Raw genomic sequence first — 56,137 nt, 5'->3', positions numbered from 1 at the left:
AGGATCATCATCGTCATCGACGAGTTCTGGAAAGCGCTCCAGGACGAAGGTTTTCGCGATCTCGCGCAGAACAAGCTCAAGACGATCCGCAAGCAGAACGGCCTCATGCTGTTTGCGACGCAAAGCCCGCGCGATGCGATCGTCTCGCCGATCGCGCACACGATCATCGAGCAATGCCCGACGCAGATCTTCTTGCCGAACGCGCGCGGCGACCGCGGCGACTACATCGATGGCTTCAAGCTTACGGAGCGCGAATACGAGCTGATCGCAGGCGAGCTTTCCGTCGAGAGCCGACGGTTCGTCCTAAAGCAGGGCCACAGCAGCGTTATCGCCGAGCTGGACCTCAGCGGCTTCGACGACGAGCTCGCCATTCTCTCCGGCCGCACCAGCAATGTCGAACTTGCCGATGCGATCCGCACCAAGGTCGGCGATGACGCCAAGGACTGGCTTCCAATCTTCCAGCAACGAAGGGGTGCGAACTGATGGTTTCTTATCGACTTCACGGCGCAGCTCTTGCGACGGTGCTCGTCTTCTCCGCCGGCACTGCGGCAGGGCAAGGGATCCCTGTGATAGACCAGACGGCGATTGCCAAACACATCCAGACGATCGCTGAGCTGAAGTCGCAGCTCGATGCACTCAATCAGCAGATCGAGCAAGCGCAGCAGCTCCACGGCTCGCTCAACAAGCTGACCGACATGGCGGACGTCGCAAGCGTCCTGAATGATCCAGCAATTCGCAAGGCGTTGCCGGCGGACTTCGATACCATTGAGGGGCTGTTGGAGGGCAATGGCACCGGCGTTTTCGCCGGCTCCGCCGCAAAATTCCTTGCAGGCAATTCGACCTATCGGACCAGTGCCGACGATTTTTATGCCATGGAGCTTGCCCGCATACAGAACAAGAATGCCGGGCAGATGAGCCTCGGGCAGCAGATTTACGACGCAGCCACCAAGCGCATCGGTGGTATCGACCAGTTGCGCGAGAAGATTGCGACGGCGAACGACGCCAAGGACATCGCCGATCTGCAGGCGCGGCTCCAGGCAGAGACGGCTTTCCTTCAGACGGACGTGCTGCGTATCGAGGCCTTGCGCATGGTGCAGCAGGCGCAAGCCCAGGTCGACAAGCAACGCAAGGCCGAAGACTGGCGTCAGCGTATGGACATGATGAGGGAGGCACTGCGATGAAGGAAAGTTTCCTACTCTTCATGATTGTTGTCCTGGCTGCCTGCTCGCGGCAAACGGAGCGGACCTACACGGTCGATGAACTGACCGCCGATGAGGCGCTGCTTGCCCGCATTATTGCCAAATGCCGCAACAATCCAGGCGAACTTCGCGATACGCCAAACTGTTGGAACGCCGAAGCCACCGGCGGCAAGTTGCGGCTCCAGCGCATGCGGCAATCGTTGGGAGGGTAAGCCCGTGTATGAGGTGTTTAGATTTGTTGATGAACAGTTCAAGGCGCCGCTGGAAAACTTCATTTCCGAAGGAACCTCGAACGTGTCCGAATGGATTTCGGGCCCTCTGACCGCTGCTATCACCCTCTATATCGTCCTTTATGGCTATCTCGTTCTTCGCGGATCGGTCCAGGAGCCGATCCTTGATTTTGCTTACCGGGCGATCAAACTCGCGATCATCGTCATACTGGTGAAGAACGCCAGCGAATATCAGATCTATGTCACAAAAGTCTTCTTCGACGTCCTGCCGCGTGAGATTTCCCAGGCGCTGAACACCGGCACGGCCCCGAGCGCTTCGACTTTCGACAGCCTGCTCGACAAGGGGCACGCGTCGGCGACCGACATTTGGTCTCGGGCATCGTGGCCGATCGATATCGTCACCGGTGTTGGAGGAATATTAGTCATTTTTGCAAGCTTTATCGTCGCGGCGATTGGCTACATTGTTTCCCTCTACGCCCGACTGGCGCTCGCCATCGTGCTTGCGATCGGCCCGGTCTTCGTGGCGCTGGCCATGTTTCACTCCACACGGCGCTTCACAGAGGCATGGATCGGGCAACTTGTAAATTTTGTGATTCTTCAGGTTCTCGTCGTCGCCGTCGGCTCGCTGCTGATCACTTGTATCGACGCCACCTTCACGGCCATCGAGGGATATACCGATGTGCTGATGCGTCCGACTGCGCTGTGCGCCATCTGTCTCGCAGCTCTCTATGTCTTTTATCAGCTTCCCACTATCGCTTCGGCGCTCGCAGCGGGTGGCGCTTCGCTGACTTATGGGGCTGGCGCAACCCGAGATGCCCACGGGAGTTCGCTTGTCTGGGCCGCCTCACGCGGTTTCCGGGCCGCCGGGCGCGGGATTCGCGCGGTAGGGCGGACATTCACATCGAAAGGGGGGCGTTGATGATGCCCTTCGCACGAACAAAAGAAGTCATCCAGGAATGATCAGACCAATCCTGCTGCTATGCATGGCGACCATATTAAGCGGCTGCGCGTCAATGACCTATTCACTCCCGAAATGCGACGGCTATTCGCGCCGCCCCCTCAACCGGGCCATTTGGCACTGGGACGACAATAGCGACCTCAAACAGAAGCATTCCGACACGAGTCCGGTAATCTTGCCGCGCGTGGCCTCCTATGTCGGGGCAAGGAGAGAGCCTCCGGCCTTCACCCATCTCGACGTCGATGCATCCTATCGTTCGTGCAAGGGGTAGCGCGATGGTTTCGGGCGACGAACTGAAGACATACTTCGAAAAGGCGCGGCACTTCGATCAGGATCGCATGACCCAGGTCGAACGCTCGGCGCGTGTCGCCTGGTCGATCGCTATCGTGGCGGGTCTCCTTGCCGGCGCCTCGATCTTCGCCGTCGCCGGCCTGACGCCGTTGAAAACAGTCGAGCCGTTTATCGTGCGTGTCGACAATTCAACTGGCATCGTCGACGTCGTCTCGGCGCTGACCTCGACGGCGGGAACCTACGACGAGGCAGTGACCAAATACTTCGCGGCAAAATATGTGCGCGCCCGCGAAGGCTACGTTTGGAGTGAGGTGGAAGAGAATTTCCGCACCGTCGCACTGCTGTCCACTCAGGCAGAGCAGGCCCGGTTCGGAATCTACTATCGCGGCAGCAATCCAGAATCGCCGCAGAACACCTACCGGCGCAGTGCCACGGTGCGCATCAGCATCGCCTCGATCTCGCTGATTAACCCGAACGTCGTTTCCGTCCGCTACATGCGCACGATCACCCGCGGCGAGGAAGTCCGGACGACCCATTGGGTTGCAACGCTCACCTTCGCCTATGTTAACGCGCCGATGTCGTCGACCGACCGGCTGGTGAACCCTCTCGGTTTTGCCGTTAGCGAATATCGCGCCGATCCGGAGGCGATCAACTGATGCGGATCGTTGCCATCTTCGCTTTCATTCTTGCCGGCCCGGCTACCACGGCGCACGCACTCGAGATTCCGCGTGGGGCATCTCAGGACAGTCGCATCCGATTTGTCGACTACCAGCCATACAACATCACCCGGATCATTGGCTCCCTGCGGTCGTCCGTGCAGGTTGAATTCGCGGCCGACGAGGAGATTGCCCATGTCGCTCTCGGCAACAGCGTCGCCTGGGAGGTCGCGCCAGCAGGGAACATCCTGTTTCTGAAGCCCCGGGAGAACCAGCCAGTCACCAATATCTCGGTCGTGACCACCCGCCGGTCCGGATCGACCCGCAGCTATCAGATGGAGCTTACTGTGCGTGATGGAACGGTGGAAGTCGGCCAGAACACCTACTTCTATGTCAAATACCGGTATCCGGCGGACGAAATCGAGCGGCGGCGGCGGGTCGCCGCTGCCCGCTCCCTTACCGCACAGGCGAAGGAAGCCGACAATGTGCTGGCGCTTCATGAAGCCTATGGGCCACGGAACTGGCGCTATTCGGCGCAGGGCTCCCAGGCGCTCGAGCCGCAAAGTGTCTACGACAACGGCAAGGCGACGACCTTCGCCTTTGTTGGCAATCAGGAAATGCCGGCAATCTACATCGAGAACTCCGATGGCTCAGAGAGCCTGGTGCCGAAATCTGTCGATGGCAATCTGGTGCTGGTCCATGCGATCAGCCGAAAGTTTATCCTGCGCCGGGGACGGGATGTGCTCTGCGTCTTCAACGAGGCTTATGACCGGGTCGGCATCAACCCTGACACCAACACGACTTCACCGTCGGTCGAGCGCGTCGTTCGGACCGACGGTAGCGGGGTGCAATAGGAGACGGCCATGATCCAAGAAGACGAAAGCCGCATACCCGGCGAGCGCGCCGAGACCCTCACGGGCAGGCAGATCGACAACAATCCCGTCCTGAAGCGGGGTGCTGTCGCTGCGGCGGTCGTTGCCTTTGTCGCCTTCGCGCTCTGGTCCATGAGCGGCGAGAAAACGCCGGCGGACACCACCCGACCGGAGCGGGTGGTCATTCGGCAGACGACGAACTTCGAACCGGCCAAGGAAAAGGTCGAGCCCGTTCGGGCAGAGCCGGAAGTAAAGCTGCCGACACCAGTCGTCACCGAGGAGGTGCCGGAAGAGGATACGTTGCTCGATTCCGCCCGCCGCTCACCTGTCATGGCCTATGGTGGCGGGCAAAGGAACACGGTATCTCGCCGCGACGACCAAGATCCCGCTACCTCGACCGAAAGCACTTTCCTGCCGATTGATGGCGGCATGACGGGTCAGAACAGTGCCAGCAATGACGAACAACGATTCAGCGGTTTGCTTCGACCTACCCGACTTGAGGGCTCGCGTGCCGGCACGCTCGGCAATCGGAATTACATTGTCGCGATGGGCACCTCGATACCCTGCGTGTTGGAAACGGCACTAGCGTCTGATCAACCCGGCTTCACAAGCTGCGTGATCAACCGGGATGTCCTCTCGGACAATGGTCGGGTCGTGCTGATGGAGAAAGGCACACAGGTTGTCGGCGAATACCGTGGCGGTTTGCAGCGCGGTCAGAAGCGGCTCTTTGTCCTATGGAACCGCGCGAAAACTCCCAAGGGCGTGATTGTCACGCTGGCATCACCCGCGACCGATGCGCTCGGCCGCGCAGGCGTGGATGGCTATGTTGACACCCATTGGTGGGAACGCTTCGGAAGTGCGCTTCTTCTCTCGATCGTCAGCGATGCCGCGAACTATGCCAACAGTCGCCTGCAGGACAGGGGCGTCGGCGCCCAGGACACGACGAGCGCAGGTCAGCAGGCAGCCGCGATCGCTGTCGAGCAGTCGGTCAATATTCCGCCAACGCTTAACAAGCACCAGGGTGAACTCGTCTCGATCTTCGTTGCGCGCGATCTTGATTTTTCCGGCGTCTACAGGCTGCGCGTAACCGAGCCGAGAAATCGCGTTCTCGATCGGGCGGTGCTGGGTGACTTCAGCCCACAATCGACATTGGTGACAAAGTAGGGGAGTGACATGACCGAGGGTCCCGATGCGGCAGTCGTCCGCGAATTGCTCGCTCCGTTTGCGCCGTTCTTGAAGGACCCATCCCTCTACGATGTGATCGTAAACCGGCCCGGGCAGCTACTGACAGAAGGCGCCGGTGGGTGGCGGACCCATGATCTGCCGGAGCTCACCTTCGAAAAGTTGATGCGCCTTGCCCGGGCCGTGGCCAGTTTCTCCAATCAATCCATTGATGAAACGCGACCAATCCTGTCGGCGACATTACCAGGCGGCGAACGGATTCAGATCGTCATTCCACCTGCAACCACCCAAAACACGGTCAGCATCACCATCCGAAAACCGTCCTCCGTCACATTTACGCTCGATGACCTGGAGGAGAGGGAGTTTTTCTCCGAGTCCCGCGCGGTCAACGAAGGCATCTCAACGCAGGATCAGGAACTGGTAACATTATACCGAGCGGGCCGTTATAAAGATTTTCTGCGTCAAGCCGTCATTTCACGGAAAAACGTCATCATCTCGGGGGCAACCGGATCGGCCAAGACGACGCTCTCGAAAGCGCTGATCAAGCACATTCCGGAGCAGGAGCGGATAATTTCGATCGAGGACACGCCGGAACTGGTCATTTCGCAGCCCAACCATGTGCGCTTGTTCTATTCGAAAGGTGGACAGGGACTTTCAGGGGCTACCCCCAAAGAATTACTGGAGTCGTGCCTCCGCATGCGGCCGGACCGCATTCTGCTGCAGGAGTTGCGTGATGGCACGGCTTTTTATTACGTCCGCAATGTCAATTCCGGTCACCCAGGCTCGATAACCACCGTTCACGCCGATTCAGCCGCACTGGCCTTCCAGCAGTTGACGCTGCTCGTGAAAGAATCTGAAGGGGGACGCAATCTGGATCGTGAAGACATTGATGGATTGTTGAGGGTCGCGATCGACGTGATTGTTCAATGCAAGAGAATGAACGGAAAGTTCCGGGCAACAGAAATCTACCTAAAGGATTGAAGTTGTGGGTCCTGCTTAAGAGTTCTCTGCAGGTTCAAATTCTACCCCGATCAGTGGCCGTCACTTCGCGGGAGCCCTGCGCGACACGGTCTGGGTGTCTCCCGATTGGCAAGGTGACGGTTGCGTTTGCGTTCGACGCTGCGAACCCAGGGACATGAGCCTTTCACTGCCACCGCCTCTACCCACGGCGACATGCATGATGACTGTCATCGAGTACGCCGCCTGAAGGAAAGGATGAGATTGTGCGACCAATCACAAAACAAATGCGGCAATCGCGGCTGTCGCCTTGGATCATGCGAGCCCCGCGCGGAACCTCTTTCAAAACGGGTGCCGCCGGACGCCTCGAAATTCCGTCAGAGATTTTCATGCCCACATGTCACAATCACCTCTCCTCGAGCGTCATACGCACATGGGCACCGAGCCCGCCAACGGCGGCCGCAAGCCGCGGAGTTCGAGGAGACGATCATGGCCAAAAGCGCACTTTACATCAGGCACAAGGCAAAACCTGGCAGACGCGACGACGTCAAGCGGGTTTGGGAAAAATACGCACGCGACTATGTCGGCCGCAGCGCCGGCCAACTCACTTACTACTACTGCTATGACGACAATGATCCCGATGCGATCGTTGTGTTTCAGCTCGCCGCCGATCAAACGAGCGGTCAGGACTTCGTAAAGCAGCCCTGGTTCGCCGACTACGAGCGTGAAACTGCCGCTCTGCTCGCCGCGCCGTCCGAGTTCCGCGCGGCAACGCCGCAGTGGGTGAAAGGCCCCGCCGCATAGCTGATCGCAAGGATCCGGCGGGTGGATCGCCACCCGCCGGATCCTCGACACACTGAACCGCAGCGCCGCTGCAAGAGGTCTGACATGAGCACGCAAGAACCGACCATCGTTGCGTCCCAGAAAGCCGGCTGGGGCGAGCTTCTCGACGGCAGAAACGCCGTCTACACCATCGTTCTGGCGGGCGGCGTAACGCTGCACGCCGTCAATATCTTCATCGTGACCACGATACTGCCGTCTGTTGTTGGAGACATCGGCGGGCTCGAATATTACGCTTGGGCCACGACTCTGTTCGTGATTGCTTCGATTCTCGGCGCAGCGCTGTCGTCGCGCTTGCTTGACCGCGTGGGAGCGGGGCGTGCCTATGCAGCCGCCACCGCCTTGTTCGTGGCGGGAGCCCTGATCTGTGCGACGGCGCCGGCCTTTCCCCTGCTTCTTGCTGGACGCTTCGTTCAAGGTCTTGGCGGTGGGCTTCTCTTGGCCCTGGCTTACGCTGTTGTCCGCCTCGTCTATCCCGAGACGTTGTGGTCGCGCGCCATCGGCCTGATCTCGGCAATGTGGGGCGTATCGACATTGATTGGTCCCGCCGCTGGCGGCGTGTTTGCGGAACTGAACATCTGGCGGGCGGCTTTCTGGTCGCTGGTTCCTTTCTCGGTGGTTTTCGGAACGGTCGCGATCGCGGTGCTTCCGAGGGAAAGCCGCGACGTGGCCGAGCCTTCGCCACTGCCTCTGCCGCAGCTCGCCCTGCTGACTGCTTCCGTGGTCACGGTGTCCGCGGGAAGCATCAGCGCCAATCCCCTGTGGAACGGAGCAGGACTGGTGATTGCCACACTGCTGGCGGTACTCCTGATCCGGGTGGAACGAGGCGCGCGTACCCGCCTGTTGCCGAAAGGGACGCTCGATACGGACGGACGACTGGTTGCGCTTTTCGCGACGATCGCGCTCCTGGTAACGGGAATGCAGACCGAGATTTTCATCCCCTATTTCCTTCAGGTCCTGCACGGTCAGTCGCCTTTGATCGCCGGCTATCTTGCCGCGCTGATGGCAATGGGCTGGACACTCGGCTCGATGCTGAGCGCGGGGCGGTCCGATGAGGCGGGGATTCGTGCAATCCGTACCGGCCCCATATTTGTCCTGGCCGGTCTTGTGGTTCTGTTGCTTTCTGTTCCGGCGCCGGGCAGTGTCGGATGGCAATTGACACCGATATGCGTAGGACTGCTCCTGGCCGGGCTGGGCATCGGTATCGCCTGGCCGCACCTTGTGACGAACGTCTTCAAGGAGACGCCGATGTCGGAGCAGGGGTTGGCAGCCAGCTCGATTACCACCGTCCAGCTCTATGCAACCGCATTCGGTGCTGCGATTGCAGGCCTGGTGGCCAACCTGGGCGGGATCAGCGACCCGGGTGGTGCGGATGGCGCTGCAAGCGCCGCGCTCTTGCTATTCGGCGCGTCCCTGGTGGCGCCCGCTCTCGGCCTTATCTCCGTCAGGAGGTTTGCGGAACGCAGAAACCAGGATACGGACGGGCAGGAGCTCGAGCCTCGTCAGGCGAGCCGTATATCAACCATTTGAATTTCTAGTTTTTCGATGCAGTGCGGTAGCTGGGAAGAAAGCCGTTTTAGATCCACGTTAAGCCCCAAGGCGCGGGAACACTCGCGGCCCGGGATCGTTCACCGGGTCATGGATGCAAGGCAGCCATGCGTATTGTGATCATAGGCACTGGAATTGCCGGCCTGCAGCCGCTCGAGGTTTTCGCCTGATCGGCTGGGACGTGGAGATTTACGAACAGGCTGAGAAGCTCGAACCGATCGGCGCCGGGCCTACTGGAGGAATTGAAAAGGCAGGCCGGAGATCAGCGCCCTTACATATCGCTTCTTCTGATAATGTCCGTTGAGCGATACACGGGGCAATGCGGTGGGCTGTTCGATGCTGGCCGGCCCCAGCACACCGGGCTGCGTCGTGACAGCTGCGGAGAACCCGGCCTCTGCCGCTGCCGACACTTCGCGATCGCTTACGGCGCTCCGCACGCCATAGGGATATGAAAAGGACTGCGGTCGACGGCCGACATAGCGTTCGACAGCAGCGGCCGAACCCTTGATCTCGTGGCGCAGGCGTTCCGGGGTGACGCGGCGGAGGTTTACATGCGTAACCGTATGTGCGCCAAAATGGACGAGGGGGTCCGTTGCCAGCTCGCGCAACTCGGCCTCATTCATAACCAGCGTGTCGACGATAGCCGTCGGATCGATGTCATGGCTCCTTGCCGCGTTGTCGATCCGAGCGATGGCCTCGTCCTCGTCAATCAACTGAACGAACGAGGCCAGTCGCTCGAAAGCGGCGAATTTCTGCCCAGTCGTGGCCGATTTGACGGCTACGGGGCCGCTCCCGAAATCGAACTGGAATGCTGAAGCCTTATGTGCCAGCGCGGCAGCCGTCTCCCACCACATCGTCCGCTTTCGCTCGACAAATCCCGGATTGACGAAAATCGTATAGGGAACGCCGAACCTGCCGAAGACGGGAGCGGCAAACTCGGCGTTGTTGCGATAGCCATCGTCGAGTGTGAAAGCCACGAATTTCCGTTTGTCGGCGGGGTCGGCGAGCAGCGATGGCAGATCGTGGAGATGGGCAGGAACCAGATCGCACTCCAGGGACGCCTGGATGGCCTCCTCGAGGAATTCGGGCGTGATCGAGAGATGAGCGTTGGGCGCGAAATTGCTCTCCTTCGGCTCAGGACGAACGTGATGGAGGGTGAAGATCACGCCACGACCCCCAGATGCGGGAAGCAATGACTGTAATCCCGGCAGGGCGGCCCCCTCCAGGCCGGCGCGGATGCTCGCATATTTCAGATGCCGCTTGGCCGTTTGTCGCAATACCATTTTTCGAGCTTGGTCTTTTATCGTCGGGAACTGTTATTCCCCTGTTGCGCTGGAATCCAGATCTGACGGAAAGCTCCACCAGAGATAACAATCATTGGTAAATAAACTGACGGGAGTGATTTCGGCTGCTCTGGCGACCGTGGAGCCGAAAAGCACGGTTGAAACCAGCGGATCAATCGTCACCCTTGCGTATGACGAACAACAGGCTCGCCATGCTCCTTAACATTGCGCGAGAAATGCTCACTTTGGCAGATGACGTTCTCATTCCGCCAAACAGAAAGGGCTGACGCCTCGGCGTAGCCCCTTCGCCTGGTAGCGATATATTTGGTTCGGGTTATGCCTCGACGCGCAGGCGGTCACCGTCAGATGTGCTGGCTATCTCAGCGTCGCGTTCCCGCCTGTTGTGGCGGATCGATGACCAGAGCGAAATGCCGATCAAGGCCGCGCCGCCAAGGCCGGTGATGACTTCCGGAATATGGATCAGCGTCTGGAAATACATGACCACCGAAAGAACCAGGATGGCGTAGAATGCACCGTGTTCCAGGTAGCGGTACTCGTTGAGCGTACCCTTTTCCACCAGCATGATTGTCATCGAGCGCACATACATGGCGCCGATGCCGAGACCGATTGCAATGATGAAAAGATTCTGCGTCAGCGCGAAGGCGCCGATGACGCCGTCGAAGGAGAAGCTGGCATCAAGCACTTCCAGATAGAGGAAAGCACCGAAGCCGCCTTTGGCGGCCGCGCTCATCGTTTCCTGCGAGGCGTCGAGCAGCCCGCCGATGATCTCAACCACGAGGAAGGTCAACAGCCCGTAAATGCCCGCGTAAACGAAGGTGTGGGCTTCGGCCGGTTCGAGCAGCGTCGAGAAACTGAAAATGAGTGAGAGGACGAAAGCGACCTCGATACCCTTGATGGTCGCAAATCGCGCCATCTTGCTTTCGAGCCACTGGATCCAGTGCACATCCTTTTCATGATCGAAGAAATAGGTGAGACCGACCATCATCAGGAAGGTGCCGCCGAAAGCGGCGATCGGCAGATGCGCCTCGTGCATGATGCGGGCATATTCCTCGGGCTTGACCGCGGCCAGAATGACCGCGTCGATCGGTCCGATCCCGGCGGCGATGACCACGATTAACAAGGGAAAGACGATACGCATGCCGAAAACGGCAATGATGATGCCCCATGTCAGGAAGCGCTTCTGCCAGACAGGGGTCATGTCCTTGAGCTTGTTGGCATTGACGATGGCATTATCGAAGGACAGCGAGATTTCGAGCACCGCAAGCACGGTGCAGATGAAAAACACGGTCGCCATGCCGCCGAGCGTGCCGCTTGACTGCCATCCGAGCCAAGCGCCGAGCGCCAGGCCGACGGCAGTGACAATGAAGGGCCATTTGAAATAGTTGAGCATCATCGTCCGATCTCCTTCGAGTTCGAGCGAATGACGCTGGCATTGGTTGGGAAAGAGGGGTTGGCAAGAAAAATGAGCACGGCCGAAAGGGCGCATGCATCAGGCATGGGATCAATTTTCATGTTAGCTAATCCGCCGGCTTGATTTGCTGGCGGTACCGACATCACGAGAGCGCCGTAAACTCTCGCCAGAGGGGCCCGGCACCAATGTTCATCCCGCGTTTCGATGTCTGGAAGGCGGGTGCATCCTTTAATTAGCAATGTCGCGCGCGACGTCAAGAGACGCGCTGCAATTGTCAGAGCGCCGGTATTGAAATTCTAGGCGGCTCGGCTGACTTATCTGAAGCCCGCAGCCTCGGTGGCGGTCGGCATCATATGTTGCTGTCCTGAGTGTGAGGGCTTTGTGGTGACTTTCCGCGATTTCATCATCTGTCCGCCGATTTCTTGGTAGCCTTACGATCGACGGCCTGTCGGCTGTCCCGGCCCTGGCTGATCTGGAAAATTTCTCCGTCGGGCGTGTCGGCTTTCGGGCGGCTCGTTCGTCTTGCAGGAGAACCGCACCTTTGGGTGCTGGCGCTATTGAACTTGCCGGGAGGTGTTCTCATGATGCATGCACAGAACCAGACACAAAGTCCCTATCGCTGGATGATCGTCGCGGCCGGCGGCCTTCTTGGCTGCGTCGCGATCGGCGCCATGTTCTCGCTGCCGGTTTTTCTCCTGCCGATCTCGCGCGAAACCGGGTGGTCCGTTACTGGCGTATCCACCACCATGACGATCGGCTTCCTCGCCCTGGCGCTGGCAAGCATGATCTGGGGTACGCTGTCAGACCGTTGGGGCCCCCGCCCTGTTGTGTTGATCGGGTCGATCGTCCTGGCGGTAGCGCTTGCCTTGGCGAGCCGGGCGACATCCCTGATCGAGTTCCAGCTCGTTTTCGGCCTCGTGGTCGGCGCGGCGACCGCGGCGATCTTCGCGCCGATGATGGCCTGCGTCACCGGCTGGTTCGAGACGCATCGCAGCCTTGCCGTATCGCTCGTATCGGCGGGAATGGGAATGGCGCCAATGACGATGTCGCCACTCGCCGCATGGCTGGTCTCGATCTATGATTGGAGAACGTCGCTTCTGATCATCGCCGCCCTGGCCGCGGCCATCATGATCCCGGTTTCGCTCCTGGTGCGCCGCCCGCCGGCTCTTGAAGCCTCGAATGCCATGGCGTCTCCCGGCGGAGAACAGCAATCCGGCATATCCGTGAGGCAGGCGCTGAAATCGCCTCAGTTCATCATCCTGTTTTTGACGAACTTCTTCTGCTGCGCTACCCATTCGGGCCCGATCTTCCATACGGTGAGCTATGCGCTCACCTGTGGCATCCCCATGATTGCAGCCGTCTCGATCTACAGCGTGGAGGGGCTGGCGGGCATGGGCGGCCGCATCGCCTTTGGCCTCATGGGAGACCGGTTCGGCGCCAAGCGCACACTGGTCTGGGGATTGTTCCTGCAGGCCTTCGGCGTGCTGGCCTATGCTTTCGTGAGCCAGCTCGGCGCGTTCTATGCCGTGGCGGCAATGGTTGGCTTCATCTATGCCGGCGTCATGCCGCTTTATGCCGTCCTCGCGCGCGAGAATTTCCCGTTGCGGATGATGGGCACCGTCATTGGCGGCACGGCGATGGCAGGTAGTCTGGGCATGGCGACGGGGCCACTGGCCGGAGGCTTCATCTACGACACCTTCGCCACCTACAGCTGGCTCTATATCGGCTCTTGGGGCATTGGCATCGGTGCTTTCCTGATTGCCATGACCTTCAAGCCCTTTCCAAAGAGTGAGCCTGCGGCCGTTGCTGCCTAGAATCCTAACGATCGAAGGGTTCGCCGAGCGAGGCGACACCATTCAGCTTCAGCAGGCGGCGGTCCGCCGAAATGATGCCGAGCACGACGATTGTGACAAGATAAGGCAAACTCGAAAGCAGTTGCGATGGAACGTCCAGTCCTGTTGCCTGGGCCGCAAGGCCCATCAGGGACACGGCGCCGAAGAGGCATGCGCCGAGAAAGATCCGACCGGTGAGCCAGGTGCCGAAAACGACGAGGGCAATCGCGATCCAGCCTCGCCCGGCGATCATGCCGTCGGCCCAGAGCGGCGTATAGACCACCGCTGCATAGGCGCCGGCAAAGCCCGCCATCATTCCGCCGAATGCGACGGCGGCGAAGCGCACGGCGACGACCGGATAGCCGATGGCATGGGCGGCCTTCGGATTTTCGCCGATCGCCCGCACGACGAGGCCGGTCTTCGTATAGGCTAACGTCGCCCAGATGGCGAGCGTCGCGGCTAGGGAAAGCCATACGACCACATCCTGGACGAACAGGCCGCCGACGACAGGAATGTCCGATAGCCAGGGAAGGGCGAGCTTCGGCAGCCCCTTGACCGTCAGGCTCTCATAGGACTTGCCGAACAATGCGGAAAGCCCCTGACCGAGGATGCCGATTGCAAGGCCCGCCGCCACCTGATTTGCGCGGAAGCCGAGTACGACCAGGGCGAAGACGAGGGAAAGCGCGGCGCCGCCGAGACCGGCGGCAACGAAACCCATAACATGTCCGCCGCCGTGATAGACGACGATGAAGGCGAGTACCGCGCCGAGCGCCATCAGGCCCTCGACACCGAGATTGAGCACGCCGGCCCGTTCGACCACCAGCTCGCCGAGTGCGGCGAGGAGAAAGGGTGTCGCCGCCGCGAGCATGCCGGCCAGAATGAATTCGATGGCGTTCATGACGGGCTCCGGTAGGCGGGACGGCGCCATTCGAGGCGATAGCGCACGAAGGCGACGGCGACGAGATAGGCGAGAAGAAGGCTGCCCTGAAAGACGCGGACGGCGGCGATCGGCAGGTTCGCCGACACCATGGCATTGTCGCCGCCGATGTAGAGCACGGCCATGAAGAGCGCCGAGAAGACGATGCCGATCGGATGCAGGCCGCCGAGATAGGCGACGATGATGGCCGCATAGCCATAGCCGGTCGAGATCGAGCGCTGCAATTGGCCGAGCGGGCCGGCGACCTCCGCCGCGCCGGCAAGTCCGGCCGCGAAGCCGCCGATCAGGAGCGAAAGCCAGATCGCGCGCCCTTCGCTGAAGCCGGCATAACCGGCGGCGCGCGGCGCAAGGCCGCCGACCTGGAGCTTGTAGCCGGTGAAGCTGCGCTGCATGAAGACCCAGGCCGCGAGCGAGAGCATGAGTGCCAGCAGCACTGAGACATTGACACGGGTACCCGGTATCAGGATCGGCACCATGGCGTCGTACTGGAACATGACGGATTGCGGGAAATTGAATCCTGCCGGATCCTTCCAGGGACCGAGCAGCAGATAGTTGAGCAATTGCGCGGCGACGAGGCTCAGCATCAGGGAGACAAGGATTTCATTCGCATTGAGCCTGACGCGCCAAAAAGCGGTGATCGAGGCCCAGAATGCTCCGCCGATCGCGCCGAGAAGCAGCATCAGAGGCCAGATCCACTGCCCTGTCGCCTGCGGGAACCAGATCGGAATCGCCGAAGCGAAGATGGCGCCCAGGATGAATTGGCCCTCCGCTCCGATATTGAACACCTTGGCGCGGAAGCCGATTGCCAGCCCCTGTGCGATGAGGAGAAGAGGACCCGCCTTGAGCAGCACTTCGGAGAACGAGGCCCAGGAAAGGAACGGCTCGAGCAGCATTGCGTATATGACGGCAGCAGGATCACGACCCATCAACACATAAAGGCCGAGATTGAGAATGGCGGCCGTGGCCAGGGCGAGGGGAGGCGCGAGCAGGGTTGCGGTAAGCGAAGCGTGCTCCCGGCGGACGAATACGGGAAGGATGGTCCCGGAGAAGGCGCTCATGCCAAGACCTTCCCGGATGGCGAACGAGCCCCGATCATATATCGGCCAATCTCCTCCGGGCGCGTGTCGCGGGTGACGAGCGGCGGGCTCAGCTTGCCATTGTGCAGCACCTGGATGGAATCGCAGAGCTCGAAAAGCTCTTCGAGCTCCTCGGAAATGACGAGAATGGCCATGCCTTCATTGCGCAGGGTGACAAGCCTTCTGCGGATGGCCGATGCCGCGCCGATGTCGACGCCCCAGGTCGGCTGCGCCACGAACAACAGTTTTGGAGACAGCATGATCTCGCGGCCGACGATGAACTTCTGCAGATTTCCGCCGGAAAGCGCGCCGGCCTCTGTTTCCGGGCCGGGCGTGCGGACATCATATCGGCGGATGCACTCATCGGCGAACGCCGCCGCGTTTTTCCTGTCGATGAGACCATGCTTCAACAATTTGAGCGGATGCGCGGTCAGCAGACCATTGAGCACGAGCGACATTTCGGGGACCGCGCCGCGTCCGAGCCGGTCCTCGGGAACGAAGGCAAATCCCAGCCGGCGGCGCGTGGCCGCATCAAGCGCGCCGACGTCCTTGCCCATCATGTAGATCCGGTCGCGCTGTTCGCGCGGCAGCTCTGTTTCACCAGATATGAGCGCGGCGAGCTCAGTCTGCCCATTGCCGGATATTCCGGCTATGCCGAGGATTTCGCCGGAACGCACCGTGAGGCTGATCCCGGAGAGCGGCACGGCGAACGGGTCGTCCGGCCGATAGTCGAGGCCGATGATTTCCAGCCGCTTATCTCCGCCGGATCGGGCAAGCGCCGGCATGGGTTCCGGCATGTCGCGGCCGATCATCATGCGGGCGAGATCATGGACATCGTGTTCGCGCGGGTCCAAATGGCCCGTGACGCGCCCGCCGCGCAGGATCGTCGCGTGGTCGCAAATCGCCCGGATCTCCTCCAGCTTGTGTGAGATGAACAGGACGGATACGCCGCCGTCACGCAGGCGACGCAGCGTGTCGAAGAGCTTCTCCACCGATTGGGGTGGCAGAACGGATGTCGGTTCGTCGAGGATCAGGAGCTTCGGATTGGTCATCAGACAGCGGATGATTTCCACCCGCTGCCGCTCGCCGACGGAAAGCGCGTGCACATGGGCGAACGGATCGACCTCAAGGCCGAAGTCGCGTCCGAGCGTCCGGATGCGTTCCGCGAGATCGGCCTTCCTGCCCGGTACGACCAGTCGAATGTTCTCCACGACGGTCAGGGTCTCGAAGAGCGAGAAATGCTGGAAGACCATGCCGATCCCGGCGCGCCTCGCCTCCGCCGGCGAGGCAAGGCTTAGAGGCGCTCCCTTCCACATGATGGTCCCGCTGTCAGGCTGCTCCACACCATAGATCAGCTTGACCAGCGTCGATTTGCCCGCCCCGTTCTCTCCGAGGATGGCATGGATCGACCGCGGGGGCACGTCCAGATCGATAGCCTGATTGGCCCGGATCTGGCCGTAGCTCTTGGAGATGCCGCGCAGCGACAGGAGCGGTGCGGTCATGACTTATTTCGGCAGAGGGGTGGTGACGCCCTTGACGTGCCAGTCCATCGCGACGATCTCACTGTCGGTGAGCGTTGCGCCAGCGGCTACGCCTTCGCTGCCGTCGGCCTTGGTGATCGGCCCGGTGAAGGGCGAGAAGCTGCCGTCGGCGATCTTTGCTTCGATCTCCTTGATCTTCGTCATGACATCGGCCGGAATATCCGGATTCCAGTCCACGACCTTGACGACCTTGTCAGCGACACCGAGAAAGGCGTTGGCACCCTTGAACGTGCCGGCGATATGAGCGTCCACCGAAGCCTTGAAGAACGGCGACCAGTCCGTCGCCACACAGCCGAGATAGGTCTTCTCAGCATATTTCTTCATCGACGAGTTGAGATTGAATCCGTAAACGCCGGCGTCCTCGCAGGCCGAGATGACGGATGGCGTATCCTGCGCGTTGGAGAAGATCACATCGCATTTCTGCGCCATCAGGGCCTTCGCGGCTTCCTGCTCCTTGGCCGGATCGAACCAGGAGTTCACCCAGACGACCGATACTTCGATATCGGGCTTCACCGCCTGGGCGCCGAGGGTGAAGGCGTTGACAGATGTGATGAGTTCCGGGATGGCGAAGGCGGATACCGAACCCAGCTTACCGGTCTTGGAGAGCGCGGCGGCTGCCATGCCGAGCAAGTAGGTGCCCTGGAAATATTTGGCCGCAAACGGCGAGAAATTCGGCGCCACCTGGAAGCCGGAAGCGTGCAGGACGGTAACGTCGGGATTGCGCCGGGCGATCTGCAAGGCGCCGTTCTGATAACCAAATGAGCCGGCGATCAGGAACTTGTTCCCGTCAGCGACTGTCTTGGTCATGATGCGGTCGGCATCCGGACCTTCCTGGATATTTTCGATGACGGTGACTTTCACCTTGTCGCCATAGGCGGCCTTGACCGGTTCGAGTCCTGCGGCGAGCGCGTGGCCCCAGCCGACGTCGCCGATCGGCGAGGGGACCACGAGAGTGATCCCCAGCGGTTCGTCGGCCGCAAAGGCCACCCGGCCGCCCAGCGCTCCGGCGAGACCGGAAACGGCCGCTCCCTTCATGAGTGTTCTGCGGGTAAGGTTCGTCAGCATGTCAGTTCCCCTTTTTATCTAGAATTCCACAGTCGTCAGCGCGGCTTCCGCCTCCGCAAACAGCCGTGCCTCGTCGAGCCCGACGAATTCACCCTCGGCCCAGACGATGCGACCGTTGATCATGGTCATGTCGGTCGGCGTGCCGATGCCCACCTTGGCAATCAGGCTCAGCGGATCATGTCGCGTGCCGACATAGTCCATGCGCCGGGTATCGATGGTGAAGAGATCGGCGGCCATGCCGGGCGCGAGCCGGCCGATGTCGTCACGGCCGAGGAGACTCGCGCCGCCGGTCGTGGCGTAGCCCAGGAAATCCATCGGGGCGGGGACCGGGTGTGTGCGCGTCGATGCGGTCAGGCACTGCAGCATGTAGGCCGAGTGCACGCAGTGCATCAGGTTTGAATTGTCGTTCGAGGCGGCGCCGTCGCAGCCGAGGCCCACGCGAAGCCCAAAGGCCGACATGGCCGGAATATCGGTGATCTCGGCGCCGACCAGATAGACCGGCTCAGGACAGTGCGAAACGCCGGTGCCGCTTGCCGCCATCTTCTTCAGCTCGTCGTGGGTCAATTCCCAGCAATGGGCGTAGAAGGCATCGGGACCGGCAAAGCCGAGTTCCTCAAGATAATCCACCGTGCGCACACCGTGACGGGCTTCGATCACCGGGCTTTCACCCTCGCCCACATGGGTATGCATCCGCACGCCGCGATCGCGCGCCAGTGCCACGGATTCCGCGAAAGTCTCCCTGTAGCAGTTGACCGGCTGGCATGGCGCGACCGCCACCTGCCGCATGCTGAAACGACCGGCGTCATGATAGGTGTCGATCAGACGGGCGCAGTCGGTAATGAATTCGTTCGTCGTCTCCAGCATGGCGTCCGGGATTGTCGAGCCCTCGGATTTCGGCAATGTGTTGCCGCCACGGCCCGCATGAAAGCGCATGCCAAGAAGATCGGCGGCTTCGAACTGCCGGTCGATCAGCCGTTTGCCGGCGTGTCGCGGGAAACAGTATTGATGGTCGAAGGCCGTCGTGCAGCCATGCTTGATCAACTCGGCCATTGCCGTAACCGAGGCATGGTAGAAACAGTCTTCGGTCAGCCGGGAAAAGATCGGATAGATGCGGTCGAGCCATTCGATTACCGAAAGCTTCGTCCAGTCGAGATCCGCGCGGTTGCGCACGAAGCACTGGAAGAAGTGGTGATGCGTGTTGACGAGGCCCGGATAGACGAACCAGCCGGTGGCATCCAGCGTGTTCGTACCGGCCGGAAGCTCTGCCCTGTGGAGACCTTCGCCGATTGCTTCTATCGCCGGACCATTCGTCAACAGATCGACATTGCGGTGGACGGTCGGACCTTTGCCCTCATCGACGATAACCGCCGCGCAATCCTTCAGAAGATAGCCGGCCATGTCACGCTGCGCCCGGTTCGATTTGGGGTTCGGGATTCAATTCGTGCAGCCGGTGGATGCCGGGCATCTCGATGAAGTCATCGAGGCCACGGATGGCGCGGGACCAGAGCCTTATCGCGGGGTAGGGGTCGAGCAGGATCCCGCCGTCCGGCGCGAGAGCCACGTATGGAAAGCAGGCGATGTCGGCAATCGTCGGCCGGTCGGATGCAAGGAAGCGCATGCCGCGCAAGCCCTGTTCCACGAGGCCCGCCTCCAACTCGCGAAGCGCTGCGATGCCCTGTGCCTGAAGCGCGGCGATATCCCCGGGACGCAGCAGCATCTCATGAAGGCGCGCGCCGCCAAGGCTGGCTGTCAGCCTGTGCGAAAAGGAGAGCCATTGCTGTATGCGCGCTGTTTCCTCCGGCGCGCCGCTGCCCAGCCATTCAGGCGCTGCCTTCGCGGCCAGATAGGCAAGCATGGCCGTGGATTCGGTCAGGATCAGATCTCCGTCTTCCAGTATGGGGATAGAGCCCGCCGGGTTGAGCGCCATGAGTTCGGGGCCGAGATGCTCGGCACCGGGATGAAAATCCACCGGCCTGATTTCCAGTTTCACGCCGATCAGCGCTGCCATCAGGCGCACTTTGTAGCAACTGGGCGAAAGGACGTAGTCATAAAGCTTCATTGCGCCACCAACTGTGCGCCATATGTGTAGTTGTGGCGTTTCAGCCAGCGCCTGTAGGCGACCGACGTCAGGTCGGCTCGTGTGGGAATTTCCATTCCGGGATCGAGCGGCAGGAGCCGGGGGATCTGGTTTTCCAGGATCGACCGATCCTGCAGGAAGATGGTCTGCTGAAAGTGGATGAGGTCGGCCATCGGGGTGGCATCGTCGAAGAGCGCCATCCAGGGCCAGACGTCGCACAGATCCTCGGCAAGCGGCTGGACGAAGAGGGTGATGACGTCCCATTCGCCCGGACGGGGCGGGCAGGTTTTGTAAAGTACGGAACAGGTGGGTGCCGGAACGCGGTACATATATTCCGTCGTGATGCCGCCGTTTGCCGACTTCGCGGCCTGCGGCTGGTAGAATTTCACCTGGGTCGCCCAGACCTCGTCCTCGTCCTTGCGGATTTCAACCTTGTATTCCTCGACCTCCGTGTGCGGCTCCGCGCCAAGGATGTCCGTATGCACGAAGGGGAAATGCGCGATGTCGAGGAAGTTCTCCACCGCCCGCAGCGGCGAACAACGCACGCGAACCACGCCGACATCGACGAAGCGGCGGCCGGGCTGATCGGCCTCGGGAATTGCAAAAAGTTCCTTCCGGGGATTGCCGAGACTTGACCAGACGTGGCCGTAGCGAACGCGCACGGGCAGAGCGCGCCCACTACCGGATGTTACCGTCGCGGCACCCTCGGCATCGAGCGCCACCGTGATGGGTTCACCCATCAGGACCGTGTTGCGTCCGTTTCGGTCGAGCTGGCTGAAGAGGCCAACCGGATACCATTCGTCGCGCATCGCCCCTCCCGTCATGACGCCTGCACTTTTGCCTGAAGGTCTTCGGCCATCCGCCGCAGGCTTTCGGCAGTACGCGAGGCGGCGATCCGCCGGGACGGACTGCTTTTGTCATCGAGGAGAACATGGATCAGCGTCTGATCGTCTTGCGGTGCGAGGAGCAGCCGGATCTCCTGCGGATGTTGCGAGGGGCTGACGAGACCTTCCGGATCGGCTTTCGCGCCTGCCGCGGCTTCGACCGCTGCGACGTTGGCATTCACCGTCAACGAGCGCAGGGGAACGAGCCCTTCAAAACGGGGCGGCCGAGCCGCGGGTTGTCCGAGGGCGATCCAAATGATCCCGTCCGATTCCTCGACATCGTGCGTTGCCACGCGGATCGTTTCAGGTGGCGTAAGGCTCGGATGGGCCGGGATGCGCAGGCAGTTTCCGGTCTTCCCGTAGCTCCAGCCATGATAGATGCAGGAAAGGGCTTCGCCGCGAACAAAGCCATGCGACAGGCGCATGCCGCGATGAGGGCATCTATCCGCCGAAGCCACGGCGTGGCCGGCTTGACTGCGCCAGAGGGCAATCGGCCCGGCTGGTATCCGTGCCGGCATTACGGTTCCCGCTGGTAAATCCGCGGAAAGGGCGATTGGCGTCCAAGAACCCGCCGTGTCGGACGACATGTATCGACTTTCCAGAAATATCAATGTGTTGCTGGATGCAAATCCGAGGTCGAGACGACGGCTTGCTGCTCAGGGTCCCGACGTTTGCATGATTTTTCTGCATTGGCAACATTGATTAAATTAAGTGCACAGAATGTGCGGACAGCCAAATTGAGCCATCTCTACCCTGAGGGGGCATGGGTCCAAAGCCGCTGCACGTTTGGCGATATGTGTCAGTTGGTTTCGCCCTTGAGCGGTGTGCGATATATGGTCTCGACCCAGACATCGATGGGGCCGAGCGAGCAACCCATCTCCATCATGTCGATCAGATCCGGAGGGCCTGCAAGCTCGAGTTCTATCCGGTCGGAACTGGTATGGGAAACAGCCTGCCAAAGCCCGAGCTTGGCGGCATGGCGCTGGATCCAGGGAATGAACGAAGTGGCATCCAGTTCTCCATGGATGATCATTCGCTCCCGGAAATGGCTGTGGTGTTGCTCCGTCATGAAAGGCTCGCACTGGTTTCCCGAACTCTAGCATAGCGCCTGAATGCGATGCGCCAATTATTTCGTTGCTATCATCAGCCGATACCTTGGTGTTCACGAGCCTGAACGGTGGGACGTGCCCGAGGCAGGCTCCGGGACATCCGGGGCGCTGATGCTGCGGGGATCGAGGTGCTCCCAATAGGAACCTTCCTTGCGGGCGATGTGGCGCACGAGGATCTGTGTCGCGCGCGCCAGGTCGCGCTTGCCAATGGCATCGGCGATCTCCACATGTTCGCGCATGGATTTCCGCATATGGTGCGGATCCTTGCCGAGACGGTTGCGCAGCGCCGCCATCTTGGCGCCGATGAGCGCATAGGCGCTGGCGATATAAGGATTGCCGGAAGCCGCGATAATCGTGTCGTGGAAGGCCGTGTCGAGTGACAAATAATCGCGAACGCGTCCTTCATCCTGCGCCAGCCTCATTTTCTCGACAATGGCTTTGAGATCGTGCGCGAGCGTCGAAGCCGGATTGTCGAGGGCCAGTTGCACCGCGGCCGGCTCCAGGGCGAAGCGCAGCTCGCATAATTGATTGAGCTCACCTGGCTGAAGTTCGAAGACATAGGTGCCCGACTGCGGCTGCACGGTCACCAGTCCCTCGCGGCGCAGAAGCGCGATCGCCTCCCGCACAGGCGTCGTCGATACGCCGAGGTCGGCGGCCAGCGCATTTTCGGACAGCCGCTCACCCGGCAGTACCTGTCCCTCGACGATCATCTCGCGGATTGCCCTCACGACTTCGTCGACGAGGAATCCGGGACGGATGACTTTTTTCATTCTGCCTCTCTCTTTTTCATTCACGCTAGGGATGGGCTGCCGGCGATCTATCTGACCATCCTTAAATACCCTCTTTACAGCTGCCGGGAAACTGCTACCTTAGTTCGCAACTAGCACCTAAGGTAGCAGTTTGGCGTCATAAAAGGAAGGCGCCGCGAACAGGGGAGGAGGTTCAGACATGAAAATTCATGGGATGGCGTTTGCCGCCGCATTGGCTGGGTTGGCTCTCGGTGCTCCCGCAATGGCTGAAGAGGGGAAGCCTGAGGTGGTGACGCGCTGGAACAGTCTGGCTTACAAACTTGAGGACAAGGATGCCGCCGGTCGCTGGCGCGAAAGCGCGCTTAACGGCAAGGCGCTGGTGCAGGGCCTGAAGTTCGATTCCGCAGGCAACATATATGTCACCACGGCGCGCTGGGGCGGACCGGATATTCCGGCGACGGTCTCCAGGCTGGTCAAATCGGGCGAGGGCTTTGAACTCCAGCCATTTCCTTCGCCGGCGCTCAACGACGTCAAGAATCCCGACGGGCTGAAGGCCGTACTCGGCTTCGAGATCGACGGAAACGACGTGATGTGGATCCTCGACCAGGGCCATATCGCCGGCGCGCCGTCTGGCCCGAACGATGAAAAGCTCGTCCTTTGGGACATCAAGTCGGGCAAGGAAATCCAGCGTCTCTCCTTCCCGTCCGACGTTTCCGACAAGAAGTGCTCGTTTCTCAACGACGTCGTCGTCGATAACACCTCGGGTTTCGCCTACATCACCGACAGCGGTATTTTCAGCGACCCCTTGTGCGGTGGCCTGATCGTCTATGACAAAAACACCAATACGGCCCGCAGGGTTCTCAACGGCACCAAATTCACCAATGACGAGCCGAATTTCAGCTTCGCGATTAATGGGCGTCAGGTTCTAAAGAACGGACGCATGCGCACCGGCGCTGACGGCATTGCGCTCTCCGGCGATAAGCAGACGCTCTATTGGACCAATCTGACGGGCAATACGCTCTATTCGCTGCCGACCGCCCTTTTGAAGGATCCGAAAATCTCTGAGACGGAGCTGCAGGCGGCCATTCGCGAGGAAGTCGTCCTGCCCTCCAACACAGACGGGCTGACGGCGGACAAGGATGGCAATGTCTATCTCACCGCGCTGCAGCTCAACGGTGTCCTCAGATGGGAGCCTGAAACGAGACGCCTGACGCAGATCGCCTATCACCCTGAAATGGTCTGGCCCGACACGCTCGCCTGGGCGCCCGACGGCACGCTGCATGTGATCTCGAACCATCTTCATCTCTGGGTAGATCAGGACATGGATTTCGACAATCCGCAGGTTCCGAACTTCACGATCTGGCGCCTGCCGGTCAAGGCCGAGCCTTACCTCAAGTGATTGTGCTGCGGAGGCGCCAACCGGCGCCTTCCTGGGAGGATCCATATGCTTTCAAAGTTCGATCGCGCCTCTGTCTGGGCAAATCAGGTCGTCGTCGGCGGGCTAATGCTTGTCATGACGGTGCTGGTGTTCGCCAATGTCGGGCTGCGCTATCTCGCGGGGTTTTCGCTTCCCTGGGTCGAGGAACTGACCCGCTACATGATGATCTGGGTCGCTTATCTCGGCGCGGGCCTTGCGCTGCGGGCCGGGTCTCATGTCGCCGTCGAGATCATGCAGGACATGATGCCCGTCGCCATGACGCGCCGCCTGCGCATCGTCATCGCCGTCGTCGTCCTTATGTTCCTGGTGACGGTAGCCTGGTACGGCTTCCAGTATGCGCAGTTCACCATGCGCCAGGTATCGCCGGTTCTCAACATTCCGCTCGGCATCGTCTATCTCGGCGTCCCACTCGGCTGCCTTCTATGCGCGGTCCATCTCGTTCTCGGCTTCAGGCGGTATGTCGATCGTGATTTCCACTCTTCCGAGATAGCCCCGGAATCGCCCAACGAGGCGCTGACGCTTTCCGCCGTGGAAAGGCAACAGGCATGACCACGGTTCTTCTCGCTGTTTTCATTATCGCGCTCGTCGTCGGCGTCCCGGTTTCGATCGCCATGGGCGGGGCGGGCATCGCGGCCCTCATCTGGGGCGGAACCTTCTCGCCCATGCTGGTGCCACAGCGTCTCTTCAGCGGCATCGACAGTTTTCCGCTGATGGCCGTGCCGTTCTTCATCCTCGCGGCGGAATTGATGACGGGCGGCCGTATCACCGACCTGCTGGTGCGCTTCGCCTGTCAATTGATCGGCAATGTGCGTGGCGGCCTTGGCTATGCCAACGTCATCATGGCGATCTTCATGGCCGGGATCAGTGGCTCGGCACTTGCGGATGCCGCTGGTCCGGGCTCGGTCATCATCCGGATGATGCGCCAGGCCGGCTATCCCACGGCCTATGCGGCGGCACTGACGGCTTCCAGCGCTATCATCGCACCGATCATCCCGCCATCGATCATCATGATCATCTATGCGCTGACCGACAACAGTGTCAGCGTCATCGGGCTGTTCCTGGCCGGTATCGTGCCCGGCCTGCTGCTGGGCGGGTCGCTCATCTTCGTCAACTGGTGGATCAGCCGGCAGAAGAATTTCACCTTCGCGTTGCCGCGTCCCGCCTGGGGCCAGTTCCTGCGGGATTCCTGGAAAGTGTTTCCGGCCTTGCTGATGCCGGTGATCATCCTGGGCGGTATTCACGGGGGCGTCTTCACGCCGACGGAAGCTTCCGCCGTGGCCGCGGTCTATGCCTTTATTGTCGGGCGGTTCGTCATCGGCACATTGTCGATCAGCCAGGTGCCGCGCATTCTCGTCAGCACGGCATTGATGACTTCGGCTGTCCTGCTCGTCGTGTCGATGGCCAGCATCTTCGCCTATATGCTGACGGTACTGCAGATCCCGCAGACGGTCAGCCAGGAGATCGCCGCGCTGGGGCTATCGCCGCTGATGCTGCTCATCGTCGTGTCGCTGTTCCTGCTCGTCTGCGGCCTGTTCCTGGATACGCTTCCGGCGGTCATCATTCTCGTGCCGATCCTGGCGCCTCTGGCACAGAATGCGGGCATTGATCCGTTGCATTTCGCGATGGTCGTCATTCTCAATCTCACCATCGGCATGATCACACCGCCGGTCGGCGCCGTGCTCTTCGTCATCACCGTCGTTGCCAAGGTTCCGATCTTCACGCTGGCGCGCGCCATCATCCCGATGCTCGCCGCCGAAATCGTCGTTTTCGCACTCATCGTGCTTTTTCCGACGCTCACACTCTGGCTGCCGAATGCCTTCGGTTACGTCAGGTAAAAAGGGTTCGCTCTCAAACAGGAGGATAGAGAGATGTTTAGGAAACTCATGCTGCTGACGACCGCATTGGTCACGCTCGGAACGAGCATGGCCGCTGCCGAAACCAAGGTGCTGAAATACACGCATTATCAGCCGGGTCGTCCCGACCAGCCAAAGCATGCCGCGGCCCTGGCCTTCGAGAAATGCGTCGAGGATACCACCGATGGTTCGATCGATGTCCAGATCTTTCCTGCCGGCCAGCTCGGCAACGCCACCACGGCGCTTGAGGGATTGCGCTTGGGAACCCTCGAAATGGCCGTCGTCCACGACGGTGGCATATCGAGCGTCTATCGCCCGTTCGACGTGTTCGCGCTGCCATATATCTTCCCCGACCACGAGACAGCCTACAAGGTTCTCGACGGTGCGTTCGGCAAGGAATTCGCCGATGCGATGCGGGAGGAAACCGGCATCCGCCTTCTCGCCTATGCCGATAACGGTATCCGGCACTTCACCAATTCCAAGCATCCGATCAAGACGCCCGGAGACATGAAGGGGCTCAAGATGCGCGTGCAGCCGGCCCCCGTCTTTATCTCCCTCGTGGAAAGCCTGGGGGCGAGCGCGTCGGCGATCGATTGGGCCGAGCTTCCGGCAGCCCTTGCGCAAGGCACGGTCGACGGGCAGGAAAACGGCGTCACCAATATCATGGCGGCCAGTCTCTACCAGAGCCAGAAATATGCGACGCTCGACGGCCACGTCTATAGCCTGCACGCCTATCTCATCGGCGATACCTTCTATGAGGGCCTTACCGATGTCGAGAAAAAGGCGATCGACAGTTGCGTGGTTCAGGCGCGCGACATCCATCGCGACATGACCAGGGCGCAGGATCTCTCGGCTCAGAAGGTGCTGACCGAGGCCGGCATGGAGGTCTATGTGCCGACGGCCGAGGAAATCGCCGCCTTTCGCGATATTGCTCAGCCGGCCGTCCAGAAGCAACTCGAAGGGTCGATCGGCGCCGAATGGGTGTCGAAGCTTCTGAAAGCTGCCGCCGGCGCCCAGGCCAATTCCCAATAAACAGGTACGGCGCGCATCATGACGTCAGACCAGCAAACACGATCCCGCCTCGTCATCGTGCTCGATGAGGGCTATGGCGGGACGGAAGTAGAAGAGGCCGTTCTCGCGCCCTTCGGTGCACGTGTGATCGAAAGGCCGTGCAATGGCAATCCGGAAGCGGTCCGGCGCGCTGTTCTCGGTGCCGATGCCGTCCTGGTGCGTGAAAGCCCCGTCGATGCCGAGGCCATTGCGGCGATGCCCGGATGCAGGGCAATCGTGCGCTATGGTGTCGGCGTTGACAATGTCGACCGCAAGGCCGCGGCCGAGCGGCATATCTTCGTCGCCAATGTTCCAGATTACGGGGTCGAGGAAGTGAGCGACCACGCGCTTGCACTGCTCTTCGCCGTCGCCCGCCGGATCGTTTCGCGGGACCGGACGGTACGCAATGGCGGCTGGAATATCGCGCGAGCCGAGCCGATGTACCGGCTGCGGGGCGGAACCTTGGGGCTGGTCGGATACGGCCGGATCGGCCATGCCTTCCATCGTAAGGCGAGGGCGCTTGGATATGAGAATACGCTAATATACGACCCCTTCCTGAAATCCACGCCGGAGGGTGCGGATCTCTGCAGCATCGAACGGTTGTGCGGGGAAAGCGATGCGATATCGCTGCACGCACCGCTTACCGACGATACCCGGCATATCATCAACAAAGCACGCCTCGATCTGATGAAGCCCACGGCAATCCTCGTCAACACGTCGCGCGGCGGGCTTGTCGATACGCAGGCGCTCTACGAGGCACTGGCGGAAAGCCGGATATTCGGCGCGGGGCTCGATGTATTCGAGACGGAGCCGCCGGCGAGAGACAACCCGCTGTTGGGGCTTTCGAACGTGGTCCTGAGCGACCATACGGGCTGGTATTCCGAGCAATCCGTCCAGGATCTCCGCCGCAAGGCGAGCGAGGAAATCGCCCGCGTCTTCGCGGGTGACAGGCCGAGAAACTGGGTCAACCGATGGGAAGACGTCCCTTCCGAAACGCTTAACAACACCTGATCAGGAGAAGTCGAAATGACGTTGGATGAATTGATCACAGGCTTCCGGAGCGTGGCGACGGCCTCGGTGGCCGATGCCGTCGACAAGATCACCGGAAAGGGTGGTTTCATGGACGAGGCCATCAAACCACGCATCAACGATCGCAAGATCGTCGGGCCGGCCGTTACCATTTTGGAGGCGCCATCGGACGAATTCGTGCCGCCGCAACACGCGCTGGATGCGATCGACGAAAGCCCGGCGGGCAGCGTCATCTGCATCTCGGTCGGCGGCGAGGAGAATGTCGCCGTTTGGGGCGGACTGATGACAGCCGGCGCGGTCGCCAACAAGCATGAGGGGGCGATCCTCGACGGCGGCGTACGCGATATCGCCGAGATCCGCAGGGATTACGATTTCCCGGTTTTCTCGCGCTCCGTTTCTCCTGGCACCACGCTTGGCCGGTTCCGCACCTATTGCGCCAATGAGCCGGTCCGGATCGGCGGCGTCATCGTCCATCCCGGCGACATCGTCGTCGGCGATATCGATGGCGTCGTCGTCGTGCCGCGCCTGCACGCGGAAGCCGTCCTTGCCATGGCCCAGGAGATCGACCAGCGCGAGCTCGAACAGGCCCGGCTGATCATCCAGGCCGGATCGCTGCGTCAGGGCCTGGCGAAATACGGACGCATCTGAGGACGATAATGACACTTGATATCATAGCGCTTGGCGAGCCGCTGATCGAATTCAATCAGACCCGCGGGCAGGAAAACGGCGCCCATTACCGGCTGGGCCATGGCGGCGATACGTCGAATGCCGCCATTGCTGCGGCGAGACAAGGCGCGAGTGTCGGCTATGTCACAGCGCTCGGGGCGGATGCCTTCGGCGATGAATTTTTGAAGCTCTGGCACGAAGAAAAGGTGGATGCAAGCCGCGTCATCCGGGACGGGGGAGCGCATACGGGCGTCTATTTCGTGAGCCACGGACCCGAGGGCCATGTCTTCAGCTATCTGCGCGCTGGTTCCGCGGCGAGCCGGCTTTCGCCAGCGGCGCTGCCGATGGACTATATTGGTTCGGCAAAATATCTCCACTTATCGGGCATCAGCCAAGCGATCAGCGCCACGGCCTGCGACGCCGTCTTCGCGGCGATCGAGGAGGCGCGCGCCAATGGGGTCAGGATTTCCTATGACACCAATCTGCGTCTCAAGCTCTGGCCGCTTGCCCGGGCCCGTGCCATCAGCCACGCTACCATCCCGCTTTGCGACGTCATCTTCCCGAGCCTCGAAGACGCGACCGTGCTGACGGAGCTCGACGAGCCGCAAGCCATTGTGGACTTTTATCTTCGTCTCGGAGTGCCATTGGTCGTGCTGAAGCTTGGACCCGAAGGCGCTCTTGTCGCGACAGGCGACGGGCGATGGCGGGTCAAAGGCATCGCGGTCGAAACGGTGGATGCCACCGGCGCAGGCGACACGTTTGACGGAGCGTTCCTTTCCATGCTCGTATTGGGCGAGGGCCCATTGGAGGCTGCCGGATATGCCAATGCGGCGGCGGCGCTTTCCACCTGCGGTTATGGCGCGGTTGCACCCATACCGAGGCGGGCGGAGGTCTTGCAGTTTCTTGGGGAAGAGGTTCATCAATGAAGAAAGCGCTGGTGACGGGTGGGGGCCGCGGCATTGGATTGGCCGCGGCCCAGGCCCTGTGCGATGCCGGCTATGAGGTCACGGCTACCGGTGTCGACGCCGCCGAGATCGAAGCCATGCCGAAGCGGACAGGCCTCAGCGGCTCAGTTCTCGACGTGCGCGACGAGGATGCGGTCAAGGCGCTCCTTGCCTCGTTCGACCGTCTGGATGCGCTGGTCAACTGCGCCGGGCTGATCAGACGCGCCGGCGCCGAGTTCGATCCCGCGACCTTTGCGCAAGTCGTCGATGTGAACCTCACCGGTACGATGCGGGTCTGCATGGCGGCGAGGCCTCTGCTTGCCGACAGCAAGGGTGCGGTCGTCAACACCGCCTCGATGCTTTCCTTCTTCGGTGGGCCTGCGGTTCCCGCCTATACCGCAAGCAAGGGCGGCGTGGCGCAGCTGACCAAGGCGCTCGCCGTCGCATGGGCGGGTGAGGGCATCCGCGTCAACGCGATCGCGCCGGGCTGGATCGCTACCGAGCTGACGCGGCCGCTCTATGAGGATGCCGAGCGTGCCGACCCTATCATCCAGCGCACGCCGATGCGTCGCTGGGGAACGCCGGAGGACGTGGCAGGCCCTGTTGTTTTTCTGTGTTCCGAAACAGCACGGTTCGTCACCGGCGTCATCCTGCCCGTCGATGGCGGATATGCCGCCGCCTGATCAAACGAGGAGAAGATCATGTCCTATGTTTCCGTCCACCCCCTTTCGCCGCCCGAGATCGTCACCACAGCCCTGCCGGAGGATGAGCGCGTCTGGGTACCGCAGGCGCCGAATGTCTGGTTCCGCCCGCTGATGCTCAACACGGTCCAGGGCGGCTGGTGCAACCTGTTGCGGGTGCGCCGTTCGGGCATCCTCAGCCGGCATCGCCATCCCGGTCCGGTGCACGGCTATGTCATCAAGGGCAAATGGCGTTACCTCGAACATGACTGGATCGCGACCGAAGGTTCCTATGTGTTCGAGCCGCCGGGCGAAACGCATACGCTCACCGTGCCCGACGATGTCGAGGAGATGATCACTTTCTTCAATATTTCCGGCTGCATGTACTATGTCGACGAAAACGGCGATCACACCGGCTTCGAGGACGTTTTCACCAAGATCGACATGTGTATCGAGCACTACCGGAAGGTTGGGCTCGGAGAGGACTTCATCAAGCAGTTCGTGCGGTAGCTGAAACCCATCATGGTGTTTGAGCGGCGGGCTCCTCCCATATGGAGGAGCCCGTCATGCTATTTGTGCGCAGCCATCAGTACTGATGTTCTAGACATCAATCTGCATTGATGATATCGCTCTTTTAAAGCTTCAAAGGAGGCGTCTTGTGATCACCGCCGCGCAGATGCGTGCTGCCCGCGCGCTCCTGGGGATCGACCAGCGACAGCTTGCGGAACTCGCCGGCGTGTCGGTGCCGACCATTCAGCGCATGGAGGCAAGCCAGGGCAATGTGCGCGGGGTGATCGACTCCCTGACGAAGATCGTCGAGGCGCTCGACCGCGCAGGCATCGAGCTCATCGGCGAAAATGCTGTCAGCAGTGGTGGCGGGAGAGGCGTTCGCCTCAAGCAGCCGCCGGACGAACAGCGCTGATTTTGAAGCCGCAGAGCGGCGCCGACCCCAACCCGGCCGACGATCCCGCCCGTATCGTTATTATGCGAAAGGATTGTCATGGCCACCCGGTCTGTCAGGGCAAGTTTCTCCGAGCTCTATACGCCCAAGCTCGTTACCCTTTTGAGAGAAGGTTATCGCCTGTCGGATCTGAAGGCGGACGCCTTATCGGGGCTGACGGTGGCGATCGTCGCCCTGCCGCTCTCCATGGCGATCGCCATTGCCTCGGGCGTCGCTCCGGAACATGGACTCTATACCTCGATCATCGGCGGTTTCATCGTCTCGGCGCTAGGCGGCAGCCGCTTCCAGATCGGCGGCCCGGCCGGCGCCTTCATCGTGCTTGTCTCGGCGACCGTGGCGCAGCACGGCGTCGACGGGCTTCTGCTCGCCACGCTTCTCTCGGGGTTGATCCTCTTGGCGATCGGACTCCTGCGGCTCGGGACCTTCATCAAATATATTCCCTATCCCGTGACCGTCGGCTTCACCGCCGGTATCGCGGTCATCATCTTCGCCAGCCAGATCAGGGATCTTTTCGGCCTCACGCTGGAGCATGAGCCGGGGCCGCTCCTGCCCAAGCTCGAGGCGATCGGCCATGCGCTGCCGACGGCGAACATATCGGCTATCCTTGTCGCGATCATCACGATCGGCATCATCGTCGCGATCCGTCGTTACCGGCCGCACTGGCCGTCCTTCATCATCGCGGTGGCGGTTGCCGCTGTCGCGACCGCCCTGGTCGGTCTGCCGGTCGAGACCATCGGCACCCGTTTCGGCGGCATTCCGCAGTCGCTTCCGATGCCGCATCTGCCACCGCTGTCGCTTGCCAAGGTAATCGAGGTGTTCCCCAGTGCCCTGTCCTTCGCGCTGCTCGGCTGTATCGAAAGCCTGCTTTCCGCCGTCGTCGCGGACTCCATGACCGGCCGCCGGCACCGTTCCAATTGCGAGCTGGTGGCGCAGGGGCTTGCCAATGTGGCGTCGCCGCTCTTCGGCGGGTTCTGCGTGACCGGTAACATCGCCCGAACCGCCATCAATGTCCGCTCCGGTGCGCGTGGCCCCGTTTCCGGCATGCTGCATTCGGTTTTCCTGCTTTTGTTCATGCTCGTCGCAGCACCGCTCGCCTCCTACATTCCGCTGGCGGCTCTTGCCGGCGTGCTCGCCGTGGTAGCCTGGAACATGGCCGAGAAGCATGAGTTCGCAACGCTGGTCCGCACCTCGCCCGGTGATGCCGTCGTGCTGCTCGTCACCTTCCTGCTGGTCACCTTCCGTGATTTGACCGAGGGTATCCTCGTCGGCTTTGCGATCAGCGCGCTGCTCTTCCTGCATCGCATGGCGCAGGCGGTTGAGGTGGAAAATGCCCGTCCCCTTGCCGAGGACGACAAGGCTGACAGCGCCAATGGCGAGCGCAAGCCCTATGAGGCGGATCTGGCGACCGATCCGGATATCGCCGTTTTCCGGATTTCCGGCGCCTTCTTCTTTGGCGCGGCGGCCGCCGTCGGCGCGGCGCTCGACCGTCTGGGCGAGCACCCCAAGGCCTATGTCATCGATTTCTCGGCGGTGCCGATCCTCGATTCGACGGGAGCGGCCACCATCCAGGGTTTCGTGCGTAAGGCTCATCGGCACGGCGCGGCGGTCTATGTCGCCGGGGCGACGCGGCCAGTCCGCCGCATGCTTCTGGTCCATGGCGTGAGGCCGCCCGTCGTGCGTTTTCGCGGAACGCTGGCCGATGCTCTTGCCGCGGCCCGAAGTAAGGTGAAACCTTCCGAACCGACGGCGGAGCCGTTGCCGGCATAGGCAATCTCTTATTCAACCAGAACAGGGATCAGCGACAGGACGAGCAGTGCAGCCATCGTCCAGTTGAAGAGGCGCATGGCGCGGTCGCTCTTGATGAAGCGTCCGGCGCCGACGCCCACCAATGTCCAGGCGACGGTGCTCGCCAAAGTGGCGACGCCGAAGATGATCGCAAAGGTGATGGCAATGGCAAAGGGGCCGATACTTTCCGCCGTGCCGCCATAGGTGGCCACGGTCCCGGCGACCATGGCCCATAGTTTTGGATTGACCAGCTGGAACAGTGCGCCCTGCATCAGGGTAAGAGGCGTGGTTTCGAGCTGCGCGGCACCTTCCGCTTTCGGCCGAGCGCCGCCGATCCGCCAGGCAAGCCAGAGAAGATAGAGGAGCCCCGCCCACTTCATGACGGTGCGGATACCGGGCGCGGATACCAGAGAGGAGCCGACGCCCGCAACGACCAGCATGATGATCGCTACCCCGATCGCTATCCCCGATAAGAATGGCAGCGTCCGCCGAAAGCCGTGGTTTGCTCCCGACGCGGTGACCATGGTATTGTTCGGCCCAGGTGTGCCGGCCATCGCCAGCGCAAAGCCCGTTACCGCCGCTATCCACTCCCATTCCATCGGCCATCTCTCCATTTCGCTCTTATGGAGAGACTAGCGGGATGATGAGGCAACCGGGTTGCCAAGATACCAAGGATATATCAAAATTTAGCACAGAATTTTCCAATCGGGCGCTAATAGGCTGATATATTCCAATGGTCCTGGATGAAATCGACAAACGTATCCTGCGCGAACTGCAGCAGAACGGGCGGCTGCAGAATATCGAGCTCGCGAGAAGAGTAGGGCTTTCGCCGTCTCCCTGTCTGCGCCGGGTCAAGCTCCTGGAGGATGCGGGTATCATCAGCCGCTACGTTGCCGTGGTCGATCAGGCGAAGGTCGGATTGCGGCTGTCGATGTTCGCGCGCGTCTGGCTCACGGCGCAGGACGCCGAGACGATCGACCATTTCATCGCCGCCATGCGGCGGCTTCCCGAAATCGTCGAGTGCTACATCATGCTTGGCGAAAGCGACGCCCTGCTGCGTGTGGTGGTGGCTGATCTCGATGATTACAGGCGCTTCCAGGCCACGCATCTCACCCGCAAGAACGGTATCCAGAACGTCAAGACGGATGTGCCGAGCGAGATCGTCAAGCAGACCTTCGCCCTCCCGCTTTGACGCCGATTATGGACGAACGTTGCTAAGGCTCCGCAAGGGATAGCGTAGCGTCACGTCGAACGGGTTGAGTCCGGCGGCGAGGTTGTCCGCTTCGGTCTTCAGGATACGCACCACGCCGGGTAGGCGTTCGGGCCCGAGCCGTTCGGCCAGCGTGCCGACGCTGAGCGCGGCGACGGGGCGACCCTGCGTGTCGATGACCGGCACGCCCGCCCCCGCCATTCCCGGAATGAGGCCGGTGTTCAAGTTGACCCAGCCCTGTTCGCGCGCCCTGGCTATGGCCGCGCGCAGGCCCGCCTCGTCGAGGAAGCCGCGATCGATGAGGCGCGGAATATTGAACCGGATGACTTCCTCCTGCTCGGCTTCGGGCAGATGGGCGAGGATCGCCAGGCTGCCCTGGCCGAGACCGAGCGGTACCTTGCCGCCGATGTCGCCAGTGAAGGACCGGATCGGAAAGGGGCCCTCCACGCGATCGAGGCATACCGCGTCATAACCATTGCGCACCAGGAAGAAGATCGTGTCGCTCAAAGTGGTGGCAAGCCGCAGGAGCACCGGCCGGGCGAGATCGCGTATGCCGCCTGCCTGTCCGGCGCGCGCGGCGAGCACGAAAAAATCGAGCGAAGGGCGATAGCGCTTTCCGCCTTCGACCTGCTCGACAAAACCTTCCGCCATCAGATCCTGCAGCGCGCGATGCGCCGTCGATTGGCTGCAACCGGCTGCACTGGCGATATCCTTCAGCCGCATGCCCGCCGGATCGCCTCTGGCGACAATGCGCAAAAGAGCGAGCGCGCGGCGCAGGCTGGATAATCCCTTCTCCTGGTCAGGCATCATTCCGAATCCGATAAATGGAAAACAGTTGGACCATAATGATATAAAAATTCCATATATCGGAATAATATCAAGAAAAATTTTGCCAAGTGGAATTAGGAATTGACTAAGAGCGGCTGCTGCAGCCTCCTTTGAACAGTTTCAAACTGTGCTGTTGGTGGATGCATGGCTTTCCTGACGCTCGAGCAGGTGAACAAGCTCTACGGCGAACTCGCGGCCGTTCGCGACGTCGACCTCGGTGTCGCCAGGGGCGAATTCGTTTCGCTGCTCGGCCCTTCCGGGTGCGGTAAGACGACGACGCTGCAGATGATCGCCGGGCTGGTCGAGCCAACCAGCGGCCGCATCATGCTCGACGGGCGCGACATCACGCATGAGAAGCCGAACCGCCGCGGGCTGGGCGTCGTCTTCCAGAGCTACGCTCTCTTTCCGCATATGACGGTGGCGCAGAATGTCGCCTTCGGTCTGGAGATGCGTAAAGTCCCGCGCGCCGAGCGGGACAAACGCGTCGGAGAGATCCTTGAACTCGTGCATCTTGGCGGCATGGCGGAGCGCTATCCGCGCCAGCTCTCCGGGGGACAGCGCCAGCGCGTCGCCATTGCCCGCGCGCTCGTCATCAAGCCACCAGTGCTCCTGCTCGACGAGCCGCTTTCCAATCTCGACGCCAAGCTGCGGGAGGAAATGCAGTTCGAATTGCGCCGCATCCAGCGCAGTGTTGGCACGACGACCATCATGGTCACGCATGACCAGGCCGAGGCGCTGTCGATCAGCGACCGCGTGGTGGTGATGGAGGCGGGGCGGATGACGCAGGTCGACGCGCCCTATCGCCTTTATGAAAAGCCCGCGACGGCCTTCATCTCATCCTTCGTCGGCCGGATGAACCGGTTCGAAGGGATCTGGTGGCCCGCCGGGGCGTCCGGCGCGGTAGAAGTCGCCGGCGCGATGCTGGCCAGCGAAACGGCTGATATTCAGCCCGGTACCGCGGTGACGGCGTCGATCCGTCCGGAAAAGCTCTTTCTCAAGAAGGGCGATGCGCGTCTCAACGGACATGTGGCGAGCCGGTTTTTTCTCGGCGGGCATTGGCTCTTCAACGTCGAGACCCCTGCCGGCCTCATCACCGTCTCGATGCCGAACAATGGCGAGGAACCGGCGCAGGAAGGCGAGCTTGTCGGGATCGACTGGGCGCCGGCAAGCCTGCGTGTCGAAGCCACGGTGGAGTTGTCGGCTTGAACCGGTCATCCACGACACCTTGGCTGCTCGTCTCGCCGGGCGCGGTGCTCTTCGCTGGGCTCGTCATCGTGCCGCTCGTTCTGACAGTGATCCTTTCCTTCCTCACCTATAATTATGACACCGGCATCGGCGACGGCTATACGCTCGCCCATTACGGGCAGATCCTCTCGGACGGCTATTATCTCGATATATTCTGGCGCACCTTGCGCCTTGCCCTCCTGACGACGCTGCTTTGCGCTCTCATCGGCATGCCGGAAGCCTATATCCTGTCGCGGATGCGCAAGCCCTGGCGGTCGATCTTCCTTCTGGTGATCATTGGCCCGCTGCTCGTCTCGGTGGTGGTTCGCGCCTTCGGCTGGAGCATGCTGCTCGGCTCCACCGGCCTCGTCAACGCGGCGCTTGGGATTGTCGGTCTCGGACCGGTAAAGCTCCTCTATACAGAGACGGCCATCGTCATCGCGCTCGTCCATATCATGCTGCCTTTCATGGTCATCCCGGTATGGACCGCGCTGCAGAAGCTCGATCCGATGGTGGAGGCGGCGGCTTGGAGCCTCGGTGCCTCGCGCTTCACGGCGCTCAGGCGCGTGGTGATGCCGCAGGTCAGCATCGGCCTTCTCTCGGGCAGCCTCATCGTCTTCGGGCTTTCGGCAAGCGCCTTCGCCATTCCCGGCCTCCTCGGCGGACGGCGGCTCAAGATGGCGGCGACGCTCGTCTATGACGAATATATGCAGGAGCTGAACTGGCCGATGGGTGCGGCGATCGCCATCATCGTGCTCCTCGCCAATCTTGTCATCATGCTGGCCTATAATCGCGCCGTCGAGGCGCGCGCGCGCCGGGCATTGGGGTGAGCGCCATGCAGAAGAACGGCCCCCTCGCGCTCCTCTTCCATGCGCTCGTCATCGCCTTCGTGCTGGCGCCACTCGTCGTCGTCTGCCTCGTCGCCTTCACGCCCGAGAATACGCTGACCATACCAACGGTGCGGTTCTCGCTGCGCTGGTTCCGCGCCATTCTGGATTATCCGGATTTCATTACAGCCTTCGGCAATTCGCTGTGGCTCGCGACGCTTGCCGCAACGCTGTCCGCCGCCATTGCCGTGCCGGCGGGGCTCGCCATCGACCGCTATCGCTTTGCCGGTCGCGATGCGCTCAATGCGCTCTTCCTCTCGCCGTTGATCATTCCGCACCTCGTGCTCGGCGTCGCCTTCCTGCGTTTCTTCGCGCTTGTCGGTGTGACCGGCAGTTTTGCCTGGCTGGTCATGAGCCATGTCATCATCGTCACGCCCTATGTGCTGCGGCTCGTCATTGCCGCGCTCTCCGGCCTCGACCGCGGCGCCGAGCAGGCGGCGATGACGCTTGGTGCCTCGCGGCTCACCGTCTTCCGCCGCATCACCCTGCCTATGATCCTGCCCGGCGTCACCGGCGGCTGGCTCCTCGCCTTCATCAATAGTTTCGATGAACTGACCATGTCGATCTTCGTCACCTCGCCCGCGACCGTCACGCTGCCGGTACGCATGTATATGTACGCCACCGATTCCATCGACCCGATGATGGCCGCTGTCTCGGCGCTGATGATCGCGTTGACCGCCATCGCCATGCTGGTGCTCGACCGCGTGTTCGGGCTCGACAAGATCCTCGTCGGCGAAAAGTGAGACATACCATGCAGCTTTTCCATCGGATCGCCCGTCAGGATCACGCGCCGGTTCCCTTCACGCTCGATGGCAGGTCCTGTGTGGGGAGGGAGGGCGATACACTGCTCACCGCTATCTTGAATGCCGCCAGCGCCGTTCGTGTCAGCGAATTTTCCGGGAACCCGCGCGCCGGCTTCTGCCAGATGGGCGCCTGCCAGGATTGCTGGGTGACGCTTGGCACCGGTGAACGCGTTCGCGCCTGCACCACGCCGCTTGTCGCCGGCATGGAAATCCTTACCGGAAAAGGAGCTGCTTCATGACGGTGCGGCCGCAACCTCTCATCGTCGGGGCCGGTCCGGCGGGCGTGCGCGCCGCCGGGGCTCTCGTAGCCGCCGGCTTGCGCCCGCTCGTCGTCGATGAAGCGCCTGCCTGTGGCGGGCAGATCTATCGTCAGCGGCTCGTCGATGACGGGCGCAGCACACGCTCGCTCTACGGCTCGGAAGCGCCGAAGGCCGAGCGGTTGCACCGCGATTTCGCGGCGTTCGAAGGCCGCATCGATTATTGGCCTCAAGCGCTCGTCTGGAGCCTCGGTGATGGTGAAGCACATGTCGCGCTCGCCGGCAGGAACAGGAAGGTCGCCTATGACGGCCTCATCCTGGCCACCGGCGCGAGCGACCGTGTGCTGCCTGTGCCGGGCTGGACGCTGCCGGGGGTCTTCACCCTGGGCGGCGCGCAGATCGCGCTGAAAAGTCAGGGCTGCGCCATCGGCAGCCGCGTTGTCTTCGCCGGCGCCGGGCCGCTCCTCTATCTCGTTGCCTGGCAATATATGAAGGCGGGCGTCAATGTCGCCGCCGTACTCGATGCCACCCCGCTGATGGCAAAACGCCATCTGTTGCGCGGTCTGGCGCTCGAACCGGCCATTATCCTGCGCGGGATGCGTTTTGCCGCGGAATTGCGGTTGCGTGGGGTCGCCATTCACTACGCCGTCGAGGATTTCGCCATCGTGGGGGAAACCCGCGTCACGGGCGTGCGCTGGCGGCAGGGCGGACATGAACGAAGCCTGGTCTGCGACAGCGTCGGTTATGGGCTGGCGCTGCGTTCGGAAACCCAGCTCGCCGATCTTGCCGGCTGCAGGTTTACCTTCAACGAACGCGACCGGGCCATGCTGCCCGAGCGCGACATCAGCGGGCGCAGCAGCGTCGTGGGCGTCTATCTCGCCGGTGACGGCGCGGGGATTGCCGGCGCCGATGCGGCGGAGCTTGCCGGCGAGCGGGCGGCGCTGGCCCTTCTTGAGGACCGCGGATTGCCGTACCCGCCGGTACGGGCTTTGGACCTGGAGCGCAAGCTCACCCGCATCAGCCGTTTCCGCGATGTGCTGGAAGCGGCGTTCCCCTATCCGGCGCATTGGGCAAAACGCGTTGCCGACGATACGCTCATCTGCCGCTGCGAGGAAGTAACCGCGGGTACGCTCCGCCAGTCCGTGCGGGATTTTGCCGTCGACGAGATCAATCGGCTGAAAGCAGTGAGCCGCATCGGCATGGGCCGCTGTCAGGGCCGCTTCTGCGGCGCGTCGGCTGCCGAAATTCTTGCCGCCGAGACGGGCAGGGGCATCGATGCCGTGGGACGGCTGCGCGCGCAGCCCCCGGTCAAGCCACTGCCTATGACGCTTGCCGATGAGAAGCAGGAGGCAGCCCAATGAGGGGGCGTCTTAATGTCGATGTCGCGATCATCGGCGGTGGCCTCGTCGGCTCATCCGCGGCGTTGGCCCTCCGCGCGATGGGAATGAGCGTGGCGCTCATCGACAGCCGCTATTGCGGCGCGCAGGCAAGCGGCGTCAATTATGGCGGCGTGCGCCGGCAGGGCCGTCCGCCCGAGCAACTGCCGCTCGCACAGCGCGCCCACGCCATCTGGCCGCGTCTGAAAGAGCGGATCGGGATCGACGGCGAATATCTGTGCTCCGGCCATTTGAAGCTTGCGGCGAACGAGACCGACATGGCTTCGCTTGAAGCCTATGCGGCAAAGGTATCGGACTACGGCCTTGACCTCGAGCTTATCGGTCACAACGACTTACGCCGGCGCTTTCCCTTTTTGGGAAAGAACATTGTCGGTGCCTCTTTCTGCCCCGGCGATGGACATGCCAATCCGCGCCTCGTGGCGAGCGGCTTTGCCGCGGCGGCCCGGCGCGCCGGCGCGCATGTGCTGGAGAACACCCCGGTCAGGGAGATCACGCGTGATGGCGGGGGGTTTGTGCTGGAGGCCGGGGATGTAATCGACGTTTATACCCCCGTGGTCGTCAACAGTGCGGGGGCATGGGGAGATGAATTCGCCGCGCTTTTCGGCGAGCCGGTTCCGCTCACTCGCATCTATCCGTCCATGGTGGTGACGGAGCCGCTGGCGCCCGTGCTCACCGTCAATATCGGCATGGAAGGCGGCGGGGTCTATGCGCGACAGGTCGAGCGCGGCAATTGCATCGTCGGCGGCGAACGCGTTCAGCCGCTCGCCGATCCGGATTTCTCTCGCCCGCGCGGCGAAACCGCGCTCACCATGATGAACCGCGCCGCGGCGCTGTTTCCAGGGCTCCGACACGCCCATGTCATCCGCTCATGGAGCGGGACGGAGGGCATGATAGCCGACAGAAATCCCGTGATCGGGCCAAGCAGCACGACGCCGGGCCTGATCCATGCCTTCGGCTTCTCCGGGGCGGGATTCCAGATCGCGCCGGGCGTCGGCGAAGTATTGGCCGAGCTCGTGCGCGACGGCCGCTCCACCACGCCGATCGGGGCCTTCTCCATCAGCCGCTTCGCCGCGGATGCGCGGCAATCCATCGACCGCACCATTCACGGCTCGGGTGCGGAGCGGGAGCCAGAGCCGCAACAAAGGGGAGTCTGAGAATATGATCAATCATCGAACCGCGTTGGCCACCGGCATCGCCGCGCTGGCGCTTACCGCCTCCGGTGCCGCCCTGGCGGAAACCAAGACACTTTATGTCGGCATGAACGGCGGCAATTTCGAACGCACCTATCTGCAGGCGGTCTTTCCGGATTTCGAGAAGGTAAACGACGTCAAGATCGTCGTCGTGCCCGGCACATCCGCCGATATTCTCGCCAAGGCGACCGCGGCCAAGGACAAGCCGCAGATGCACCTGATGTTCCTCGACGATGGCGTGATGGTGCGCGCTATCGGCGCGGGCCTGTGCGAAAAGCTGAAGCCCAGTCCGGAACTGGACGAGATCGCACCCAGCACGCGGCTGAAAGACGACATGGCGGCGGGCATCGATCTCGGCATGACCGGACTTGCCTATAACAAGAAGATGTTCGACGAGAACGGCTGGGCAGCGCCCACATCGTGGATGGATCTGGCCGATCCAAAGTTTGAGGGCAAGGTCGTCTTCCAGTCAGCCGCAGCATCCTCGTTCGGCCTCCATGCTTTCCTGATGTTCAACCGCATCCAGGGCGGTAATGAGGAGAATGTCGAACCCGGTTTCGAGAAATTCCCCGATACGATCGGCAAGAACGTTCTCGAATATATTCCAAACTCGGCCAAGATTTCCGAAATGGTTCAGACGGGCGACGCAGCCATCTTTCCGCTGACACCGACCGCCGTCTCGACGCTTCAGGACAAGGGCATTTCCGTGGATTATGCTCAGCCTAAGGAAGGTTCGGTGATGCTGATGGTGGCGGAATGCGTCATCGCCAATAATTCCGAGCCGGACTTGGCGCAAAAGCTCGCTGCCTATCTCCTTTCGGCCGAGGCTCAGTCCAAGGCGCTCGCCGCCGGCAACATCGTGCCTTCGAACCCGAAGGCCAAGGCGACGACGCCGGAAACGGAAAAGAAGCTCGAGACCTTCCACGGCTACATGAAAACGGCCATGACACTGGATTGGGATGCAATCAACGCCAAGCGGTCGGAATGGAATAGCCGCTGGAACAAGACGATCGAACGATAGGCTGAAGCCTTCGGCCTGGTGAGGATCACCGGGCCGCGGGTGTCCCGGCAACTGACTGTTCGTCTATTTGCCGCGAAGAAATCGGCCAGCGGCAATCGATGCATCTACGACAAAGGCCATCAGAAACGGCGGCCTTCGTCACGCCAGGCACGGATCTCTTCCTGCGTGGTCCGCTTACGGCTGGCGCGTGACGCCATGATTTCGGCAATGGTGGCCTCGGTCTCATCCTCGCGCCGGATGCGTGACAGCCGCGCGATAGGATTGTTGCCGCGGGCTATGATAACGTCTTCGCCTGCTTCCACTTTTGCAAGCAGCTCGGAAAGGCGGGTTTTGGCTTCGCCGACTTTAACGATAATGCTCATCGGGTTCTCCTGCGCGTCGCATCGTGTCTGGCACACATTCAATCGCGACTTTCGCTTAGAATATCGTTCAACAAAGACGTTGGTCTAGCCTTGGCCAAGTTTTTGAGGAGCTTCGTGGCTCTACCCGTTCAATGCTGGGGCCGCAGCACTTGTTTCGCCAGATCGATGAAGGCGCGCAGCTTGGGCTGGGTCTGGGCGCGTTGCGGGAAATAGAGGAAAAGGCCCGGGGTCTTCGGCAGGAACGGCTCGAGCACGCGGACGAGCGTACCCGCTGCAAGCTCGGCCTCCACGGTGATGTCAGCAACATAGGCGAGGCCAAGGCCGGCGCGCGCCCATGAGACGAGAAGCGCGCTGTCATTGACGATGAGGCTGCCTCTGGGATCGACGGAAAGCGCCTTGCCGTCACGCTCGAATTCCCAACGGTAGATCGTGCCCGAGCGGGGAAAGCGGTAGCGGATCGCTTCATGGCCGGTCAGGTCTTCGGGCTCTTGCGGCTCGCCATGCGCGGCGAGATAGGCGGGGCTTGCTATGACCGACCAGGTGATGTCGCGGGTCAGCCTTACCGCGACCATGCCGGGTTCGATATATTCCCCGATACGAATTCCCGCATCGAAACCGCGCGCTGTCAGGTCGACGGTAGCGTCCTCGATGGCAATCTCCACGGCGACTTTGGGGTACGTCTGTCTGAGCACGCCTATGGCAGGCTCGATGACGAGCGGGACTGCCATGCGCGGCACCGTCAGGCGCAGCAATCCCGAGGGCTCGCTGCCCAATGCGCTTGCCGCTTCGAGCGCTGCCGTCATCTCCGATGCGGCGGGGGCGGCACGGGCGAAGAGGGCGGCTCCTGCTTCCGTCAGGCCCACGCGTCTTGTCGTGCGGATGAACAGGGGTGTTCCCACCCGCGCCTCCAATGCCTTTACCGCCTGGCTGACCGCCGCCGGCGAGACGCCCAACCGAGCGGCGGCGGCGGTAAAGCTGCCTGCTTGCGCCGCGGCGAGGAAGGCTGAGAAGCCGGAGAAGGGATCAAGTGGCTGACTCATGGAATGATTATTAACATCAGCTTTAAAATCCTGAAAGACAGCATGGCTTTATCGACGGAATAGCTTCGCCTAGCCTCTCTACAGATCACGCGAACAGGAGACCGGCCAATGAGCGAGACGACTTCTTCCGACCTCATCCTTTCACGCCGCCACATCGTCACGGGCGTGCTTGCCACCGGTGCGGCGGCTGGCGCGGGACTGACCGCTTCTCCCGCCACCGCGCAAGCGCCAGGCCCGCTGGAAGGCAAGGTGGCAATCATCACCGGCGGCACGTCGGGTATCGGCGCCGTCACCGCAGCAGCGCTCGCCACTGCCGGTGCCAAAGTCGCATTCAACGGTCGACGCGAGGCGCTGGGACGTGAGGTGGAGGACCGCATTCGCGCGGCAGGCGGCGATGTCGTCTATATCAGGTCGGATGTGCGTGATGCGACCCAGATGGAACGCTTCGTGGCGGAAACCGTGGAGCGCCATGGCCGGCTCGACATCGCCTTCAACAATGCCGGCATAGACCTGCCGCCGGCGCCGATCGCCCAAACCGATATTGCCGGCTTCGACGACCAGATCGCGACGAACCTGCGCGGTGTCTTCGTGTCGATGAAATACGAGCTGCCGCATCTGGTGCGCTCGAAAGGTTCGATCATCAACATGGCTTCGATCGGCGGCCGCCACGCCTTTCCCAACATTCTTGCCTATGGCGCCTCCAAGGCGGCCGTCATCCACATGACACGCGCCGCCGCGCAAGAATATGGCCGCGATGTGCGCATCAACGCCATCGCTCCGGGGCCGATCGAGTCACCGATGCTCGAGCGCGTCAGGCGAGACTGGAAAGTGACGACCGAACAGCTCGTCGCGCCCTATCCCATGCGACGGGTCGGAACGCCCGAGGAGGTCGCATCCCTGGTTCTGTTCCTTGCCAGTAACGCCAACTCCTATGTCAGCGGCCACGTGATCGGCATCGATGGTGGCGATCTCCCCTGACAGGCGCTCACTCCTCCGGCCGGATGAAGGCCAGACCGGTTTCGGGATCGTGCTTCTTCCTGAGATATGCGGGAGATTCCGTCAGCACGATCTCAAGTGTGGGACGGACATGCCCCTCGGCCACATGGCCGGCAACCGCGCTGCCGTCGCGCCTGCCGAGCACGGCATGGACGTGGACCGCCGGGCCACCGTCCGGCGCAAGCGCGACATCACCGTTGAGCGAGGCTACCTCCACCTGTTCCTTCACCGGATTGCGCAGATATTGCTTCGATTCCCAGTCAAAATAGGTCATCACCGCATCGCTGAAGGCGCCTATCGCGGAAAATTGAGCGGCTGAAAGCTGCTCGCGCCTGGCGAAATCCTTCATGCAGGCCATCAATTCGTCGCCTGTTTCCAGAACGACGGCAAAGGTCCGCTGTCCGTCGTTTTGGGCAAGAAGCTTGGTCTGCATGCCGTTCCTTTCCAGTGGCCTCACAGAGGTATCTCGCCATCCAACGCCGTCTCCTTGCCAAGGTTCCACTCAACCCCGGCATCAGTCGACAAAGCATCTCCGGGCTGGATTCCCATCCACGACATCCAGACATGTCCGCGAACCGCAACATGCCCTCGGTTTGAGCAAGCTCTGGAAGCTCAATGCGTACGGCATTGGACGGTTGTGTGTCGGATTATGGACGATCCGAGGTCGCCGGCTTTGGCTCTCCGACCATTAGAGTGTCTGGCTCGACCCACGAGAGAAGCGATTCCGCCGTGCTCCCGAGTGTTGCATGGCCAAGGCTGTTGTGGCCGCGCGTGCCGAGTACGATCAGTTCCGCGTCGGTGTCGGCCAGGGCTTTCGCCACTACAGCGGCGGTTTCGCCATAGTCCAGCTTGACGTTGATCCGCTCACGCAGATCTTTCGGCAGCGATGGATGGTTCAGGAAATCATCCAGATTGCGTTGCACGTCTTCCTGTATCTCCCGGCGTCCTCGTTCCGAATTGAGCCAGGTCTCATAGGGCACGTGATAGGCATGAACGAGATGGACGGAGGCCTCCGGAAACAGCTCCGCAGCAACCAGGAGAGCCCTGCGCGAGCAGTCGGAAAAATCGGTCGCTACCAATAGCCTGCGATAGGGGCCCCGCAAACGCTGCTTCACGACCAGAACCGGAACGCTTGCATTCCGGATGACATAGTCGACCGCGGTTCCGAGAAAATAGTCGGTGATATCATTGTAACGCGCTACGCCGGTGACAATGATGCCGCTGGACGTTTCATTTGCGGTTCTTGCAATGGTTTCGGGGGCTCTGCCCACGGGCAGCAGGATATCGACATCCGCTTCGGGATCCGGGAGAATCGCGCGCACTGCTTCTTCGGCAAGCTTGATGTTGTCTTTTGTCTTGGCGCCCGGCTCCAGCACATGGACCACTTTCAAGCGGGTGCGCCAATAACGCGCCAATGTCGCAGCGCGATCAACAGCGCGGTCGCAGCGGGCGCTGAGATCGGTCGCTACCAGAACCGGCTTGCCGTTGAATGCCATCCTTTTCCTCCATCTCGGCGCCGGACAGATATTCAGGCGCTCTTACAAATTAGCCACATACCGGCACGTTACCTTGAAAACCAGTGTGCCATTATGTGCTTGAGATGGGGATGCCGCCCTTGATCTGGCGCAAGCTATCTCCTTCTTCCACATGATGAAAACGTCAGGCGCTTTTTGCTATTCGTTTATGACGCCGCAGGCGATGCGATCGCCTGAGTCGCCCGAGGGCTGGCTCTGGTAGTCGTCGGGACCGGCATGCAGGACGATCGCCGAACCGTCATCGTCCTTGAGGCGCTGGTCTCCTTCCGTGCCCAGGGTGAAGCCGCGGGTGAAGAATTCCGCCTGCAACACGCCATCCTCCTGGACATGGACATTCGGCAGATCGCCAGGATGGGGCGCGTTTTCCACATGGAGACCGTGTTGCAGGCCGCCGGCGAGGTGCCCGCCAGCGGATTCGAAACCGCCGGCTGCGTCACATTTGCCGGTTTCATGGACATGTATTCCGTGCACGCCCGCCGGTACGCCCTTGGCATCGACCACCACATGCACGATGCCCGAAGGTGTCTCGGTCATGGTGACGGTTCCGGTGATCCCTTCGCCTTCCAGGGTCGCCTCGGCGGTATCGCCCTGGGCGGCATGGGCCTGTGGCATCAGCATGCCTGCAAGAATCGTCGCTCCAAGCAATAATCGTTTCATCCATCTTCTCCCGCATTGTTTGGAACTGACCGAACCAGCAAGGGACGAAAATGTTCACGGCCGTTACCTCTCGGCGGGTGACTTTTGGCAAAGATCATGGGATTCCTGAGAAGTTGTTTTGATGGAAGACACGGCGTAATCGCGATAATTTAAGCCGCGGATAGCCGCGGACATGTTGGAATTATGACCACGCATACGGCGAATCCACACGAAATATTTCAGGGATGAGATGTTGTTGTATTGCACTGCAGCATCATTTTTCTATCGTCTTTGACATGCCATTCAATTCGCGGCTGGGAATGTGCACGAGGAGTTCCGTCATAGCGAGCAATTTGGATTTTCCGCAGGCTGGTCCACCGCTTCGCGATGTGAGTTCCGATATTCTCCATCGCCTTAAAATCAGCGCTATTTTCTTCAGGGATGGTTATACTGCACCCCTGATTTGACACCTACGATGTCCGGATTAAATGATCCGGGCGCCTTGCAAGGAACACGATGACATGAATTTGACGGTCTTTGGAATTGGCTATGTCGGCCTCGTGCAGGCGGCCGTATTGGCTGAGGTCGGGCATGATGTGACATGCGTGGACGTCGACGCCGCAAAGGTGGAGCGGCTGAACCAGGGCATTATTCCGATCTATGAGCCAGGCCTCGAGAGCCTTGTCAGGGAAAACCACGCGGCGGGCCGTATCCGGTTCACGACCGATGCCGCGGCTGCGGTGAAGCATGGCGAAATTATCATGAGCGCGGTTGGCACGCCGCCTGGCGAGGACGGGTCGGCCGATCTCAAATATGTGCTCGCCGTCGCCGAGGCCATCGGGCGCGAAATGGAAGCGCCGAAGATCGTTATCAGCAAATCGACGGTGCCGGTCGGCACCTGCGACAGGATAAAAGCCACCATTGCCGGGGTCCTCAAGGAGCGGGGCCGCGAAAACCTTTCCTTCGATGTCGTCTCCAATCCGGAATTCCTCAAGGAAGGTTCGGCGGTGGCCGATTGCATGCGGCCCGACCGCATCATCATCGGCACCGGCAGCGAGAAGGCCGAGAAGGTGATGCGGGAGCTCTACGCGCCGTTCAACCGCAATCACGAGCGTATCATCGTGATGGATGTGCGCAGCGCCGAGTTCACCAAATACGCAGCCAACTGCATGCTGGCGACCAAGATCAGCTTCATGAATGAGATGTCGAACCTGGCCGAGAGGCTCGACGCCGATATCGAGGCCGTGCGCAGGGGCATCGGTAGTGATCCGCGCATCGGCTACGACTTCATCTATCCGGGGCTGGGCTATGGCGGCTCGTGCTTCCCGAAGGACGTCCGCGCCCTGATCAAGACGGCGGAAGGCGTCAGCTTCGAGCCCAAGGTGCTCATGGCGGTCGAGGAGCGCAACAATCAGCAGAAATCGGTGCTGTTCGACAAGCTGAAGCGTCATTTCAACGGCGATCTCAAGGGCCGGACCTTCGCGCTCTGGGGCCTGGCGTTCAAGCCGAACACCGACGACATGCGCGAAGCCCCCTCCCGCGTCCTGATGGAGGCGCTATGGGAAGCCGGGGCGGCCGTACAGGCCTTCGACCCCGAAGCGATGCAGGAATGCCAGAACATCTACGGCCAGCGCGACGACCTGCTGCTTTGCGGGACCAAGGAGGCGGCGCTGCGCGGCGCCGACGCGCTGCTTATCGCGACCGAATGGAAGATTTTCCGCGCGCCGTCCTTTGACGCCATGCGCGAGGCGCTGAAGACCCCGGTGATCTTTGACGGTCGCAATCTCTACGACCCCGAGGTCATGGCGCGCTATGGGCTCGAATATCACAGCATCGGTAGAAAGGCAGCGGAGGCCGTGGCGGCGGAACCGGCTGCACCGAAAGAGCAGGCGCTGGCGCAGGCCGCAGGCGCCAAATAACGAGGAACCTTGATTCATGAGAGTTCTGTTTGCCGGCGGCAATGGCTACTACCCGGAATTCAACGGCGGCGTTCAATCGAGCACCCATCACCTCGTCGAGCAGTTGCGGGCCCAGGGGCACGAAGCGGCGGTGCTTGCGGCCTTGTTCGGCGACGGGATTTTCGGCTTCAAGGCGCGCGCCAAGATGAAGCTGCTCCGGCAGCCGGCTGTCGTCGACAATTTCCCTGGATATCCTGTCGTCCGCGCCTGGTTTCCCTGGGAGGCCGCGGGCTTTGCCGTCGAGCGTCTGAAGCCTCAAGTGGCGGTGGTGCAGTGTCACAAATCAGTGCCGATCGGCAAGGCATTACAGGCGCATGGCGTGCCGCTGGTGGTCTATCTCAGGAATGTCGAGTTCCATGAGCTGGCTGGCGATCTCAGGGAGTTGCCATCGGCGCACTATATCGCCAATTCCAACTTTACGGCGCAGGCCTATAAGGACAAATTCGGCGTCGAGGCCACCGTCATCCCGCCGACCATCGATCCAGGACTCTACCGCACCCCGACGACGCGGGACTATGTCACGCTCATCAATCCCTATAATGAAAAGGGGTTCGAGCTTGCCGTGCGCATTGCCGAGCAATGCCCTGATATTCCGTTCCTGATGGTGGAAAGCTGGAAGCTCGGTCCCGATCACCGGGCGCAGATCGAACGGATCATCGCGCCGCTCAAGAACGTGAAGCTGGAGAGCCGCACCAGCGACATGAAGACCGTTTACGGACGCACCAGGATCCTGCTTGCACCCAGCAAATGGGAAGAGGCCTGGGGTCGCGTCGCGTCGGAAGCCCATTGCAGTGGCATTCCCGTCGTCGGGTCGCGGCGCGGCGGATTGCCGGAGGCGATCGGCGAGGGAGGGGTGGTACTCGATTACGACGCCCCGCTCGATGAATGGGTCGGCGCGGTCCGCCGGCTATGGACGGACGACGCCGAATATGAGCGGCTCTCGCAAGCGGCAAGAATGTTCTCGGAGCGGCCGCAACTCGACCCGCAGAGCCAGTTCGCGACTTTCCTCGATATTCTCGATAAGGCTTCAGGCAACAACACCAGGCAAGCGGCGTGACAGGCGCAACCACGGGCCCTCGCGGATTTTCGAAAGCCGGAAGAAAGATGAAGATCGGCGTCGTCGTAGACCGGTTCCCGTCATTGTCGGAAACCTTCGTCCTCGATCAGATCAATGCGCTGCTGGAGAGAGGGTTCGAAGTCGGCGTGATCTGCAACGAAAAGGCACTCGGCCAATCTGGCGGCGCGCGTAACTGGCAGATCCTGGCCGATAACACAGTCTGCTGGTGGGGGAGCGCCGGACGCTTGCGCCCCTATTTGCGAAAATGGTCCGGCCGCTTTTGGGACAAATCGTCTACGGCGATCGACGTCCTCTTCGCGGACAAGCTGCGCGATTTCGATGCGATCGTCGCTCATTTCGGAAATAACGGGCTGCGCGTTGCCCGCGCCATGAAGAAAAGGAAGATCGCTGCTCCCCTCGTCACCATATTCCACGGAAACGACGTCGGGGTTCCACTGCACGACAAGACCTTGTGGCGCTACAGGCCCGTATTTGAACGCGGCGGGCTGCAACTGACGGTGAACGAGATTTTCAAGAAGGCCCTGATCGATGAGGGGGCATCCCCCGATCAGGTTCTGGTGCACCATATGGGGGTGCGGACCGATGAAATCGAATATGCGTGGCATCCCTGGGAGAAGGGCACGCTGAAGGTGATTTCGGTCTGCCGCCTAACCGAAAAGAAGGGGATCGAATATGCCCTTCGCGCCGTTTCCGTTCTCTCGAAAGCGCATCCCGAAATCGACTGGCATTATACGATTATCGGAAGCGGAGAGCTTCTGGAGGCCATGCGGCGTCTGGCCGTCGATCTGGGGATTGCGGATCGGGTGACCTTCGCCGGTCCGCGGCCGCATAGCGAGGTGAAACGTTCGCTGCGCGACGCCGATGTTTTCCTGCTTCCCAGCGTCACCGCTGCAGATGGTGATGTGGAGGGCATCCCGGTCGCGCTGATGGAGGCGATGGCCGCGGGCCTGACGGTGGTCAGTACCTATCATTCCGGCATTCCCGAACTCATCGAAGATGGCGAAACCGGCTTTCTCGCACCGGAAAAGGACGTGGGAGCATTGGCCGACAAACTCGCGTGGATCGCCGCTAATCCGTCAGAATGTGAACGCATATCGCTCGCCGCCCGAAACAAGGTCGAGGCGGATTTCAACGCGGAGACACTGGCGGATCGTCTGGCTGAGATCCTCACCCGGCTTGCCGAGACAAGGGCTGTCGCGTGAAAGCGGACCATTCCCAGTTCGGCAGGATCGCGCTTCGTGGCGGGATCGTCACCGGTGGCGCGCAAGCCATCAAGATGGCCTTGCAGTTCCTCTCCGTTGTCATTCTGGCCCGCCTGCTGGCGCCGGAGGATTTCGGTCTGATCGCATCGGTGGGGCCGATCGTGGCCTTTGTCGGGCTCTTTCAGAATCTCGGGCTGCAGCAGGCGGTCATCCAGCGCAAGGAAATCGATCAGAGACAGCTCAACCAGGTCTTCTGGCTGAGCGTGCTCGTCGGCCTTTGCTGTACGGCGGTGGTTGCGGCGCTCGCTCCGGCGGTTGCGGCCTTCTATGGCGACGCGCGCATGACGGGGATTACCATTGCGGCGGGTCTGCCGCTGTTTTTCGGAAGCCTCGCCGCCTTGCCCTTCGCGCTGATGAACCGGCAACTGCAGTTCGGACAACTCGCTATCAATGACGTGATCACGGCATTGGCGGGGTTGCTCACCGTCATCGCCGCGGCCCTGGCGGGAATGGGTTATTGGTCGCTGGTGCTGGGACCGGCCGTCTCAGCGATCGTGGCGCTCGCCGCCGCCTGGCGCGCGGCGAAGTGGAAACCGGACAGGCCGGTGCTCGGCGTCGATTCCGACATCATATCCTTCGGCGCCAATCTGACGGGCTTCAACATTGTCAATTTCTTCTCGCGCAATCTCGACAACATCCTGATCGGCAAATATTCGGGCGCCGTCGAGCTCGGCTATTACGACCGCGCCTACAAGCTTCTCCTCTTCCCGCTGCAGAATATCAACCAGCCACTGACGCGCGTCATGATCCCGCTGTTGAGCCGCATCCAGGACGACAAGGCGCGGTTCCGCGATATCTATATGCGGACCAACTGGCTGCTCGCGGCCGTCACCATACCGGGAATTGCAGCGCTGACCCTGACCTCCGGACAGGTGGTTGGCCTTCTTTTCGGGGAGCGGTGGCTGGCGGTTGCCCCGATCTTCGCCTGGCTCGGGATCGCCGGTCTCATCCAGCCCATTTCCAGCACCACCGGCTGGATCTTCATCTGCCAGGGCCAAACGAAGACGATGTTCCGGTGGGGTATCTATTCCTCGCTGACGACGGTCCTTTCCTTCGTCGTCGGGCTGCAATGGGGCGCTGTCGGCGTGGCCGCCGCCTATGCGATCAGCGGTTATGTGCTGCGCGTGCCCGTCCTCGCCGTCCTGATGCAGCGTGTCGGCCCGGTCACCGCGGGCGATTTCCTCATGGTGCAGGGCCTCTTCATCATCTCGGCGCTGCTTGCCTGGGGCTGCTATCAGCTGTTGCCGGGCGGGTTTACCCAGCAATCGGATCTCCTCGCCGTCATCCTGGCGGTGGCTCTAAACTACGCGCTCGCCCTCGCCCTCGCTCTTCTCTTTCCGCAGCCGCGCAGGGCGCTTTTGGCTGTCCTTTCCAAGGTCACGGCTCTTCGCTGACCGTTGGGGGAGAAGAGGCCGCAGAAGCTCGGTCGCCGACATCGCTGAAGCGTACTCCTGAAGCACCGCCTCAAGGCTGGCCCTGCGGTAATGCTCGAGATTGCCGGCAAAGGCGTCGAGCTTCTGGCTTGCTTCGTCCTCGGTGACGGTATCGATGTCAAGAAGAAGGTCCGAGACGCCGATGCGCTTGGCGAGCTCGCGCGTCTTGAATTCATAGGCGATCGGCAACACCGGCGTGCCGACGCAAAGCGACATGATCATCATGTGCATGCGGGTGGCGACGACGAAATCGAAGCCCTTGACGAGCGCCATCAGTTGCTCGGGCGTGTGGAAGGAGGCGTCCACATCGACGTGCTTGGCGATTTCGGGGGGGAGGCCTTCGACGATGGCCCGCGCGGTCTTGGAATCGTCATGCGCATATTCGGGCACGCCCTGACATGTGGAGACGAAGGTCACCTCCTTGCCATGGTCGCGAACGAGCGCCGTCGCGATCTCGCGGATCGAGCCGATATAGCGCTCCATGCCGCCTTCACCGTCCTTGACATAGTTCCAGTGCCGCACGGAAATGGCGACCCGTCCCGTCTTGGCCGACGGCTTCCTGGAAGCGAGAATACCCTTGATCCGGTCCGTGTCGGCGAGGGCGAAGACGGCATCGGCAACCACATGGCACTTTTCCGGATCGTCCACGAGATCGCGAATGTGCTCCAGCGAGCGGGCGTCGCGCAGCAGGATGAGGGGGCTACGGTCGAGAACCGGCTTCAGCGCTTCGCGATTGGAACTCTTGTTGAATGGTCCCAGGGACTGGGTGAAGAACACCGGATCCTTGCCGAAAGCCGCATCGATGCGGAACTGGTTGATGCGCCTTTCGAGGTTGTAGGTCTCCACGAGATAGGTTCCGCCCGTGGTGATCACCAGATCGGCATCGCGATAGATGGCAAGGCCGCGGCGATCCTCCGCCCCGAACAGGGCTTCGCCGACAGGGCGGCTTTTGCCGTAGGATTGCAAAGCCTGGAGAGCAACACGGTTATAGGCCGGTTTGAGCGCGTTCTTCAGGACATTGTCATCGTATCTGTATTTGAAGATCGATTCCGAGAGAAGCTTGTGGAATTCGATGTCCGGATAGTCCTTCCTGGGGTAAAGCCGCGCCGCCACCGCGGGCTGGCTGTCGAAAACCAGGAAATGCAAATCTTCACCCCATGTCGATTTCAGAATATGTCTGATGGCCAGGAGAATGGCTGCATCACCGGTGTTCAGGCAGACGGTGTTCTCAATGACAATCTTCACTAGGCATCACCCTCAAGGACAGGATTTCAACGGAAAGACGCAATGTTTCGACGCGTGCGGACGGCCACGCCTGGTTCGAAACCGACGGGATGGCCAGTGCCGCATATTATCATGAGAGTAATGGCATTTTTGCGGTGCAACAAGAATAAATACGGCGCATGAACCCGGCGCCTTACCGGCGCTGCCGGTGGCAAACCGGAAGCTCCAGTCGGGATGGCGGGACTGCTTGCGCCCGGTCAGTCGCCATCCAGCGGTTGTGCGGACTATGACTGAGATATGCGGCGCTCGTGCGAGCGGCCATCGACGCGAAACGGCAATAGCAATGCGGCCTTGAACTTGATCGCTTCCTCATTGGCCGCCTCCCTCGCCCCGCCTGCATGGCGGAGGATCATTTCAGCCTGAAAAGGTGTAATGCGATGTTTTTTCGCAAAGTATTCGACCGAATATTGCTGCTTTGGATGAATCCGATCAACCATGGTACCCCCCCCAAATCCTGTCCATTTCACCGCTAGGTGGGTATAATAGGTGGGTATAAATAGCACATGCTCAACTAGATCGATACCTCCCAATTATGAGGGGGCAATGAATTTTTATTAAAACCGCCGGTTTGCATGGCCGATTCATCAGGTCGCAAAACGTGACGTCCCGCTCGCCAAGAAAAGGCGCTTGTCTCTGGCGCTTCGCGCCATATGGGGGCATCCTGATGGAAAGGATCGATGATCATTGGCAGAGGGAGGATAGCCGATGCGTTGCTTCACAGTCCTTGGACCGTCGCAGACCGGAAAGTCCACGCTCGTGGAAAGACTAGGCGCGCTGGAAGGCGCGCCGAAGAAATCCACTTCTCCATATGGGCTGGGTCTGACCGAATTCGAATTCGGAAACGAGGCATGGTGTGCGCTCGATACGCCGGGGGCCGGCGAGAGCCTGGTCCATGTGCAGGAAGCGCTTCTGGCGAGCGATGCCTGCATCCTGTGCGTCTCGCCCACGCCGGAAGAGGCCGTTCTGGCCGCACCGTATCTGCGGGAGATCGAGGCCTCCGGCACTCCCTGCATCCTCTTCGTGAACCGGATGGACGAGCCCAGGGGACGGTTGAGGGACGTCATCGCCGCGCTGCAGGATTATGCCGGCCATACGTTGCTCCTCAGGCAGGTTCCGATCCGCGAGGGCGACCGGATCGTCGGCAGCTGCGATCTGATTTCGGAACGTGCCTGGCGCTACCGGGAGGGACAGCCATCGGCGCTCATCGAGATGCCGGAAACCGTCGCGGAACGCGAGCGCGAGGCGCGGGTCGAGCTTCTGGAGCACCTTTCCGAATATGACGACTGGCTGCTGGAGGAATTGATCGAGGACCGCGAGCCGGCAAGCGATGCCATTTATGCCATCGCCTCGCGGGTTCTGCGGGAAAACAGGATCGTTCCGGTTCTCGTCGGATCCGCAAGCCATGGCAACGGCATGATGCGGCTGATGAAGGCGCTCCGTCACGAGGCGCCACCCGCCGCCGTGCTTCGCAGCCGCCTCGCCGCCTCCGGCAATGTCGATGAAGATGCATTGCTCGGCGTGAGCTTCCACGCCTATCATCGCCCCAGCGTCGGCAAGGTGGTTTTCGTCCGTGGGCTTGGTGATGGGATCAAGCAGGGGGCGATATTGGGGGGATCTGGATTGGGCGCGGTACAGGATCCCGCCACTGGGAAGCCCGTTCCGGTGGCCGGGGCAGGCACGATAGTCGCAGCCGTCAAGTCCGATCATCTGCCCGTGCCGTCGCTTCTGACGCGCGATGCCTGTGCGCTGCCGCCGGAATGGACCGCACCGCCGCCGCCGATGCTCGAGCGGATATTGACACCAGCCAACGAGCGCGACGAGACCAAGCTCTCAGGGACGCTGGCAAAGCTTGCCGAAACGGATCGTGGTCTTCTGGTCACGCAGGAGGAAGGGAGCGGCGCGCACCTCGTCTGCGTTCAGGGACCGATGCATCTGCGCGACATCTGCAAAACGCTGTCCGAAGTCTTCCATATCGATGTGACAGACCGGGCGCCCGGTGCGATTTATCGCGAGACGATAACGAAACCGGCTGACATCCATTACCGCCATCGTAAGCAAACAGGTGGCGCAGGCCAGTTCGCCGATGTGAAACTGACGGTTCGTCCGTCCGGGCGCGGTGACGGCTTCACCTTTGCCGAAACCGTCAAGGGCGGCGCCGTCCCGCGAAACTATATACCTGCCGTCGAGGCGGGCGCGCGCGAGGCGATGGAAAAGGGCCCATTGGGTTTTCCGGTGATCGATGTCGGCGTGACGCTGACCGACGGTCAGCATCATTCCGTCGACAGTTCGGATTTCGCATTCCGGGCGGCGGCGAAGATGGGTGTGCGGCAGGCGCTTGCGCAGGCCTCGGCCGTGCTGATGCAGCCGATCCTACGGGTCGAGATCCATATTCCCTCCGTTTATTCCGGCAACCTCGTGCCGATTGTCTCCGCCCTTAAAGGCCAGGTCCTCGGCTTCGATCGGAACGAAACCGTAAAAGGATGGGACGTTTTCCGGGCTCTTGTTCCCGGCAGTGCGCTGGATGAGCTGGCGCGTTCGCTGCGCTCAGCCACGCAGGGTATGGGCCATTTCTCGAAGTGCTTCGATCATTTCGAGGAGCTCTACGGCAAGGA

The 56,137-nt window shown here is 61.3% G+C and carries 58 protein-coding genes (2 of these 58 running past the window's edge); 37 read left to right on the top strand and 21 right to left on the bottom strand.

The window, feature by feature from the left end:
• The 11 genes from ATN84_RS20895 to ATN84_RS20845 all read left to right on the top strand — a co-directional run.
• A protein-coding gene (locus ATN84_RS20895; RefSeq protein WP_068884303.1) for a VirB4 family type IV secretion/conjugal transfer ATPase crosses the window boundary here: on the top strand, positions 1-483 show its 3' end. 1,905 nt of this gene lie to the left of the window's left edge; only the last 483 of its 2,388 coding nucleotides appear in the window; its start codon lies off the left edge, out of view; it ends in the stop codon at positions 481-483.
• Positions 483-1,181 (top strand): P-type DNA transfer protein VirB5, encoded by a 699-nt coding sequence (virB5, locus tag ATN84_RS20890; protein WP_068884301.1) that lies wholly within the window; start codon positions 483-485, stop codon positions 1,179-1,181. Before ATN84_RS20895 ends, virB5 begins: the two co-directional genes overlap by 1 nt.
• Positions 1,178-1,411 carry an EexN family lipoprotein gene (locus tag ATN84_RS20885; protein WP_068884299.1) on the top strand — a complete coding sequence of 78 codons (234 nt, stop codon included), beginning with the start codon at positions 1,178-1,180 and terminating at the stop codon, positions 1,409-1,411. Before virB5 ends, ATN84_RS20885 begins: the two co-directional genes overlap by 4 nt.
• Before the next feature lie 4 nt (positions 1,412-1,415).
• Positions 1,416-2,348 (top strand): TrbL/VirB6 family protein, encoded by a 933-nt coding sequence (locus tag ATN84_RS20880; protein ID WP_068884297.1) that lies wholly within the window; start codon positions 1,416-1,418, stop codon positions 2,346-2,348.
• A gap of 37 nt (positions 2,349-2,385) precedes the next feature.
• A complete protein-coding gene (locus tag ATN84_RS20875) occupies positions 2,386-2,658 on the top strand; it encodes a hypothetical protein (RefSeq protein ID WP_068884295.1) in 273 nt (90 codons plus the stop codon).
• Between the two features lie 4 nt (positions 2,659-2,662).
• Positions 2,663-3,334: a VirB8 family type IV secretion system protein gene (locus ATN84_RS20870; protein WP_068884293.1), complete on the top strand. Its 672-nt coding sequence runs from the start codon at positions 2,663-2,665 to the stop codon at positions 3,332-3,334.
• Positions 3,334-4,188 (top strand): P-type conjugative transfer protein VirB9, encoded by an 855-nt coding sequence (gene virB9, locus ATN84_RS20865; RefSeq protein ID WP_068884291.1) that lies wholly within the window; start codon positions 3,334-3,336, stop codon positions 4,186-4,188. The genes ATN84_RS20870 and virB9 overlap by 1 nt, the downstream gene beginning before the upstream one ends.
• Before the next feature lie 9 nt (positions 4,189-4,197).
• A complete protein-coding gene (gene virB10 / locus ATN84_RS20860; RefSeq protein ID WP_068884289.1) occupies positions 4,198-5,370 on the top strand; it encodes a type IV secretion system protein VirB10 in 1,173 nt (390 codons plus the stop codon).
• Between the two features lie 9 nt (positions 5,371-5,379).
• Positions 5,380-6,369, top strand: a complete 990-nt coding sequence (gene virB11, locus ATN84_RS20855; protein ID WP_068884287.1) for a P-type DNA transfer ATPase VirB11 — start codon at positions 5,380-5,382, stop codon at positions 6,367-6,369.
• Between the two features lie 465 nt (positions 6,370-6,834).
• Positions 6,835-7,149, top strand: a complete 315-nt coding sequence (locus tag ATN84_RS20850) for a putative quinol monooxygenase (protein WP_068884286.1) — start codon at positions 6,835-6,837, stop codon at positions 7,147-7,149.
• Between the two features lie 84 nt (positions 7,150-7,233).
• The gene (locus tag ATN84_RS20845) at positions 7,234-8,715 is read left to right on the top strand and encodes an MFS transporter (RefSeq protein WP_068884284.1); all 1,482 of its coding nucleotides are present in this window, start codon (positions 7,234-7,236) and stop codon (positions 8,713-8,715) included.
• Between the two features lie 248 nt (positions 8,716-8,963).
• Here the strand turns inward: ATN84_RS20845 and ATN84_RS20840 are convergent, their stop codons facing one another.
• Both ATN84_RS20840 and ATN84_RS20835 read right to left on the bottom strand, forming a co-directional pair.
• Complete coding sequence (locus ATN84_RS20840) at positions 8,964-9,899, bottom strand: polysaccharide deacetylase family protein (RefSeq protein WP_244491150.1); 936 nt, start codon at positions 9,897-9,899, stop codon at positions 8,964-8,966.
• Positions 9,900-10,350: 451 nt separating this feature from the next.
• Positions 10,351-11,430, bottom strand: coding sequence for a DUF475 domain-containing protein (locus ATN84_RS20835; RefSeq protein ID WP_068884279.1), 1,080 nt, complete (start codon positions 11,428-11,430; stop codon positions 10,351-10,353).
• A 599-nt stretch (positions 11,431-12,029) separates the two neighbouring features.
• On the opposite strand from ATN84_RS20835, the gene ATN84_RS20830 reads away from it, so the two are divergent.
• Complete coding sequence (locus tag ATN84_RS20830; RefSeq protein WP_425287434.1) at positions 12,030-13,262, top strand: MFS transporter; 1,233 nt, start codon at positions 12,030-12,032, stop codon at positions 13,260-13,262.
• A gap of 4 nt (positions 13,263-13,266) precedes the next feature.
• Here ATN84_RS20830 and ATN84_RS20825 read toward each other — a convergent pair whose 3' ends face one another.
• From ATN84_RS20825 to ATN84_RS20780, 10 genes are all read right to left on the bottom strand, one after another.
• Entirely contained in the window at positions 13,267-14,178 is a 912-nt protein-coding gene (locus ATN84_RS20825; protein ID WP_068884277.1) for an ABC transporter permease, read from the bottom strand.
• A complete protein-coding gene (locus ATN84_RS20820) occupies positions 14,175-15,275 on the bottom strand; it encodes an ABC transporter permease (RefSeq protein WP_068884275.1) in 1,101 nt (366 codons plus the stop codon). The genes ATN84_RS20825 and ATN84_RS20820 overlap by 4 nt, the downstream gene beginning before the upstream one ends.
• A complete protein-coding gene (locus ATN84_RS20815; protein ID WP_068884273.1) occupies positions 15,272-16,795 on the bottom strand; it encodes an ABC transporter ATP-binding protein in 1,524 nt (507 codons plus the stop codon). Before ATN84_RS20815 ends, ATN84_RS20820 begins: the two co-directional genes overlap by 4 nt.
• A 3-nt stretch (positions 16,796-16,798) precedes the next feature.
• Positions 16,799-17,896: a BMP family ABC transporter substrate-binding protein gene (locus ATN84_RS20810; protein WP_201026416.1), complete on the bottom strand. Its 1,098-nt coding sequence runs from the start codon at positions 17,894-17,896 to the stop codon at positions 16,799-16,801.
• Between the two features lie 21 nt (positions 17,897-17,917).
• The gene (locus ATN84_RS20805) at positions 17,918-19,297 is read right to left on the bottom strand and encodes an amidohydrolase (RefSeq protein ID WP_068884269.1); all 1,380 of its coding nucleotides are present in this window, start codon (positions 19,295-19,297) and stop codon (positions 17,918-17,920) included.
• 1 nt (position 19,298) lies between these two features.
• Positions 19,299-19,958 (bottom strand): glutathione S-transferase family protein, encoded by a 660-nt coding sequence (locus ATN84_RS20800; protein WP_068884267.1) that lies wholly within the window; start codon positions 19,956-19,958, stop codon positions 19,299-19,301.
• Positions 19,955-20,800, bottom strand: coding sequence for an aromatic ring-hydroxylating oxygenase subunit alpha (locus tag ATN84_RS20795; protein ID WP_068884265.1), 846 nt, complete (start codon positions 20,798-20,800; stop codon positions 19,955-19,957). The genes ATN84_RS20800 and ATN84_RS20795 overlap by 4 nt, the downstream gene beginning before the upstream one ends.
• The gene (locus tag ATN84_RS20790; protein WP_082766412.1) at positions 20,797-21,447 is read right to left on the bottom strand and encodes a Rieske 2Fe-2S domain-containing protein; all 651 of its coding nucleotides are present in this window, start codon (positions 21,445-21,447) and stop codon (positions 20,797-20,799) included. Before ATN84_RS20790 ends, ATN84_RS20795 begins: the two co-directional genes overlap by 4 nt.
• A gap of 212 nt (positions 21,448-21,659) precedes the next feature.
• Positions 21,660-21,929, bottom strand: a complete 270-nt coding sequence (locus ATN84_RS20785) for an acylphosphatase (protein WP_068884262.1) — start codon at positions 21,927-21,929, stop codon at positions 21,660-21,662.
• Positions 21,930-22,022: 93 nt separating this feature from the next.
• The gene (locus ATN84_RS20780; protein ID WP_068884260.1) at positions 22,023-22,739 is read right to left on the bottom strand and encodes a GntR family transcriptional regulator; all 717 of its coding nucleotides are present in this window, start codon (positions 22,737-22,739) and stop codon (positions 22,023-22,025) included.
• Between the two features lie 178 nt (positions 22,740-22,917).
• Between ATN84_RS20780 and ATN84_RS20775 the strand changes: the two genes are divergently transcribed.
• The 11 genes from ATN84_RS20775 to ATN84_RS20725 all read left to right on the top strand — a co-directional run bounded on the left by ATN84_RS20775 (position 22,918) and on the right by ATN84_RS20725 (position 33,106).
• The gene (locus ATN84_RS20775; RefSeq protein ID WP_068884258.1) at positions 22,918-24,117 is read left to right on the top strand and encodes an L-dopachrome tautomerase-related protein; all 1,200 of its coding nucleotides are present in this window, start codon (positions 22,918-22,920) and stop codon (positions 24,115-24,117) included.
• A 45-nt stretch (positions 24,118-24,162) separates the two neighbouring features.
• Positions 24,163-24,705, top strand: coding sequence for a TRAP transporter small permease (locus tag ATN84_RS20770; RefSeq protein WP_068884257.1), 543 nt, complete (start codon positions 24,163-24,165; stop codon positions 24,703-24,705).
• On the top strand, positions 24,702-25,991 hold the full coding sequence (locus tag ATN84_RS20765; protein ID WP_068884255.1) for a TRAP transporter large permease: 1,290 nt from the start codon (positions 24,702-24,704) through the stop codon (positions 25,989-25,991). Before ATN84_RS20770 ends, ATN84_RS20765 begins: the two co-directional genes overlap by 4 nt.
• 33 nt (positions 25,992-26,024) lie before the next feature.
• A complete protein-coding gene (locus ATN84_RS20760) occupies positions 26,025-27,041 on the top strand; it encodes a DctP family TRAP transporter solute-binding subunit (RefSeq protein ID WP_068884253.1) in 1,017 nt (338 codons plus the stop codon).
• An 18-nt stretch (positions 27,042-27,059) separates the two neighbouring features.
• On the top strand, positions 27,060-28,070 hold the full coding sequence (locus tag ATN84_RS20755) for a C-terminal binding protein (RefSeq protein ID WP_068884250.1): 1,011 nt from the start codon (positions 27,060-27,062) through the stop codon (positions 28,068-28,070).
• Positions 28,071-28,085: 15 nt separating this feature from the next.
• Entirely contained in the window at positions 28,086-28,736 is a 651-nt protein-coding gene (locus ATN84_RS20750; protein WP_068884248.1) for an RraA family protein, read from the top strand.
• An 8-nt stretch (positions 28,737-28,744) separates the two neighbouring features.
• A complete protein-coding gene (locus tag ATN84_RS20745; RefSeq protein WP_068884244.1) occupies positions 28,745-29,680 on the top strand; it encodes a sugar kinase in 936 nt (311 codons plus the stop codon).
• Entirely contained in the window at positions 29,677-30,381 is a 705-nt protein-coding gene (locus ATN84_RS20740) for an SDR family NAD(P)-dependent oxidoreductase (protein WP_068884242.1), read from the top strand. Before ATN84_RS20745 ends, ATN84_RS20740 begins: the two co-directional genes overlap by 4 nt.
• Before the next feature lie 18 nt (positions 30,382-30,399).
• A complete protein-coding gene (locus ATN84_RS20735; RefSeq protein ID WP_068884240.1) occupies positions 30,400-30,888 on the top strand; it encodes a 2,4'-dihydroxyacetophenone dioxygenase family protein in 489 nt (162 codons plus the stop codon).
• 148 nt (positions 30,889-31,036) lie between these two features.
• Entirely contained in the window at positions 31,037-31,300 is a 264-nt protein-coding gene (locus tag ATN84_RS20730; RefSeq protein ID WP_068884238.1) for a helix-turn-helix domain-containing protein, read from the top strand.
• A gap of 78 nt (positions 31,301-31,378) precedes the next feature.
• A complete protein-coding gene (locus ATN84_RS20725; protein ID WP_068884236.1) occupies positions 31,379-33,106 on the top strand; it encodes a SulP family inorganic anion transporter in 1,728 nt (575 codons plus the stop codon).
• An 8-nt stretch (positions 33,107-33,114) separates the two neighbouring features.
• Here the strand turns inward: ATN84_RS20725 and ATN84_RS20720 are convergent, their stop codons facing one another.
• Positions 33,115-33,723: a LysE family translocator gene (locus tag ATN84_RS20720; protein WP_068884234.1), complete on the bottom strand. Its 609-nt coding sequence runs from the start codon at positions 33,721-33,723 to the stop codon at positions 33,115-33,117.
• A 128-nt stretch (positions 33,724-33,851) separates the two neighbouring features.
• Between ATN84_RS20720 and ATN84_RS20715 the strand changes: the two genes are divergently transcribed.
• Positions 33,852-34,316: an Lrp/AsnC family transcriptional regulator gene (locus tag ATN84_RS20715; protein ID WP_201026415.1), complete on the top strand. Its 465-nt coding sequence runs from the start codon at positions 33,852-33,854 to the stop codon at positions 34,314-34,316.
• A 6-nt stretch (positions 34,317-34,322) separates the two neighbouring features.
• On the opposite strand, the gene ATN84_RS20710 is transcribed toward ATN84_RS20715, so the two are convergent.
• Complete coding sequence (locus ATN84_RS20710; RefSeq protein ID WP_425287433.1) at positions 34,323-35,144, bottom strand: IclR family transcriptional regulator; 822 nt, start codon at positions 35,142-35,144, stop codon at positions 34,323-34,325.
• Between the two features lie 162 nt (positions 35,145-35,306).
• On the opposite strand from ATN84_RS20710, the gene ATN84_RS20705 reads away from it, so the two are divergent.
• Genes ATN84_RS20705 through ATN84_RS20675 form a run of 7 tightly spaced genes read left to right on the top strand, consistent with a single transcriptional unit; the run spans position 35,307 to position 41,941 of the window.
• Complete coding sequence (locus tag ATN84_RS20705; RefSeq protein WP_068884230.1) at positions 35,307-36,368, top strand: ABC transporter ATP-binding protein; 1,062 nt, start codon at positions 35,307-35,309, stop codon at positions 36,366-36,368.
• The gene (locus ATN84_RS20700) at positions 36,365-37,216 is read left to right on the top strand and encodes an ABC transporter permease (RefSeq protein WP_068884225.1); all 852 of its coding nucleotides are present in this window, start codon (positions 36,365-36,367) and stop codon (positions 37,214-37,216) included. The genes ATN84_RS20705 and ATN84_RS20700 overlap by 4 nt, the downstream gene beginning before the upstream one ends.
• Before the next feature lie 5 nt (positions 37,217-37,221).
• Complete coding sequence (locus tag ATN84_RS20695; protein WP_068884223.1) at positions 37,222-38,016, top strand: ABC transporter permease; 795 nt, start codon at positions 37,222-37,224, stop codon at positions 38,014-38,016.
• Positions 38,017-38,024: 8 nt separating this feature from the next.
• Positions 38,025-38,315, top strand: coding sequence for a (2Fe-2S)-binding protein (locus tag ATN84_RS20690; RefSeq protein WP_068884221.1), 291 nt, complete (start codon positions 38,025-38,027; stop codon positions 38,313-38,315).
• Entirely contained in the window at positions 38,312-39,694 is a 1,383-nt protein-coding gene (locus ATN84_RS20685; protein ID WP_068884219.1) for an FAD/NAD(P)-dependent oxidoreductase, read from the top strand. Before ATN84_RS20690 ends, ATN84_RS20685 begins: the two co-directional genes overlap by 4 nt.
• The gene (locus ATN84_RS20680) at positions 39,691-40,884 is read left to right on the top strand and encodes an NAD(P)/FAD-dependent oxidoreductase (protein WP_068884217.1); all 1,194 of its coding nucleotides are present in this window, start codon (positions 39,691-39,693) and stop codon (positions 40,882-40,884) included. The genes ATN84_RS20685 and ATN84_RS20680 overlap by 4 nt, the downstream gene beginning before the upstream one ends.
• 4 nt (positions 40,885-40,888) lie before the next feature.
• Entirely contained in the window at positions 40,889-41,941 is a 1,053-nt protein-coding gene (locus tag ATN84_RS20675) for an ABC transporter substrate-binding protein (RefSeq protein ID WP_068884215.1), read from the top strand.
• Between the two features lie 119 nt (positions 41,942-42,060).
• Here ATN84_RS20675 and ATN84_RS20670 read toward each other — a convergent pair whose 3' ends face one another.
• Both ATN84_RS20670 and ATN84_RS20665 read right to left on the bottom strand, forming a co-directional pair.
• Positions 42,061-42,303 (bottom strand): type II toxin-antitoxin system Phd/YefM family antitoxin, encoded by a 243-nt coding sequence (locus ATN84_RS20670; RefSeq protein ID WP_068884213.1) that lies wholly within the window; start codon positions 42,301-42,303, stop codon positions 42,061-42,063.
• A 128-nt stretch (positions 42,304-42,431) separates the two neighbouring features.
• The gene (locus ATN84_RS20665; RefSeq protein ID WP_068884211.1) at positions 42,432-43,343 is read right to left on the bottom strand and encodes a LysR family transcriptional regulator; all 912 of its coding nucleotides are present in this window, start codon (positions 43,341-43,343) and stop codon (positions 42,432-42,434) included.
• A 108-nt stretch (positions 43,344-43,451) separates the two neighbouring features.
• Between ATN84_RS20665 and ATN84_RS20660 the strand changes: the two genes are divergently transcribed.
• A complete protein-coding gene (locus ATN84_RS20660; protein WP_068884209.1) occupies positions 43,452-44,321 on the top strand; it encodes an SDR family NAD(P)-dependent oxidoreductase in 870 nt (289 codons plus the stop codon).
• Between the two features lie 7 nt (positions 44,322-44,328).
• Here the strand turns inward: ATN84_RS20660 and ATN84_RS20655 are convergent, their stop codons facing one another.
• The 3 genes from ATN84_RS20655 to ATN84_RS20645 all read right to left on the bottom strand — a co-directional run bounded on the left by ATN84_RS20655 (position 44,329) and on the right by ATN84_RS20645 (position 46,531).
• Entirely contained in the window at positions 44,329-44,772 is a 444-nt protein-coding gene (locus tag ATN84_RS20655; protein WP_068884207.1) for a PPC domain-containing DNA-binding protein, read from the bottom strand.
• A gap of 214 nt (positions 44,773-44,986) precedes the next feature.
• Complete coding sequence (locus tag ATN84_RS20650) at positions 44,987-45,835, bottom strand: universal stress protein (RefSeq protein WP_068884205.1); 849 nt, start codon at positions 45,833-45,835, stop codon at positions 44,987-44,989.
• Between the two features lie 177 nt (positions 45,836-46,012).
• Positions 46,013-46,531, bottom strand: coding sequence for a superoxide dismutase family protein (locus ATN84_RS20645; RefSeq protein ID WP_068884203.1), 519 nt, complete (start codon positions 46,529-46,531; stop codon positions 46,013-46,015).
• Between the two features lie 500 nt (positions 46,532-47,031).
• Here ATN84_RS20645 and ATN84_RS20640 point away from each other — a divergent pair, with 500 nt between their 5' ends.
• Genes ATN84_RS20640 through ATN84_RS20625 form a run of 4 tightly spaced genes read left to right on the top strand, consistent with a single transcriptional unit; the run spans position 47,032 to position 52,202 of the window.
• Positions 47,032-48,429 (top strand): UDP-glucose dehydrogenase family protein, encoded by a 1,398-nt coding sequence (locus ATN84_RS20640; protein ID WP_082766410.1) that lies wholly within the window; start codon positions 47,032-47,034, stop codon positions 48,427-48,429.
• Positions 48,430-48,445: 16 nt separating this feature from the next.
• Positions 48,446-49,525, top strand: a complete 1,080-nt coding sequence (locus ATN84_RS20635; RefSeq protein ID WP_068884201.1) for a glycosyltransferase — start codon at positions 48,446-48,448, stop codon at positions 49,523-49,525.
• Between the two features lie 47 nt (positions 49,526-49,572).
• Complete coding sequence (locus ATN84_RS20630) at positions 49,573-50,748, top strand: glycosyltransferase (protein ID WP_068884199.1); 1,176 nt, start codon at positions 49,573-49,575, stop codon at positions 50,746-50,748.
• The gene (locus ATN84_RS20625) at positions 50,745-52,202 is read left to right on the top strand and encodes a lipopolysaccharide biosynthesis protein (protein WP_068884197.1); all 1,458 of its coding nucleotides are present in this window, start codon (positions 50,745-50,747) and stop codon (positions 52,200-52,202) included. Before ATN84_RS20630 ends, ATN84_RS20625 begins: the two co-directional genes overlap by 4 nt.
• Here the strand turns inward: ATN84_RS20625 and ATN84_RS20620 are convergent.
• The gene (locus ATN84_RS20620; protein ID WP_068884193.1) at positions 52,107-53,486 is read right to left on the bottom strand and encodes a polysaccharide pyruvyl transferase family protein; all 1,380 of its coding nucleotides are present in this window, start codon (positions 53,484-53,486) and stop codon (positions 52,107-52,109) included. The two genes, ATN84_RS20625 and ATN84_RS20620, sit on opposite strands and share 96 nt — an antisense overlap.
• A 263-nt stretch (positions 53,487-53,749) precedes the next feature.
• A complete protein-coding gene (locus ATN84_RS20615; protein WP_068884190.1) occupies positions 53,750-53,962 on the bottom strand; it encodes a hypothetical protein in 213 nt (70 codons plus the stop codon).
• Positions 53,963-54,230: 268 nt separating this feature from the next.
• Here ATN84_RS20615 and ATN84_RS20610 point away from each other — a divergent pair, with 268 nt between their 5' ends.
• Positions 54,231-56,137, top strand: partial view of an elongation factor G gene (locus ATN84_RS20610; protein WP_068884188.1) — the 5' portion only. It continues 43 nt past the right edge of the window; the window shows 1,907 of its 1,950 coding nt (coding positions 1-1,907); the start codon lies at positions 54,231-54,233; its stop codon lies beyond the right edge, outside the window.

It is taken from the genome of Paramesorhizobium deserti (assembly GCF_001558695.1).
In the GTDB taxonomy this organism is placed as follows: Bacteria; Pseudomonadota; Alphaproteobacteria; order Rhizobiales; family Rhizobiaceae; genus Paramesorhizobium; species Paramesorhizobium deserti.
Note: the sequence above shows the minus strand (reverse complement) of the source record. Positions and strands in the feature narration are given on the sequence as shown.

Coding starts and splice junctions, on each gene's coding strand:
- ATN84_RS20685 (WP_068884219.1), top strand. CDS start 38,312: ATGACGGTGCGGCCGCAACCTCTCATCGTCGGGGCCGGTCCGGCGGGC.
- ATN84_RS20870 (WP_068884293.1), top strand. CDS start 2,663: ATGGTTTCGGGCGACGAACTGAAGACATACTTCGAAAAGGCGCGGCAC.
- ATN84_RS20655 (WP_068884207.1), bottom strand. CDS start 44,772: ATGCAGACCAAGCTTCTTGCCCAAAACGACGGACAGCGGACCTTTGCC.
- ATN84_RS20830 (WP_425287434.1), top strand. CDS start 12,030: ATGATGCATGCACAGAACCAGACACAAAGTCCCTATCGCTGGATGATC.
- ATN84_RS20885 (WP_068884299.1), top strand. CDS start 1,178: ATGAAGGAAAGTTTCCTACTCTTCATGATTGTTGTCCTGGCTGCCTGC.
- ATN84_RS20750 (WP_068884248.1), top strand. CDS start 28,086: ATGACGTTGGATGAATTGATCACAGGCTTCCGGAGCGTGGCGACGGCC.
- ATN84_RS20665 (WP_068884211.1), bottom strand. CDS start 43,343: ATGAGTCAGCCACTTGATCCCTTCTCCGGCTTCTCAGCCTTCCTCGCC.
- virB10 (WP_068884289.1), top strand. CDS start 4,198: ATGATCCAAGAAGACGAAAGCCGCATACCCGGCGAGCGCGCCGAGACC.
- ATN84_RS20795 (WP_068884265.1), bottom strand. CDS start 20,800: ATGACGGGAGGGGCGATGCGCGACGAATGGTATCCGGTTGGCCTCTTC.
- ATN84_RS20720 (WP_068884234.1), bottom strand. CDS start 33,723: ATGGAATGGGAGTGGATAGCGGCGGTAACGGGCTTTGCGCTGGCGATG.
- ATN84_RS20710 (WP_425287433.1), bottom strand. CDS start 35,144: ATGATGCCTGACCAGGAGAAGGGATTATCCAGCCTGCGCCGCGCGCTC.
- ATN84_RS20675 (WP_068884215.1), top strand. CDS start 40,889: ATGATCAATCATCGAACCGCGTTGGCCACCGGCATCGCCGCGCTGGCG.
- virB5 (WP_068884301.1), top strand. CDS start 483: ATGGTTTCTTATCGACTTCACGGCGCAGCTCTTGCGACGGTGCTCGTC.
- ATN84_RS20780 (WP_068884260.1), bottom strand. CDS start 22,739: ATGAAAAAAGTCATCCGTCCCGGATTCCTCGTCGACGAAGTCGTGAGG.
- ATN84_RS20740 (WP_068884242.1), top strand. CDS start 29,677: ATGAAGAAAGCGCTGGTGACGGGTGGGGGCCGCGGCATTGGATTGGCC.
- ATN84_RS20695 (WP_068884223.1), top strand. CDS start 37,222: ATGCAGAAGAACGGCCCCCTCGCGCTCCTCTTCCATGCGCTCGTCATC.
- ATN84_RS20705 (WP_068884230.1), top strand. CDS start 35,307: ATGGCTTTCCTGACGCTCGAGCAGGTGAACAAGCTCTACGGCGAACTC.
- ATN84_RS20725 (WP_068884236.1), top strand. CDS start 31,379: ATGGCCACCCGGTCTGTCAGGGCAAGTTTCTCCGAGCTCTATACGCCC.
- ATN84_RS20755 (WP_068884250.1), top strand. CDS start 27,060: ATGACGTCAGACCAGCAAACACGATCCCGCCTCGTCATCGTGCTCGAT.
- ATN84_RS20635 (WP_068884201.1), top strand. CDS start 48,446: ATGAGAGTTCTGTTTGCCGGCGGCAATGGCTACTACCCGGAATTCAAC.
- virB11 (WP_068884287.1), top strand. CDS start 5,380: ATGACCGAGGGTCCCGATGCGGCAGTCGTCCGCGAATTGCTCGCTCCG.
- ATN84_RS20680 (WP_068884217.1), top strand. CDS start 39,691: ATGAGGGGGCGTCTTAATGTCGATGTCGCGATCATCGGCGGTGGCCTC.
- ATN84_RS20645 (WP_068884203.1), bottom strand. CDS start 46,531: ATGAAACGATTATTGCTTGGAGCGACGATTCTTGCAGGCATGCTGATG.
- ATN84_RS20765 (WP_068884255.1), top strand. CDS start 24,702: ATGACCACGGTTCTTCTCGCTGTTTTCATTATCGCGCTCGTCGTCGGC.
- virB9 (WP_068884291.1), top strand. CDS start 3,334: ATGCGGATCGTTGCCATCTTCGCTTTCATTCTTGCCGGCCCGGCTACC.
- ATN84_RS20745 (WP_068884244.1), top strand. CDS start 28,745: ATGACACTTGATATCATAGCGCTTGGCGAGCCGCTGATCGAATTCAAT.
- ATN84_RS20845 (WP_068884284.1), top strand. CDS start 7,234: ATGAGCACGCAAGAACCGACCATCGTTGCGTCCCAGAAAGCCGGCTGG.
- ATN84_RS20775 (WP_068884258.1), top strand. CDS start 22,918: ATGAAAATTCATGGGATGGCGTTTGCCGCCGCATTGGCTGGGTTGGCT.
- ATN84_RS20640 (WP_082766410.1), top strand. CDS start 47,032: ATGAATTTGACGGTCTTTGGAATTGGCTATGTCGGCCTCGTGCAGGCG.
- ATN84_RS20660 (WP_068884209.1), top strand. CDS start 43,452: ATGAGCGAGACGACTTCTTCCGACCTCATCCTTTCACGCCGCCACATC.
- ATN84_RS20825 (WP_068884277.1), bottom strand. CDS start 14,178: ATGAACGCCATCGAATTCATTCTGGCCGGCATGCTCGCGGCGGCGACA.
- ATN84_RS20650 (WP_068884205.1), bottom strand. CDS start 45,835: ATGGCATTCAACGGCAAGCCGGTTCTGGTAGCGACCGATCTCAGCGCC.
- ATN84_RS20735 (WP_068884240.1), top strand. CDS start 30,400: ATGTCCTATGTTTCCGTCCACCCCCTTTCGCCGCCCGAGATCGTCACC.
- ATN84_RS20690 (WP_068884221.1), top strand. CDS start 38,025: ATGCAGCTTTTCCATCGGATCGCCCGTCAGGATCACGCGCCGGTTCCC.
- ATN84_RS20850 (WP_068884286.1), top strand. CDS start 6,835: ATGGCCAAAAGCGCACTTTACATCAGGCACAAGGCAAAACCTGGCAGA.
- ATN84_RS20805 (WP_068884269.1), bottom strand. CDS start 19,297: ATGGCCGGCTATCTTCTGAAGGATTGCGCGGCGGTTATCGTCGATGAG.
- ATN84_RS20875 (WP_068884295.1), top strand. CDS start 2,386: ATGATCAGACCAATCCTGCTGCTATGCATGGCGACCATATTAAGCGGC.
- ATN84_RS20815 (WP_068884273.1), bottom strand. CDS start 16,795: ATGACCGCACCGCTCCTGTCGCTGCGCGGCATCTCCAAGAGCTACGGC.
- ATN84_RS20670 (WP_068884213.1), bottom strand. CDS start 42,303: ATGAGCATTATCGTTAAAGTCGGCGAAGCCAAAACCCGCCTTTCCGAG.
- ATN84_RS20800 (WP_068884267.1), bottom strand. CDS start 19,958: ATGAAGCTTTATGACTACGTCCTTTCGCCCAGTTGCTACAAAGTGCGC.
- ATN84_RS20785 (WP_068884262.1), bottom strand. CDS start 21,929: ATGACGGAGCAACACCACAGCCATTTCCGGGAGCGAATGATCATCCAT.
- ATN84_RS20615 (WP_068884190.1), bottom strand. CDS start 53,962: ATGGTTGATCGGATTCATCCAAAGCAGCAATATTCGGTCGAATACTTT.
- ATN84_RS20770 (WP_068884257.1), top strand. CDS start 24,163: ATGCTTTCAAAGTTCGATCGCGCCTCTGTCTGGGCAAATCAGGTCGTC.
- ATN84_RS20835 (WP_068884279.1), bottom strand. CDS start 11,430: ATGATGCTCAACTATTTCAAATGGCCCTTCATTGTCACTGCCGTCGGC.
- ATN84_RS20790 (WP_082766412.1), bottom strand. CDS start 21,447: ATGTCGTCCGACACGGCGGGTTCTTGGACGCCAATCGCCCTTTCCGCG.
- ATN84_RS20820 (WP_068884275.1), bottom strand. CDS start 15,275: ATGAGCGCCTTCTCCGGGACCATCCTTCCCGTATTCGTCCGCCGGGAG.
- ATN84_RS20630 (WP_068884199.1), top strand. CDS start 49,573: ATGAAGATCGGCGTCGTCGTAGACCGGTTCCCGTCATTGTCGGAAACC.
- ATN84_RS20760 (WP_068884253.1), top strand. CDS start 26,025: ATGTTTAGGAAACTCATGCTGCTGACGACCGCATTGGTCACGCTCGGA.